Raw genomic sequence first — 57,443 nt, 5'->3', positions numbered from 1 at the left:
GACCCAGGGACAGATCCTGCGCCGGGCCTTCGATCTCGGCATCACCCACTTCGACCTCGCCAACAACTACGGACCGCCGCCCGGTGCCGCCGAGACCGCGATGGGCCGGGCCCTGGGGACGGACTTCGCGCGGCTGCGCGACGAGCTGGTCATCTCGACCAAGGCCGGCTATCTGATGTGGGACGGCCCGTACGGGGAGTGGGGGTCCAGGAAGAATCTGCTCTCGTCACTCGACCAGAGCCTGACCCGGCTCGGCCTCGACTACGTCGACATCTTCTACTCGCACCGCCCCGACCCCGGCACACCTCTCGAAGAGACGATGGGCGCGCTCGACTCGGCGGTACGCCAGGGCAAGGCGCTCTACGTGGGCATCTCCAACTACTCCCCGGAGCAGACCCGGGAGGCCGCACGGATCCTCAAGGAGCTGGGTACCCCACTCCTCATCCACCAGCCGCGCTACTCGATGCTGGACCGCCGGGTGGAGGACGGTCTGCTCGCGGCGCTCGACGAGCTGGGCGTCGGCTCCATCGCGTACTCGCCGTTGGAGCAGGGCATTCTCTCCGACCGCTATCTGCGCGGCATCCCGCAGGGCTCGCGCGCGGCCGGCGACAGCCCCTTCCTGACGCCGGATTCGGTCACCCCGGAGCTGGTCGGCCGGCTGCGGGCGCTCGACGCGGTGGCTTCGGCGCGCGGGCAGTCCCTCGCGCAGCTGGCTCTGGCCTGGGTGCTAAGGGGCGGCCGGATCACATCCGCCGTCGTCGGGGCGAGCAGCGTCGCCCAGCTGGAGAACAGCGTCGAGGCAGTTCGTGGACCGGAGTTCGCCGAGGAGGAGCTGGCCCGCATCGAGCAGATCCTCAAGGACCCGGACCCCCGCTGAGCAGTGGGGTGCCCCTGTGGCCGGGGCACCGTGCCGGCTCACGACCGGCGAAGGCCGCCGTTTCCATAGGGTTGGGACGGTCCTGGGCTCGTAGGCGTTCGATGCGTTCGCGCGGGTCGGGGCGGCGATGGAGCAATGCATCGGGGTGGCCATGGAGCAATGCAGGGGAGACACCGGCCTCGCGCTCGACGGCTTGGCAGGTGAATCATCACCATGGCCGCCCCGTGCAGGGCGGCCTGATTGCGACGACTCCCGTCCCGACCAAATATGCCGACCCGCAGAAGCGCCTGTCGGACCGTCACCTCGCATGTCAGAGTGATTGGTTCGAGGCCGGCCCGGTGCGGGTCGGGAGAGGCGCGGAACGTCAGGGGGACGAGTGGAATCCGGAATGGATAGGCTCGGCGACGGCCGGTTGAACTTACCGGTGCGTGATGTGGTGCGTTCGGTCGTAGCAGCTCTTGCGCCGGAGGAACTGCCGCTCATGGAGGGGCTCCGCCGCTTCGACGACGCCACGGTGGTGCGGCGGCTGAGCCGCAACGGCGGGCGCCGCGAGCCGCTGGGGTTCGGGATCGGCGAGGTTGCCGCGCTGGTGACGCCCGTCGTGTGGCTGGTGCTCGACGGGGTGGCGCAGCAGATGGTGGCCACGCCGGTGGACCGCGCCTCACAAAGGGTGACGGGCATGGTGCGGCGGCTGTTGCGGCGGCCGGCCCCGGTGGCCGGGATCCCGCCACTGACGCGCGATCAGTTGGTCGAGGTACGGGCTCTCGTCCTGTCGGCGAGTGCACAGCGTGGTCTCGCGCCCGAGCGGGCCGAGGAGATCGCCGATGCGGTGGTGGCTCAACTGGCTCTGTCCGACGAGCTGGGCGCGCCCGCTCCGCCGGCACCGGAGCCGCCGGCTGATCCGGGCGAGCCGGGCTCGGCCACCGGGCGGGGCTAGTGGATGCCGGACGTGGACCGGATGAGCGACTTCGGATAGACGAGAGGGTCCTGGGCGCGGGAACGGGCCCCCGGTTCGTCACGCTGTTGCTTCTGATGCTGACCGCCGGCGGGGCCATGACCCTGGAGGTGGTCAGGGTCCTGACCGACGGGGACGAGGCTGGATGCAGCCTCGCCGCAGGCGTGGACCCCACTGACGGCAGCTACTGGAAAACGTCGCTCAGCATCTCCGGTCAGGTCACCGCCTCCCGCTTCTGTCTGTCTCTCTGGGCACCCGCTCCGCCGTGGTGGCAGGTTGCCGGCTGGCCCCTGCTGATGACGGTCATGGCTGTGCTGCTTTTCGCCGTACTGCCGTTGTGGAAGGCCCGTCGCAGCCGTGTCGTCCCGCTGGAGTCGGTCGATCAGGGTGGTGAACTCCTCGCTCTGCTCAGCGAGCTGTGCACTGCGACGGGCGTGGCGCCACTGCCCCGCGTGGTGATCGATCCCGCGGCCACTTCGGTCAGCGCGGTGGTGTTCGGCCGTACGCGCCGTCCGGTCGTCTGCCTGCACGGCGGCCTGCTCGCCGTCCGGCGCAGTGATCCGAAGCGGTTCCGAGCAGTGCTGCTGCACGAACTCGCTCACATCGCCAACCGTGACATCACCCTGACGTACCTCACGGTCGCCCTGTGGCGGGTCTTCCTGGTATTGGTGCTACTGCCGTACGTGCTCTGCCTGGGCTATGTGATGTACGGCGTGGCAGCGAACGGCGGCGTGCCGCGGCTGTCCCGATCTGCGGTGCTGGCCGTCGTCATGATCGTGCTGCTGTATCTTGCGCGCTCCGACGCGTTGCGAAGCCGGGAGATCTATGCCGACCTCGCCGCAGTGCGTTGGGGCGCGGACCCGCAGGGCTGGTCCATCACCGCCACGCCCCCCGGGAGCGCGGTGCGCCGCGCCCTCGACGCGTTCCTCGAAATGTGGCGCACACACCCGAGTTGGGGTCTGCGTCAAGGGGCACTGGCTGATCCCGCGCCGCTGTTCCGTACTGCGGTCCTGCCGCTCTTCCTCATCGGCGCCGTGCCCGTCCTGGCAGTGCCGCAGGTGCTCGGGCAGGTCGCGCTCTATCGCGTCAACTTCACCACCAACCTGATGATGGTCCTGGTCGTCATTCCCGGTGCGCTGGTGACCGGTGTGATCGTGGTCGCCCTGTGGCGGGCGGTGGTGTACGCCGTACTGACCGGTGCCCGAGTGCCCTCCGGGGCGTGGGCCGGGGGGTGGTTGGGTGCCGGGATGTCGGCCGGCCTGGTCCTGAGCGGATTCGGCTCGGGCTGGGCCTGGCTGCCGGAACGACCGCCGGTCCTGCTGGTCCCGGTGGCGGCGGGAGCAGCCTTCGGATGGTGGATCACCCAGTGCGCGCATCTGTGGACCAGCACCTCGCGAGGCCGGACTCTGCGCCCCGCCCTCGCACTCTGTATGGCTGCCGCCTCCCTTGCCATGATGTCGTGGCTCACGTGGTGGATGCTCGCCGGGGCCACGAACCTGAACAGGGACAGTCCCAGCGCCCGGATGGTCGCCCGAGCGGTCTTGCAATGGCTTCCCTCCGCAGCCCCGGCCGGGGACCTGAGCAGAGTTCCCGGCATCGCCACGGTGCTACCACAGCTGGACAACATAGCCAGCACACCGATGTGCTCCCTCGCGATCATCCTCCTGTGGGCCGTGCCGCTGCTCGCCTGGGCGAGGAGTCCAGGAGCGGACGCCCCCCGCTGGGCGCCGGACGGGGCAGCTCGCCCGGAAGATCCCGTGGCGCCTCTGCGCAAGGTCATGCAGCCCGGGCTGCTGGGTGGGGCACTGGCGTGCGTGGCCGTCGTGGGAATCCAGGCCTACATCCACACCGGACAGCCGGTACCGGACGCGCGGGGCGGCCTCTACGCCCTGCGGTACGCGGCCCTGCTGGTGCTGGCGCTTTGCCTGCCCGCAGCCATGGCCGCCGCGGTGGCGAGCACCGCAGACCGGCGCTACCGACTACCAGGTGCCCTGATAGCCGCCCAGACAGCCACTCTGCTGGGGTTCGCCGGCATGACCCTCGTCGTCTCCGTGGACGGCTGCATCACCCCCCTCAACGTCCTCTCGGACAGCTGCGCCTGGCGGCCGGCCTGGTGGCGGCCGTTGTTCCCGTTCACGTTCGTGCTGAACAACGCTCTGGTCCTGTCCGCGCTCGCCGCCCTCATCACCGCTCTGGCCGCCACGCTCCTGCGCCTTCGACGGAAGCCGGCGGACGCACGCGTCACCAGCCGCGCCGACGCCCGGACCCGCGGATCCCGTGCTCGGCACGTCGCGGTGAGCCTGCTGTGTGCCGTGGCACTCGCGGCCACCGCGACGGACGGCGCCTTTCGGGGGTACCTGCTCGGCTTCACCACCAACCAGGTCACATCCCAGCGCAACCTGGTGCAGTACTGGGGCCTCCCGGACCCACCTCTGTCGGACGTCGGCCGCCTGAGACAGATCAGAGCCTGGTACCGCCTCAGCGGCGACGATCTCATCAACCTCGCGGTCTCGTACGACCACCAACTGACCGTCGTCCTCCGTGCGGCGCGGGCGGCCAAGGATTCCTGGGACGCGCTGGACCGTAGGCTTCGGCCGGCCTGCACCAACTGGGGGAGAGCCGCCTGGTTCGAGACGGTCTGGTTCCGCGTACCCGCCGATCCACTCCTACGAGCCGACTGGCATCAGATGGTCACCTGGGCGGACACCGGCAACCGCAACTGTTCCCAAGCACTGGACAAGCACGACAGCGATGCCCTGCTGAAGGCCCTGCGCAACCTGCGAGCGGCCGCCCGCTGCGCAGAATCCGTCAACACCGGGATCGATGGAATCCTGCGAAAAGGCGGGTATCGGGGCACCACCCGCCCGGCTGCGACGGGCCGCACCGCCATTTGTGACCACTCCGGTTAAAGAGTGCCTCTCAACGAGGCCGCGCCCCGGCGACTGCCTTAGGCGGAACGGGTGTTGCCGGCGACCACATGCTGGCGCACGAACCTCACAGTGCGGCAGACTCGCATGGCCCTGTACCTGATTGTGTCTATGTGTCCCGGTGTTGCCGGGTGGGAGGTTCTCATGGTGTGGAAGAGGCTGGCCGTGATCGTTGCGGCTGTCGGGATGACGATCGGTCTGAGCGCGACGTCAGCGAGCGCCGCAGCTTCGAAGTCGGTGTTCGAGGGCATGCCGGAGACAGGGAAGTGTCTGGACTACCGGGCGGACTTCGGGCCGTATGTGACCGGCTGCAACTACGGCGGGTACCAGACCTGGTACTGGGACAACAGCATCCCGAAGACGGCGTTGCGGCAGAGGGCGACGGGGCTGTGCCTGACGGCACGAAACGGGCTGATCGCGATGAAGCAGTGCCTGGCCGATGATCCGGCGGCGTACTGGTCGGTGCAGAAGGACGACGCGGTGGGTGCGCTGATCAAGAACTCGGTGACGAAAACGTGCCTGGCCAGGAACGCGAACGACCGGGTACAGCTGTCGACGTGCACGGGCGGGCCTTCGCAGCGGTGGAGGGACTACGACCTCGCCTGAGCCGCGCAGTCCGGTGGCTGCGGGCATGCGGCGGGGCGAACACGGCCGGCCATGACGTGCGGACGCCGATTCGGAGTGTGCGGAAGAGCGGGGTGCGCCGCGGTGGCAGCTCGTACGGGCCGCATGCCCACGGCGAGTTGCAGCCGATTGCCCGGGCCGGGATGAGCGCCCAGGTACACCGTCGGGCAGGTGATGTGGAGGAGGCGTGTGTGGCAGTTGGCCTGGGATCCTTCATATAAGCAGTGGGTGTTAGCCTGCCCGCGGTCACGATCGAATGCGTACGGGGGAGGCGCGGTGGGCTTCGACGGCTACCGGATCAAGGCGGGTATGACCGGCCAAGCCCGGCAACTCGACGATGCCGGCACGGACATGGACGGCGTCAGCTCGGCCGTCAAGTCCCGCACGACCTACACGTACGACGATGCCGGCGGCAATGACGCCGCGTCAGCGCTGAACGCGTTCGTCAAGGCATGGGAGGCCGAGGCCAAGACACTGGCGTCGGCGTTGCACGAGCTCGGTGGCAAGGTGCAGTTGGCCAAGAAGTCCTACCACGGCACCGACGGTCTGGTGAAGACGGGCGTGGACAGCGTCGACGTCGGCGGCACGAGCGATCTCACCGACACATCGACGCAGGGCGGGCGCACCTCTGTCCTGTCGGGCTACTGAGGGACGGGCCGGTGTCGTTTTTTTCCTCTCTCTTCGAATCCCCTTCCTTCCGCCTCGCGCGGCTTGCCGGGCTGTCCAAGAAGATGCTCGGTGCCGGGAGCAAGAACGAGCTCCTCGACCTGATCGACGACGCCCTCTCGGTGCCCGCACCGGGTGGGAACCCCGGCGTTCTGGAGGGCCTGGCCAGCCTCTACCGCGGCGAGGTCGACCACGTCGGCGGCGTCTTCGACCAGGTCGACCGGGTGGGCCGCAAGGGTCTTCCGGAGGTGTGGGTCGGTGACACGGGCGTCCTCGCCTCCGACGCGGTGAACGCCGCCGGGCGTGCCGTGACCCAGATGAGCGACGCGTTCCAGGGATGCGCGACGGTGCTGCTGACGCTGGCCGACGCGATCGGCGCCGCGCAGCGCAACGACGAGCGGGGCCGTGGACAACTGCTGGAGCAGAAGAAGATGCTCGGCGGCAAGGACGGCTTCTTCGACAACCTGCACGAGAACGACGAGGAGGAGTGGGACCGCAAGAACGCCGCCCACTTCGGCTCCTACGCGGTCGACATGATGCACGACGCCGTCTCCGAGGCGCAGGAGGCCACCCGCGTCGCGGCCCGGGACCTGAACAAGTGGGCCGCCGAGGCGCGGGCCGGGAAGATGGGGACCAGCGAAGTCACCGCCGTCGACAAGCTGATGCTCGCCGACACCGGCGTCGCGGGCGCCGACACCGAGCTGAACGAGATCCTCACCGCCGGCGACCTGTCGCGCGCGTCGACGCGTATGGACCTGCTGAGCCTCGACGACGAGACGGCCATGGAGCGGATGCTGGCCAAGTCGCAGACCCCTCAGGAGCGGGCCTACCTGATGAAGGCCCTGGCCGCAGGCCACAGCGTCGCCGAGATCGGCGCGTTCCAGGACAAGATCCATGGCAAGGACCCCGACTGGCTGCGCCGGCATCTCACTCCGGTGGTCACCGACCCGGACAGCATGAACGACGAGGGCCTGGCTTCGGACGGCTCGAACAACAACAAGGACTTCGTCACGTTCGACGGCCAGCGGTGGATCCAGGGCGGCGACGGCTCCGAGGGCACCTGCGTGGCCTCGTCCACCGTCACGTCCCGCGCCATGGTCGACCCTCTGTACGCGCTCGACCTCACCGGCGGCCCCGACGGGCAGCAGGACGACCCCGATGCCTTCAGGCAGCGACTGGTGGCCGAACAGCACCGGCTGCACACCGAGGGCGACGGTGGCGAGAACTGGGGCGGCATGGGGTCCGAGGGACAGGAACGGATCAACGACACCGCCGTCGGCAGTGCCACCGGCAGTGACTACCAGCGCCAGGACCTGGACAGCGCCGCCGACCGCAGGGCGGTCCTCACCGAAGTCGAGAAGTCGGTGGCGGAGGGCCGGCCGGTGCCGGTCGACGTCTTGGGCGAGGAGGGCGCCCACGCGATGACCATCATTGCCCAGGAGGGTGACATGCTTCAGGTGTACAACCCCTGGGGCTCGACCACCTGGGTCAGCGAGGACGACTTCATCAACGGCCACATGGGCAAGGCTTCCAACAGTGATCTCCCCAACGCGTACAGCGTCTATCTTCCGCGGTAGCAGGGGCGGTGCCGCGATCGCGGTGGCCGCGCTCCTCGCTCTCGCCACGGGCTGCGGCTCGGATCCCGACGAACCGGCCGACGGCTCCACGAGTCACCCGGTGAAGGACACCAGCATCACCGCCGCGCCGGGCGAGCGCTTCACGCTCACCGTCGACCAGAACGCCTCCACCCGCGAGTACTGGTACCTGGTCGACCCCGAGCCCGACAGCTCGGTGCTCGTCAGCCGCGGCCAGGACTACGCGTCGGACTCCGGCGACGAGCCGGTGCCCGGTGCCGGCGGCCGGCTCACCTTCACCTTCGAGGCCAAAGGCAAGGGGACCACCCGGTTCACGCTTCTGCACTGCACCTTCACCACCTGCCAGGGCAACACCGCCACGCTGCCCCCCGAGACGACCGGCCCCTCCGCCACCCCGGCCACGAGCGCGGCCCCGACCTCACAGGCCCCCGAGCGCATCACCTACACCGTCACCGTCAACTGAGCCGCAGCGGACCAGTCAGATGAGACGAGACACCCGAGGCCCCGCCATGAACGATGACGCCCTGTACCCGCCGGACCGCACGGACGACGAGCTGGCCCGGCTCGACATCACCGTCCTGCTGCGTTACGGCCTCACCGCCGAGCCCGGCAACCGGCGCACCGCCCTGTTCGGCGACGGCGCCGTGGCCGCAGCCGTCATCCTCGACCGCCTCGGCACCGAGCCGCGCTCGATCGCCTTCCTCGCCGACACCGTGCGCGCCGGCGGGCTCGCCCGCGCCGCGGAGCTGCCCGAGCCCCTGCCCCGCCGAGAGGCGGCCGCCGTGGTGCGGGAATGGCTGCGGACCGGCACCGAACTCATGGGCGGGATCGCCGCCGACGACACCGCGGCCACCTGGCTCCGCGCCGTCGCGACCATTGTCGAACTGAAGCAGCTGACCCGGGCACGGGGCCGGAGCACATGATCCGAGCCGCTTCATGAGCCGTCGAGTGGGTGCCGGTCAAGGAGCAGGCGGCACGTCGGGCCGTCCCGGCTTCAGGCCCGATGTGCCCTGCACGGCGCACAAGGGCAGGGTGGGCTGAGCCGGGCGACCCGCTGATCGGGGCCGGCGGCGGCCCGCTCGCCGGGGGCGGGCCGTGCGCGTCCGCGGCAGCGGGGAACCGGCGGCCCTGAGCGGCTCGGACAGCAGCGACTCCCGGCTGTCGGTGTCACCAGCCGGCGTGCCCGTCGCCGTGGTGGCCGGTGCCGCCTGCGCCGCCCTCGGACCAACTGCCCGGGTCGAGACCGTGGCCGAGACCGTGGCCGCCGGTGGTGAAGTCGGCGTAGAGGTCACCGAGCTCGCCGAGCAGTTGGCGGGTGAGGACGTCGGCGCCGATGGCCAGTGCCGCAGCGAGTTCCTCGTCGGCGGCCGGGACCGTTCCGGCGGTTGCGGGGGCGAGACGGTGGGTCGCGGCGAGGGCGGCCATACGGCGGCGGTCGGTGATGCCGCGCAGTCCTGGCCAGGCGGCAGGGGCGAGGCGCGCGGCCTGGACGAGCAGGGCGAGCGTGAGGTCGCGGTCCGCGGTGGACCCTGCGGAGCCGGAGCGGACCACGCTGTCGAGGCGGGTCAGCAGCGCCCGGCGGCGCGGCAGATCCACGGAGACGATGTCGTGGCGGGTACGGCCACTGGAGTCGCGCCACCGACGGACACGGACCGCCTTCTGGTCCTGCAGTCGGGAGAGGTACTCGACGGTCAGGGAGCGCGGTGTCCGGCGCAGCCAGTCCTTGAGACCGGGCGGGGGAGCAGCCGTGCAGAGAGTGTGCAGGACATTGCTCAGGCGGCGGTCCTCGACGGGCCGGGGGTCCACCACCTCGATCCGCCGGCGCCCGACGGCGATCCGTCCGGCCAGGCCCAGGTCCGCCAACTCCGAGATCCGCAAGGCGAATTGGAGCCGGTCCTCGTTCCGTATCCGTATGCGCCGCCTGCCCGGGACAATCGCGAGCAGGAGCAGGTCGTCCCCCGTGGTCATACGTGCCAGGGTAGGCGCGGCCGTTCGCGGAGGGGAGCGCTCCGCGTACTCACCGCCGCCGGCTTCCCCGGCCGGCCCTGCGCCCTCCAAGCCCGGCCAGGGCAGGTTCCCGGCGTACCGGCTGTACCGGAGCGCCCGCTTCGGGGAGGCCGGGTCGGACATACAGGTCTTTCTGCCAGGACCTGTACGGGCCGTCACGGCCTGGCATGGTCGAACTGCCCCGAGCGGGCGAGGAGATGGATGTGCACACGTCTTGACCGGCGGCCGCTGCCGCACGCACCGTTGCTGAGCCGTTCTTTCCAAGGGGGGTACGTGAAAGGCAAGTTGCTCGGTGCGTGTACGGGTCTGGCCCTCTTCGCCGTGGTGAGTGCCTCGCCGGTGCCAGCCTCCTCCGAGCCGCGGCCGGGGCCGACGCGTGCTCTGCCGCTGGGTGCCGTCGGTTTGACCGAGACCCGGAGCACGCGGACGTTGCAGCCCGGTGTCACCCTCACGCGGATCGTGCGCGGTGCCGACGCCCCGGCGCTCGCGTGGACGGTCGAGGTCTCCATACCGGGCGGCGCCACCTCGCCGGACCCCGATGCGCCGCCGACGGCGCTGAAGGACCGGGCGAGCGCCGACGGGCTGGCAGCCGACCTGCAGGAGGACGGCTTTGACGCCCGGGTCGAGGAGGTCACGACCCCGGCGGTCGCCGACTACGCCGGTGGAACGCTTGGATGGCGCGTCCGGGTGGGGCAGTTCGGCTCGCAGTCCACCGGGACGGCGGAGCGCACCCGGCTGAGAGGGTCCGGGTACACAGGGTCCGTCGTGTACACGGGCTGGGACGGGAACCCGGCGGACCGCGGCCCGTGGCGGATCGACGTGCTCACCATCGACCCGGACCTGTTCCGCGGCGGGCTCAGGGCATCGTACGGATCCGATCTGGAGAACCGTGAGAAGACCAGCGAGCTGGCAGCCGCCGCCGGCGCGACCGCGGCGGTCAACGGCGGGTTCTTCGTCCTCGACCCGAGCGCCGGAGCACCGGGCGATCCGGCCGGCGTCGGCGTCTACGACGGGCGGCTGCTGAGCGAGCCGGTGAACGGGCGCCCCGGTCTGGTGATGCGCAACTCCGGCCGGCACAGCGGGATCGCCCGGCTCACCTGGAAGGGACGGGTCGTCGGCCGGGACGCGTCGCAACCCCTGGACGGCGTCGACCGCGTACCGGGCCTGATCAGGAACTGCGGCGGCACCGCCGACGACACCCCGACCCGGCTGCCCCTGCACGACGTGACCTGCACCGACCGCCACGAACTCGTGGCGTTCACACCGGACTACGGGCGGCGGACGCCACAGGGCGACGGCCTGGAGGCCGTACTGGACGCCCACGGGCGGGTCCTCGAACTCCGCTCGCCGCGCGGCGGACCGCTGCCGGCCGGCGGCAGCTCCGTGCAGGCGACCGGCGCGCGCGCCGCCGAGCTGGCCACTCTGGCGCAGGTCGGCCGGCCCCTGCGCATCGAGGGGACGTTGCGGGACGGCAGCGGCCACAAGGTCTCGCCATCAGTGGGGACCAGTATCCTCAACGGCGGCCCCGAACTGGTCCGCGACGGCCGGCTGCACGTCACACCTGCCACCGACGGAATGGTGCAGCCCGGCAACGCGAGCTTCTACTACGGCTGGGTGCACAAACGCAATCCACGCACGCTGGCCGGGGTGGACACCGCCGGCAGGACCGTGTTCGTCACCGCCGACGGACGCAGCACGGACGCGCTCGGGCTGAGCATCCCCGAGAGCGCCGGCGTCGCCAGGGCGCTCGGCCTGCGCGACGCGGTCAATCTCGACGGCGGCGGGTCGACCACCATGGTGGTCGACGGAGAAGTGATCAACAATCCGTCCGACGCGGCCGGCGAACGCCCTGTCGGGGACGCCCTGCTGATCCTGCCGGACCGGGGCTGACCCGGCCCGGTCCGAGAACACCGGAGCCGGCAACCACCGACCGACAGGAGCCGTCATGACCGCCATCCCGATCCGCCGACCCCGCCTCCTGCTCGTCCTTGCCGCGCTGCTGCTCGCCCTCGCATCGACCCCGCCGGCGCTCGCCACCGCCTCGACAGTGGCACCTGCCCGGGAGACGGGCGGGTCAGCGGCCCCGGCCCTGGGCGCCGAGGTCGTCGCGGTCACCCGGGTCGCCGACCGGCAGGTCGACCTGTCGGTCCGCTCACCGGCCCTCGGCGGCCGGACGGTGAACGTACGTCTGCTCACACCCGATGGCTGGGACCCGGGCGACCGGAGCCGGCGCTGGCCGACGCTCTGGCTGCTGCACGGCTGCTGCGGGGACTACACGTCGTGGACCGCCCGGACCGACATCGCGCGGACCGACAGCCTGCGCGACGTCCTCGTGGTCATGCCGGAGGCCGGCTGGAACGGCTGGTACAGCGACTGGTGGAACTACGGCCGGGGCGGTGACCCGGCGTGGGAGACCTTCCACACCAAGGAACTGCGCCTGCTCCTCGAGCACGGCTGGGGGGCGAGCAGGAACCGGGTCGTGGCGGGACTTTCGATGGGCGGTCAGGGCGCCCTGCTGTACACCGCCCGGCACCCCGGGATGTTCAAGGCGGCCGCGGCGTACTCCGGTTCCGTGCACCCACTGCTCGACGACGAGTCGACGAGCCGCATCATGGGGTTCTTCGCCGGTCAGGGTAACGACCCGCTGAGGGTATGGGGCGACCCGGTCGCGCAACGTGACGTCTGGGCGGCCCACGACCCGTTCCACCTGGCCGAGCGCCTCGCACCGATCCCCGTCTACCTCTCGTGCGGTGACGGCACCACCGGCCCCTTGGACCCGCCGGGCAGCACGAGCGCGCTCGAGGCGGATTTCAACAGGCAGAACCAAGCCCTCGCCGGCGAACTCGAACGCGAGGGCGCGAAGCAGGTGACCACCGACTTCTACGGACCGGGGACCCACGGCTGGCCGTACTGGCAGCGTGAGTTGCACTCCTCGCTACCGATGCTGCTCCACGCCCTGAGGGCCGACGGCTGAACGGTCGCGTGCCGAGAACATCCGCCATGGCATCCCCGCCGTGCCACGGACGACCGCGTCCGGGACGCGCACGGGTGCAGCCGGGACGGACGTGACCGAGCGGCTTGTCCAGCGCCCCGAGCGAGTCCGCGGAGCACACCAGCACCCAGGCCCGCATCGCGGCACAGGGCCCGGCCGGATGGGCCTGAACCCGGCCGGCCTTTGGCTCGGACTGTGGATCTCCCCCGGCCGGAGTCACACCGAAGGTTCTGCGGTCCAGACCGCCACCGAATTGCGCACGGAGGCCACCGGAGTGTGGGCTCGGTGAGCTGCGGGAGAGTGCTCATTTCCATGCCGTGCGCGAGCGGCGAGAACCCAGCAGGCAAAGATCGTCCGGTTCATGATTGTGCGGGCCCACCAAGGACGCGTGTGCAGATCAACTCCAGTAAGCTGGGCGCGTTTTAGGAAGTGGCAAGGCCGCGAGTCGACTGCGTGCGATGGCGGGAAGCCCCGACGTAGCCGACGTTCGCAGTCCTCAACGGAGCTCCGATGAACCTGTTCACTTGCGTTCAGCAGGCTTCGCCCTGCCACCGTTTCCGGGGGCGGGAAGGCCGGCCGGGCGACCGTCGCCGCCCGTGGGGATCGCGGCGCCGCGGCCTTGGCCGGCTCGGCCGATTCACCGGGCGGGCCTCACCGCGGACCGTCGGTCGCTCGTCCGCAGTGGCAGTTCTTCGCTGCACGAACGGCCCACGCACTATCCACTTGCCACACGGCTTCTCATGTCCACCAGTTCTCCGGAGGCCGCACTCACCCCCGCGGGGGAGTGAACCGCTGCGCTGTTCTCCGAAGGCTCGATCGACCCCTAGGACCACCCTCCGTGACCTTGTCCTCGAAAATCGCCGTTGCCCTTGGCGTCTTGTCTCTTCTCCTAGCAGTCTGGGCGCTGCTCCTGGCCCGTTCGCGCCGCGAACACGTACGACGGAGCAGAGGGCTGTCGGCAGAGGTGCAGGCCGCCAACTCCCGTGCTCAGGTTGCCGAGGGCCACGCCCGGACCGCGGTGCAGAACAGGCAGGCCGCAGAGTCCCGCATGCAGGAACTCGGCACCCGCGAGGCGGAGCTTCTCGACGAAGTGCGTCACCTCGTCTCCGACCGGCTTCCCGCTCTCGCACTGCACCTGATCAGCTCTCATCACCCCGTCCCCGGACTCCTGCACAAGAACCTCGCGGGTTCCGAGGCCGCACGGCTCCTTGACGCCCTGCCCGAGGCAGTCTCAGGCATCGTCCTCAAGGAGAGGCGCCGCATCGACGCCGCTGCTCGGGCTGCTCTGCGTGGCGCAACTCAGGAGTCCCAGGCCCTCTCCTACCAGTTGCAGACGAATATCGTGGGGCTGCAGCACGAGTTCAGCGCGCCGCCCCGTCTGACGCAGAGCCTGCTCGAGTCCGACCACATCAACGAGCAGAACCTGCGCCTCACGCAGCGATCCGCCATCGTGTGCGGAGGCTGGCCGGGACACGTCCGCAAGGACACCTACGTGAGCGAGGTCGTCAGTGGCGCCTCCTCCCGACTGCGCGGCTTCGACCGCATCAACATCGTTTCCCGGCTGGGCCTTTCCAACATCGGCGTGGTCGGGCGCGCGGCCGAGCCCGTTGCCGTGGTCTGCGCCGAACTGATGGCCAACGCGCTGGAGCATTCCCGTGACGACCTCATGGTGGACGTCGGCCTGATCCAGACCGGCAACGGCAGTGTGTGCATCACGATCGACGACGCCGGCAAGGGCATGACCTCGGAGGCGCTCGCCCGCGGCCGGAGCCTGATATCGGGTGAACAGCAGGACGTGATGCTCCTCGAGCTCGGCGACCCGCCTTCCATGGGTTTCGCCGCCATCGGCCGTCTCGTCGCGGACTACGGCCTCCATGTCTCCATCGACACTTCCTCTCCCTATGGCGGGGTGCGCGCTGTGGTGTCCGTTCCCGAGAACCTGCTGACCTCGATCGACGAGAACGCCACACCTCCGTCGGTCATGGCTCCCCAGCCTGCCGTGGCGCCGCAGGCCCACAAGCGGCCCACCACTGCCGACTCGCCCGCGCAGTCGCCCGCGCATTCGTCCACGCACTCGCCCGCGCCGACCGCCGCGGCGGAGCTGCCGCAGCGCCGCCGCCGTCTCTCGGCGACGGCCGCCAATGATGACACCGCCGCAGCAGCGCCCCGTCCCCTGGACCCGGAGAACACCGGCGCCATCTGGAGCGATTTCCAAAGCGGCCTCACCACCGGCCGGTCCGCCACCGATTCGGAGGAAACACTGTGACCATGCCTGAAGCCAACAAGGAGACCGGCCCGTCCGCCTGGGTCCTGAAGCCCATCACCGAAATCCGTGGTGTCCGGCACGCCTTGACCATGACGCTCGACGGGATGGTCCAGGCCACCTCCGAGAACCTCACCAAGGACGAGGCGGACGGCATAGGCGCGATGACTGCCGCACTGCACTCCGCCTCCCGCGCCGCCACCAACGCCGTTCTGGGAGCCCCTCCGAGTACGCCGCTCACGACCGTCACCTCACACAACGACCGAGGTACCTACATGGTCATGCCGGTCGGCGAGGGAACCAACACCCTGATCGCGGCGGCAGGCGATGAGGACATGCCCATGGGCGTGGTCGCAGCCACCATGGCCCGCCAGGCAATGAAACTCGGGGAACAGATAATGTCCGTTCCCGCCCGCACCAACAGCGGGGCGTCATGAGCCGCGGCCAGGAGCAGCGACGGCTGCTGCCGGCGTACCTTGCGACCGGGACCAGCCCCGGCGCCGGCCTCTCGGGCACCCTCGATTCACTGGCCGCTCTGCGCGCCAGTGGTCTGCCCCTCGCCAGGTACCACACGGCGGTGCACCAGCGTGTGATCGAGCTGCTGACCGACGGGTCTCTCAGCGTTGTTGAACTGGCCGGCTATCTGGGCCTCCCGGTCAGCGTGACTCTGGTACTGGCCGAACAACTGGTCGATGACGGCCAGTTAAAAGCCACCGTCCCGATTCCGGACGCCCTCCGCGCGTCGAACGATGGCCGTCCGTCGAGAGAAGTTCTGGAAGAGGTGCTGAGTGGACTCCACGCTCTCATTGCCGCCTAGCTCGCCCCCCGTCTACCTGCCCGAGGGTGAACACCGAAGGATCAAGATCCTCGTTGCCGGCCCGCTCGGTATCGGCAAGACGACCGTGGTCAAGTCGCTGTCGCAGATTCCGACACTGCACACCGACGAGGTCATGACGAACGCGGCGGTCGCCACCGATGACCTCAGCCACGACGTGCTGCGTGACAAAACCACCACCACGGTCGCCATCGACTTCGGCCGTCTGACGCTGCCGGGCGACAAGATCGTTCTGTACCTGTACGGAACTCCGGGGCAGCGCCGCTTCCTTCCGCTGTGGGAAGGCATCGCGTTCGGAGCACTTGGTGCCCTCATCCTGGTCGACACCCGGCGGCTCAAAGACTCCTGGGAAGTGATGGAGCTCATTGAGGAGCGCGGTTTGCCGTACGCCGTTGCGGTCAATGTTTTCCCTGACTCACCCAAGTACGACTTGGCGCTCATCCGTTCGAAGCTCGACCTCGCCCCGGAGACTCCACTGGTCACGTGTGACGCACGACAGAAGAACAGCGGCCTGCATGCGCTCGCCCAACTGACCGCCCATTCCATATCCGTTGCCGGAGTCGAAACCTCGTGACGCTCACACCCGCCGAAGCCCCTGTGTCCCTGCACGGGGCCGAACATGCCGCGAACCCGCAGCGCAGCTATGAACTGCTGCGCAGACAGGGACCGGTCGGCGTAGCCGAGGTGGCCCCCGGTGTCGTGGTCCGCCTCGTCACCGAATACCGGGCCGCCCTCGACCTCCTCCAGGACGTCGATACGTGGACCAAGGACACCCGGAGCTGGCTGCCGCAGGTGCCGGAGGACAGCCCGATCCGTCCCATGGTGGAGTGGCGGCCGAGTCTGTTCTTCGCCGACGGCGAGGCACACGCGCACCTGCGACGTGTGATCACGGACAGCTTCGGTCTCCTGGATCCCCAGGACGTGCGCGCCCTGACATTCCGCTTCGCCGACACGCTGCTCCAGGAATTCGCTGATACCGGGACGGTGGACCTCGTCCGCCAGTACACGCAGCAGCTGCCCCTGATGGTCTTCAACGCTCTGTTCGGTATGCCGGACGAGGAGGGCCGGCGCCTTGTGTGGGCGCTCGAGGCGATGATGGACGGCGATCCGGAGACACAGGCAGTGGGCGGGCGGTCGTTCGGCGCCTACCTCGAAACGCTCTACGAGACCAAGTCGGCGCAACGCGGCCACGATCTGACCTCCTGGTTCATCGATCACCCCAATGGGCTGAATCAGGAAGAGGCCGTCAACCAGATCCTCATCACCCTCGGGGCTGGGAACGAGCCGCTGTGCAATCTCATCGCCAACACGCTCGTCCGCATGCTCAGTGACGACCGCTATTTCGGCACCCTGACCACCGGGAGCCTGCCCATCCAGCACGCCATCGATGACGCGCTGTGGCACGACGCGCCGCTGGCCAACTACAGCGTCCACTTCCCCAAGAAGGACGTGACCTTCCACGGCGCCCGCATCCCCGCGGGCTCGCCCGTCATGGTGTCGTACGCCGCCGCCAACACCTGCCCCCACTCGGGCATACCGGCGGACGGTTACCGCTCCGGGAACAAGGCGCACCTGGCCTTCGCTGCAGGGCCCCATACGTGCCCCGCCCGTGACGTCGCCACACTGATTGCCACGGCCGCCATCGAGAGGCTGCTGACCTACCTGCCGGACATCGAACTGGGCGTTCCAGCCGACCAGCTGACCTACCGCCCCGGGGCCGTCCATCGGACGCTCACCGCGCTCCCGGCCCGGTTCACTCCGCTGACCCCTGACGCGGACGGGGCCACCCCCTGGAGCAGGAGCCCCTCCCGCCCCGAGCGGGACACACCATTCTCCCCGACGGCAGGCGGCACCAAGGCATAACAGCCGTATCACCTGCCGTAGCTCGTCGCGTCGCGGTGGTGCCGTCCGGGAGCCGGCCGGCACCACCGCGACAGTCCCAGGGAGGAGACGCGGGTCCGTTGGCCCGACCTCTGCAAGAACGGAACCGCGACGACGGTTCTCGAGCGAAAGAGGATCAACCGCCGGTGACACAAACCCTTCCCACAGTACTGCCCGACCTGTCTTCCCTACGACAGAAGGTCGGCATGGCCCTGACCGGATTCCTGGACACCAAAGAACGTGCCGCGCCAGGAATCGAGCTGCTCCATCTGACCTCCGCCCTGCGCGGACTCCTGACCGGCGGAAAACGGCTGCGGTCTCTGCTGTGCCTGTACGGATGGCAAGCCGCCGGAGCAACAGGTGACATGACTGCTGCCGTTCGTGCTGCTGCCAGCCTCGAACTCTTCCAGGTGTTCGCCCTGGTGCACGACGACGTGATGGATGACAGCGATGTCCGCCGCGGCCAGCCGTCCGCCCACCGCGCACTGGCCACCGCGTATACCGACAGCGGCGGCCCGGGCAGCAGGGCCCGGGCGCACGGCCTGGGCGCGGCCGTCCTTCTCGGAGATCTGGCCCTGGTGTGGTCCGACGAACTTCTTCGCACGGCGGACCTCGGCCCGGGGCGGCTGGCCCAGGTGCTGCCCCTGGTGGCCGACATGCGGAGCGAGGTCATGTACGGCCAGCTCCTGGACCTGCAGACCACCGGCCGCCTGACCGGCGACGTGGATACCGCACTGCACGTCATCCGATACAAGACGGCTAAATACACCATAGAACGGCCCCTGCACATAGGGGCGGCGGTGGCCGGTGCCACCCCGCCCGTACTCGATGCCTGCACCAGCTTCGGCATACCGCTGGGAGAAGCGTTTCAGCTGCGGGACGACCTGCTCGGGGTCTTCGGCGACCCAGTCAAAACAGGCAAACCTGTACTGGACGACCTGCGTGAGGGCAAAGCCACCGTGCTGATGGCGCTCGCGGTCCAGCGAGCCTCCACGGCCGAACTGAGAACACTGCGCGAGCTCGTCGGCCGAAGCGACCTCGACGAGGAACACGCCGCCGCGGTGCGCACGATCCTGAACTCCACCGGCGCCCGGCAGACCGTGGAGGAAATGATCACCACGCGACGGGCCGCCGCCCTCGCCGCCCTGGACAACGCTCCCTTCCCGGGAAGTGCGACAGCCTCCCTGCGTCGGCTCGCCCTGGACGCAACAGCCAGGCAGACGTAAAGCATTGCCGCGCACCGTCATCAGAACTCCGAGGAGGAAGTCGCCCCATGAGCATCAGCACGCCCGTCGGCACATCCTACGCCGAACGAGCCACCAGCCTGGTGGCCAGGACCGACCAGGACAGATGGGGAAGCGTCGGTCCGTCCCTGTACGAGACGGCCCGCGTCCTGTCCGCGGCGCCGTGGCTGCCCGGGGAGCCACGGCGGATCACGTATCTGCTGGAACAGCAGGCGCCCGACGGCAGTTGGGGGGAGGGGCCGCCGCCCTACCGGCTCCTGCCGACACTCAGCGGGGTGGAGGCCGCACTGGCGGTTCTGCGCAGGGGCACCGCGTCCGCAGAGGTCACCGGTCGGCTCACGGCCGCGGTGAACAGGGGCCTCGACGTATTGCGGTCACTGCCGCGAATGGGCCCGTGGCCGGACACGGCTGCAGCGGAAATACTCGTACCCGGCCTGGTGGCCGAGATCAACAAGACGTTGGACTCCCTGACCACCGGCGGGGACACGCCCGGTTACGGTGGTCCCCGGCTCCCGGTTCCGGGCGGCTTCCATGAGTCGGCACCTGCTCGCGTGGCCAAGCGGTACGAGTCGGCGGGCAGCCTGCCCGTCAAGTTTCACCACACGTTCGAAGGCGTGGGCAGCTACGTACCTTCGTGTCTCGTCCCTGACGTCGAAGGGCTGCTGGGCAGTTCGCCGGCCGCCACCGCCGCACGGGCGACGCTGTCACCGGCCACTACCGATCGGGCCGTCGCCGACCTCGGTGCAGTGGCGCAACGCTACGGCGGACTCTTCCCCGAGGCCGCGCCCCTCCGCGTGGTCGAACGGCTGTGGGTCGCCGCCGCGTTGGCGCGCGCCCACCTGCCCGGTGCCGCTCTTCCCACGGTCCGTGGGTGGGCCGAGGAGATCTACGACGCTCAAGGCGTGCGCGGTGCGCCCGGACTCATGGCCGATGCCGATGACACCGCCATGGCGGTGCTGGTCGCCTCACTCGTCGGTCTGCCGTACGACCCGGCGCCGCTGGACCTGTTCCACAACGGCAGCCACTACGACTGCTACATCGGCGAGGACACCGGATCGGTCACCGCGAACGCCCACGCACTCCAGGCCCTCGTGAGCCACCTGCGGCGCTGCCCGACGGCAGAGCACACGTACGGACCCCGAGCGGCGAAGCTGTGCGACTGGCTGACCGGCCAGCAGCGACCCGAAGGACACTGGACCGACAAGTGGCATGCCTCCCCCTACTACGCCACCGCGCGCTGCGTCACCGCGCTCGCGGGGCACGGCGGTCAGCGCGCGTCCAGGGCCGTCCGGAGGGCCGCCGAGTGGACCACTGACAATCAGCGCGCCGACGGCTCCTGGGGTGTGTGGGGCAGCACCGTCGAAGAGACCGCGTACGCGGTCAAAGTCCTGCTGAGCGCCGCCGCCTTCACACCGCAGCCGCAGTACACCCGGGCACTGGACCTTGCCGAAACGTATCTGCGCGCTGCCTCGCACTCCGGCCACCAGCACCCCGCCCTGTGGCACGACAAAACGCTGTATGCGCCCACCACAGTGATCGAAGCGGAGGTGCTCGCCGCGCGGGAGCTGCTGCGGGCACGTCGCCCAGCCGCATGTACACAGGCAGATATGGAAAGGACGGACGCGTGACTCCCGACATGGATGTGACTGCCGACGTGGACGTTCCGCCGACCGCCCCGGGTCGGCTGCCGCTCGTCGGACACCTGGTTCCCCTGCTCAGAGACCGCCTGGAGTACGTCGAACGCCTGCGCACCTACGGGCCGATCGTCCGTATGTCGGTCGGCCCCAAGAAGGTGACCGTGGTCAACTCGCATGAGCTGATCCACGAGATGCTCACCAGCAAGTCGGGTTCCTTCTCCAAGGGGTTGCTGGGCGAGAAGCTCAAGCTCTTCGGTCAGTCGGCCCTGCCGGTCGCGGAAGGCGGGCCCCACCTGCGTCGGCGCCGCCTGCTCCAGCCCGCCTTCCACCGCGAGCAGATCAGTGGGTACGTCACCACGATGCGGGAAACGGTGGAGCCGTCCATCGCGGGCTGGCGTGAGGGGGAACTGCTCGACCTGAAGACCGAGATGGGGCTCATGGCCCAGGACGTGGCCATGTCGGTGCTGTGCTCCTTCCGCGCGGAACAGGAGCGGGCGCGCGCGATCCTCGACGCCGTCGACACGGTCTTCACGGCCGCCATCTGGCGCACCATGGTCCCCGTTTCCTCGCTGGAACGGCTGCCCACCCGCAGCAACCGGCGGCTCAAGGCCGCCCGCAGCCTGCTGCGCAGCGAGGTGGCGGACATCATCGCGGAGCGCCGGGCGGAGCCCGATGCCCACGACGACCTCGTGACGCTGCTCCTGGAGGCCCGGGACGAAACCGGTGCGCCACTGCCCGACAACGAGATCCTGTCGGAGATCATCGGGCTGCTGGCCGCGGGTTCCGAGACGACGGGCGTCATGCTGGCGTGGCTGTTCCACGAGCTGGGCCGCGACCCGGAGCTGGAGCGCAGGCTGCACGAGGAGGTCGACTCCGTGGTCGGAGAGGGCCCGATCACCGCCGAGCACGTCCCCCGGCTCGCCTTCACCCGCAGACTGGTCAGCGAGACGCTGCGCCTGCACCACGCGGGCTGGCTGGTGACCCGACAGGCCACCAGGCCGGTGCGGCTCGGGCCGGTCGACCTGCCGGCGGGGGAGCAGGTGCTGTGGAGTCTCTACGGACTGCACCGGGATCCGGCCCTGTATCCCGACCCGTTGCGCTTCGACCCCGACCGCTGGCTGCCGGAGCGCCCCCAGCCGCCCAGGGGAGCCTTCATTCCCTTCGGGTCAGGAAAACGCATGTGCATCGGCGACGCGTTCGCCTGGACGGAGTCGATCGTCATCACGGCGTTCATCGCCTCGCGCTGGCGGCTGCGGCCCGTTCCCGGCGCCACCGTGGAACCGGTCGGGCTGCTCACCGTGCACCCGTCGGACCCCCGTATGGTCGCCGAGACCAGGCAGCGGGCCGTCGCGGGGACAGCCGTATGAGCCACACCCGCGGCTCGGACGCGCGTACCCTGCCGATGCCCGACCTCCGAGGCTCTTTCCCCGGCCCCTTCTCCACCAGCCCGTATGCCGACGCCATCGAGGAGCACACCGCCCACTGGCTCCGGACCTTCCCCTTGATCGGTTCACCCGGCGAGGCGAAGGCCCTCTGCAACATCACGGCCCAGGGGGTGGCACGTGTCCTGCCCGCGGCGGACCGGGACGGCGTGTTCCTCTGCGCCGATCTCTTTCTGTGGCTCACCGCGTTCGACGACGTACACGGCGAGGCCGAAGGAGGCCGTGACACCGCCCGTCTGGTACGCCGCATCAGTCACTGTGTCCGCCTGCTGGCCGGCGACGACGAGCCGGCGGCCGGCGACGACGCCTACATCGCCGCCCTGCGGGACCTCCTGCACCGGTTCCGCGAACGGGCCACGCCCACGCAGTACCTGCGGCTCACCGGGAACCTGCGGGACAATCTCTTCGGCATCCTCTGGGAGGCCCATCACCTCGACAGGCCCGACCAGGTCACCCTGAGCGACTATTGCGCGATGCGCCCCCACACGGTCTTCGTCCGGACCGTTGTGGCGACCGCGGAAATCGTGCTCGGACACGAACTGACCGATGATCAGCGATCCTCGGCAGCGGTGCGGGAACTGGAGAAGGCCGTTGCCGACCTCGCCGGCTGGATCAACGATCTCGCCTCGTACGCGAAGGAGGCAGATCGTGGTGGCCCGACTCCTCTGAGCCTGCCGACCCTGCTGATCCGACACCGCGAGTGCGACCTCGAAGAAGCGTTCCGCCTGGCCTCCCGCATGTGTGAGGACCAGGCCTGCACCGCACGCCGTCGAATCACCGAGCTCACCGCCGACAGCAAGGACGCACTCGCGGATCACGCTCGCGCTGTGGAAGCTGTCGCAGCCTCCTACGTGTGGCACATCGGGCACACCCGCTACGGGCGTGAGGAACGCGCCCCGCGTCCTGAGCCCGGCTCCGCCGGGGATCTCGCAGATGTCGGGGTCAGCCGCTGACGGCCTGCCACGACTGCGATCGAGGGATCCCGTACCGGTCCAGGAAATCCTGGGAGGCGGTGGGCGGCCGGTGCGGGGCCCTTCGCCGGTCGGCGGCAGACCGCTGAGCGTTGACGCTCACGCCCGCACCCCGGAGAACGCCGCCCTCCCCGGTGCCGCTGTCGTGGCGGCACCGGGGAGGGCGGCAAGGCCTCCTGCAGTGGCAAGCAGCGCGAGGAGTCCGGCTACCGCACGCAGGACGACGCGATCGAGCGCCTCACACGGCTCTACGCGGAGAAGAAGACCACAGCGCCGTCCGTAGCAGCGGCCCGCCGTGAACTGGGCTGGCGGACGGCCGAGGAGTACGCAAAGCAATGGAGGCCCCGACAGCGCAATTCTCTGCGAGCCCTCAGCCCGGAGCGCCGTGGATGCCGATGCTCGGTTCAGACGAGAGGCCCAAGTCGATGCGTCGGCGCTCCTCAAGGAATTCGATGCGCCGGGCCTGTTCGTCGGTGATCACATCACACACCCAGTCCCAGTGCAGCGCCACCCGGTCGCCGGTGGAGAGCCCGTCGAGCAGCGTCAGTCCGCCGGCCGAGCAGCGTACGGTCTCCTCCCGCCACGCACCGTCGGCCAGCCCCGCACCGTCCCAGCACAACGGGCGTGACCGCACGGTCGCCAGGTCTCCGTCGGAGGCCACGACCACGCCCGTACGGATGCGGCACTGGTCGAGCACGGACAGGGCGGTCGGATGGCCGCTCGACCGCAGCAGCGGGGTCCAGGGATACACCTCGAACACCTGGAAGCTGTGATGGGCCAGGGCGCGCCGCCCGGCGTCGCGCCAGGTGCCGCCGGGCTGTCCCCGGAATCGATGGGTCATGCGCTCCACCAGAGCAGCGGGATCGGCCCGGTCTAGCAACTCGTTGCCGATCCAGTACGCCTCGACCACCCGCACGTCGAGCGGGTCCGCCAGCCCGGCTGTCTCCGCGAGGAACTGGAGATAGCACCAGGCGCCCTCGAACTGCCGGGCGCGCCGCTCGATGTCGGCGGTCGCTTCACGGCGCAGGAGGGCCGCCGCATCGGCGGGGCCGCAGTAGCCGAGCTCGTTGGGCGGGTAGGCGTATCGCGCGAACAGCAGGGCGCCCTCGGCACTCACTCAGCAGATCCTCGGTAGTTGTTCGCCGATCGGCAGCCCGATCACCCGGCTCCCGCCCAGCCCTGTCTTCGCCACGACCATCCCGGCGTGATCCGGAACGCAACTGCCGATCCGGCAGGCGGACCGGCCCAGGGGATGGGCCCGCATGGCGGCCAGCACCCGGTCCGCGTCCTCGGCCGGGACGATCGCGATCAGTTTGCCCTCGTTGGCCACCTGGAGCGGGTCGAGCCCGAGCAGGCTGCACGCGTCGCGCACCGCGGGCGGTACGGGAAGCAGCCGCTCTACCAGTTCGATGCCCACGTCCGAGGCTCGGGCGATCTCGTTCAGCGAAGCCGAGACGCCCCCGCGCGTGGGATCCCGGAGCACATGGAGGTCGGTACCGGTGGCGAGCATGGCGGCGACCAGTCCGTGCAGCGCGGCGGTGTCGCTCTCCACCGTCGTACCGAATTCGAGGCCCTCCCGACAGCTCATCACGGCCACACCGTGCACGCCGATGTCGCCGCTGACGAGGACGGCGTCGCCGGGGAGCGCCCGGCGCGCGTGGATGTCGACACCGGGAGGGATCACGCCGATGCCCGAGGTGTTGAGGTAGACGCCGTCACCACTGCCGTGCTCCACGACCTTCGTGTCCCCGGTGACCAGGCGTACTCCGGCGTCCTCGGCGGCCCGGCCCACGGCCTGCGCGATCCGGCCGAGGTCGCTCAGCGCGGTGCCCTCCGCGAGGATGAAGGCAGTGGACAGGAACAGGGGCGTCGCACCCGACATGGCCAGGTCGTTGACCGTGCCGTTCACCGCCAGGTCACCGATCGACCCGCCGGGGAAGAACATCGGCTTCACCACGAACGAGTCCGTGGAGAAGGCGAGACGGGTACCGGAGCCGACCGTCAGGACGGCCGAGTCACCGAGATCGGCGGCGGCCGCGGCACCGTACGCGGGCAGGAACAGGTGCTCGATCAGCTCACCGGACATCGCACCGCCGCCCCCGTGCCCCATGACGACGGACGGGACGTCCCGCAGCGGGACCGGGCAGGCCCACCCCTCGAAGTCGAGGTCGGGCACTTCGTCCACCACGGCGGTCATGTCTTGCATCGCGTCAGTCACTTCGCATCGACCAGTTCCAGGCGGCGGTGGGTGTAGTACGCGGCGCACGCGCCCTCGGAAGACACCATGGTCGCGCCGAGCGGGTTCCTCGGCGTGCACTCCTTGCCGAACGCCTCGCACAGATGCGGCTTGATCAGGCCCTGCAGGACCTCGCCCGAGCGGCAGAGCGACGACTCGGCGGTGCGGATGTCCGTCACCTCGAACCGCTGCTCCGCGTCGAACGCCCGGTACTTCTCGGAGAGCCGCCAGCCGCTGCGCGGAATAGCCCCGATGCCGCGCCAGGTCCGGTCAGTCACCTCGAAGACATCGGCGAGCATCTCCATGGCGGGCACATTGCCCTCCTCGCGCACGGCCCTGGGGTAGGCGTTCTCGACCTCGTGCCGACCCGCCTCCAACTGGACGACGGTTCGGCGGACCCCTTCGAGGATGTCCAGCGGCTCGAAGCCGGTCACCACGATCGGTACCTTGTACTTCCGGGCCAGCGGCGGGTATTCGGCCGTCCCCATCACACTGCATACGTGGCCTGCGGCGAGGAACGCCTGAACCCGGCACGTCGAGGACTCCATGATCGCGGCGATCGCGGGCGGCACCAGCACATGGGACACCAGCAGCGAGAAGTTCCGCACCCCGAACCGCTGGGCCTGGTACACCGTCATGGCGTTCGCGGGGGCGGTGGTCTCGAACCCGATGCCGAAGAAGACGACTTCGCGGTCGGGGTTCTCCCGGGCGATCCTCAGCGCGTCGAGGGGCGAGTACACCACGCGTACGTCGCCGCCGGCGCTCTTGATGGAGAAGAGGTCCTGGCTGCTGCCGGGCACGCGCAGCATGTCGCCGAACGAGCAGAAGACGACGCCGGGGCGGGCGGCGATCGCCAGTGCCCGGTCGATGGTCTCCAGCGGGGTGACGCAGACGGGACATCCCGGTCCGTGGATCATCTCCACACTGTCCGGCAGCAGTTGGTCGATGCCGTGCCGGATGATGGAGTGGGTCTGGCCGCCGCAGACCTCCATCAGCGCCCACTTCCGCGTGGTGGCCGCGTGGATCTGGTCGATCAGCCTCTTCGCGAGAGCGGGGTCACTGAACTCTTCGAGATACTTCACCGGCCGACTCCTTCGGGAGATGCACCCTGCTGGGCTGCGCTGTCGGAACCGTCTCCGAACTCCTCGGCCAGGATGCCGAGCCGCTCGAAGTCGGCAAGGGTGTTCAGGGCCGACCGTTCGTCGAGGCGCTGGATGGCGAATCCGACGTGCACGATGACGTATTCACCGACGGTCGCATCGGGGATGTACTGGAGGCACACCTCCTTGCGTACCCCGCCGAAATCGACCTCGGCCATCACGGTGCCGTCGACTTCGACGGTACTGAGGACACGCCCCGGAACAGCCAGACACATGGTCCCTCTTCTCTGTGGATCCCTCTTGAAGTACGGCCGTGCGGCAGCGTCAGTCCGATGCGGCGATCACGAGCTGGCCGAGGGCGATCCCGCCGTCGTTCGGGGGGAGCAGGCGCGGCCGCAGGACGGTGAAGCCTCGCTCGGTCAGGCCGCGTTGCGTAGCTTCGAGCAATACGGCGTTCTGGAAGACGCCGCCGCCCAGCGCCACGGTGCCGAGGCCGGTGCGCGAGCGGCAGAGGTCCGCGAGGCGGGTGGCCAGAGCGGCGACGGCGGTATGGAAGCGCACGGCGATCAGTCCGGCCGGAACGCCGTCCCGCACGTCGGACACCACGGCCTGAACGACCGGGCCCGGATCCGCGACGGCGGGTTCTTCTCCCTTCCCGGGCCGGATACCGAAGCGGTAGCCGCCCTCCGGTGCCGCGGGGCCGGCGGCCGCGGCATGGGCCAGCCCTTCCAGTTCCATGGCCGCCTCCGCCTCGTACGCCACCACGTGCCGGACGCCGGCCAGGGACGCGACCGCGTCGAAGAGCCGCCCCATGCCCGACGTGGGCACGCAGCCGAATCCGGTGGCGAACTGATGGGCCAGTACGTCGCGTTCGGAGGGCGGGCAGGCACGGACCGCGGGCAGGTCGTCGTCCCAGGGGATGCCGGCCGCGTGCAGATGCGCGAGGGCCATCCGGTATGGCCGCAGCACACTCGCGTCGCCCCCGGCCAGCGGTACGTAACCCAGGTGGGCGGCCCTGCTGAACGACGCGTAGCCGGCCACCAGGACCTCTCCGCCCCAGGCCGCCCCGTCGGTGCCGTGGCCGGTGCCGTCGAAGGCGATGCCGATCACGCGCTCGTCCGCGCCCAGGCCGTGCTCCGCCATCACGGACGCGATGTGCGCGTGGTGGTGCTGCACAGTGCGGACCGGCCGCCCGGCCGCGTGGGCGCGAGCCCAGTCGCCGGAGTGGTAGCCGGGGTGGCGGTCGGCCACCAGCCGGGTGGGCGCCACCCCGGTGAGGTTCTCCAGATGCTTCTCGGTCCGGGTCAGAGCGCCGACCGTGGAGAGGTCGTCCATGTCGCCGATGTGCTGGCTCAGCCAGGCGTAGCGGCCCTCGGCCAGCGCACAGGTGTTCTTCAGGTCGGCGCCCACGGCGAGCGTCGGGGGCACGTCGAAGGGCAGCGCGAGCGGCAGCGGGGCGTATCCGCGCGAGCGGCGCAGCGGCAGCTCGGCGCCGGCGGCCCAGCGGCTGACCGAGTCGTCGCACGGCACATGGATGCGCCGGTCGTGCCGTAGCCAGGCATCGACCAGCGGTGCCAGAAGGGCCAGCGCGTCGCCGTCGTCGGTGACGATCGGCTCGCCCGACAGATTGGCCGACGTCATCACCAGTGCGTCCGGGCCCGGATCGTCGTCCCCGATCCCGAAGAGCAGGACGTGCAACGGGGTGTACGGAAGGACCAGCCCGAGGTGGGGGCTGCCGGGCGCCACGGCGTCGGACACCCCGGCCCCGGGCCCGGCAGGGTGCCGGGGCAGGAGCACGATCGGGCGGCGGCCATTGGACAGGAGCTCCTCCTCGTCCGCCGTGACGGTCACCAGCCGCCGCGCGACGTCGAGGTCCGGCACCATCACCGCGAACGGCTTGCCGCCGCGCCGCTTTCGCCGGCGCAACTCGGCCACCGCCGCGTCGTCGCGGGCGTCGCACACCAGGTGATACCCGCCGAGTCCCTTGACCGCGATGATCCCGCCCTCGGCAAGGAGCTTGCGGGCCGTACGCAGCGCGTCCTCGTCACGGGACAGGGACACGCCTTCCCCGCCGACCAGTTCGAGCCGCGGTCCGCAGTCGGGACAGGCGATCGGCTGGGCGTGGAAGCGGCGGTTGCGCGGGTCCTCGTACTCCGCCCGGCAGGCCCCGCACATCTCGAAGTCCGCCATCGTGGTGGCGGCCCGGTCGTACGGGAGGCCGGTGACGATCGTGAACCGGGGGCCACAGTGCGTGCAGGTGATGAACGGGTGGCGGTAGCGCCGGTTCGACGGATCGCCCAGCTCGTCGAGGCAGTCCCGGCAGGTGGCGATGTCGGGCGAGACCAGCGTCCTGGCCCGGTCGGACGTGCTGGAGGGCTCGATGGTGAAGCCCGTCCCGCCGCGCGTCGGCAGTTCGCTCGTACGCACGTCCTCGACGACAGCGAGCGGAGGGGCGTCGGCGCTCAGTCGGCGACCGAACTCCTCCACGGCTCCGGCCGTTCCCTCGACCTCGGCGAGCACCCCGTCGCCGGTGTTCGTCACCGAGCCCGTGAGCAGCAGCTCCGAGGCAGTGACATAGACGAAAGGCCGGAAGCCCACGCCCTGCACGACGCCGCGCACCTCGAATCTGCGCCGGATCCGCTGCTCCCGGCCGCGGCCCATCATCTCCAGCCCCGACAGGGCCTCCCGGGCCTTCGCCCGGTCGATGAGCTCGACGGCGAAGCCCATATGGAGAAGCACCCAGTCGTCGCGACCGGGCGCCTCGTCGAGCATGCCGATATTGACGCGGCGCCTGGCGCCCTCCACGTCCACCAGGGCCAGTTGGCCCGCATACCCGTCCACGATCTCCACGACGCGGCCAGGAATGCCTAGGCACATGATCAGGATCTCCGGGGTCGGGTGCTGTTCACGGACGCGGTCGGTACGGCCGGCACGAGCTGCCGGATCAGGGTGTGCACTGCCTGGATCGCCTCGGGCACCGCGCTGTCGACGGCTTCGCCGAGCCCGATGCCCTCCTCGACCCCGGCGGGTGTGCAGCCGACGAGGTAGGTGAGCGGAAGCGTACTGCCCAGTTGATCCAGATTTGCGAGGACAGCGACCGGATTCATCCCGTGGGCATCGAATTCACCCGAACCGAGGTCCTCCACACCGATGCGGAGCACCGTCACCTCCCCGGGGGTGCCGCCCCCCGGGTACGCGTCGACCAGAACCAGCGCGTCGTACCCGTCGAGCAGGTCGTACGCGAGATGCATGCCGCGGATGCCGTAGTCCACCACCCGGACCTGCGGGGGCATCCCGCCGTCGCGGGCCAGCCGGCGCACGACCTCCGGGCCGAAGCCGTCGTCGCCGAGAAAAAGATTGCCGATGCCCGCGACCAGCACCCGGGCGGCGGTGTCGGGTTCCTTCGTCATCCTCGGCTCAGCCGCCCCCGGACCGGAGGTCGGGCGATGCCGGGTCCTGAGTCTTCTGCGGGTGTACGGAGGTGTCGGAGCGTTCGTCCGAGGTGCCCGAGGGGCGGTCGGCCGGGCCGGCCGAGGGCCGGTCCGAGCCGGTGCCGCGGGATCCCTTCGGGCCCCGTTCCTCCTGCGGCTCCTCTTCGACGTCGCTGTTCTTCTGCGGTGACTCAGCCATGGGGTGCTCCTTGCTCACTTCACTCGGATCGGGATTCACATCGAACGGATGCGCAGGTAACGGCGGATGTCGGGGATCGACCTGATCCCGACTGCCACGGCGACGAGCGCCACGGCCGCGGCCGCTCCGGCGGTGATGATGCCCAGGGTCTTCACGATCGGTTCTCCTCTCGGTGCTGCGCCGATTCCGCGACGCTCAGGGGTGTCAGTTCGTCGGGCGCGAAGTAGAAATAACGGCCGTACCAGTCGTGCAGGTCCGACGCGGGGTCGTCGACGAGGACCAGGGCGATGTGCGTACCGCCGTCCACGTCCGAGAGCACCGCGGCCACCCGGGCCACCTGGCCGGCGAAGAACAGATCCTGCGCGTCCGCCCGCCGGGAGGGGTGGACGCGGACGAGGCTGCCCTTGGCCACCCGGACCCCGTCGATCACGACCGCGTCGCTCCCGGGCCGTACCGAGGCGTCGGCCGCCGGATCCCACCAGGGGGCGCCCGCGGTGTCGAAGCCGGCGGGCTCCACGTCCCGGACATCGGCCGTAGGGCCCACCGGAGCCGCGGGCTGCGGCGGATGCGGGTCGCGCAGCAGGCCGTGCAACTGCTGGAGGCCGGCGGGGGTCATGCCGTCACACCGGTCGATGATCTCCCGGGCCCGGGGATCGGTGGCCCGGGCCTCCGCCTTCTCCGCCTCCGTCATGGTCATCACGCGAAGGGTCAGGATCTCGTCGATCTCGGTCGAGTCGAACAGGGCGCCGGGGCTCTGTTCGGCGACCTCCGGGTAGTCGTACAGGATGATCGGCGCACCGAGCAGGGTGTCCGTCGACCCTTTCGGGCCGGCCAGCACGGGCCAGCACCTGCTCTGGAGGCAACGGCCGGCGGCCGCCGCCGCCCCGGCGGGCGGTTCGAGCAGCGAGACGAACTCGGCGTCGTGCGCCCGCAGCAGCAGATGCGCTCCGATCAGCGACGACCGGATCGCGGCGTCCTTGGTGCTCGCGGGCTCCGGATGCTCGTTGCGCACCGCCACCGAGAGACGCACGTATCCGTCGTCGATGACGACCCGGGTGCGGACCCGGACCGCCAACGGCAGCCGCCGCCGCACGATCCGGCCCACCACCACGCCCCGCGCGTCGGTCACCGGCTCGGTGTCCTCGCCGCCCAGGACCTCGTGCACGGCGTCCGCCACTTCCCCCAACGGCAGGGCGGTCAGCACGACTTCACGCTCGACGGCCTCGTCCCAGGACATCACCGGCACCCCGTCGACGACGAGCTGTTCGACCGGTACCTCCACCCCGTCCTCGCCCGTGCTCCGCACTTCTCGGACCTGGAGCTGGAGGAAGCGCAGATGCACGGTGACGGCCGCCGGCCCGTGGTGCGGTGCCAGCAGGCACTGCATCTCCATCTCCGGCTCCTCGCCGAAACTCGCCGCCGCGGCGTGCGGCGGACCGAGGACCCCGAACTGCCAGCGCGATCGGTTCTTGTGCGAGCTCGCCCGGTACGGGTACAGGAGGTACCCCTCGTACAGGACGGCGTCGGCGATCGAACGCACCTGGTCAAGACTCACAGGACCACCTCGTCGTGCTCGACCAGGAGGGCCTGGACCGTCTCGTCCCAGCTGATCAGCCCGCGCCGGGCCCGGAAGTCCGCGAATCGTTGCAGCACCTCGTGGTCCAGCCGGATCCATCCGGTGTTCGGGTAGTGCGCCGCCACCATGCGTCGCCACACCTCGACCGGCATCGGGTGCCGGGCCTCGCAGTCCCACGGCACCTGCTCGACCCCGAAGCCCTTGCTGCCGCGGGTGAAGACCGTGCCGGAGAACATCAGGGCGAGGGGCACCGCACCCTCTCCCAGGGCGTGCAGATAGCGGGAACCGATCACGTCGAAGTCGTAGGTGCAGGGCAGGGCGAGATCGACTTCGGTCGCACCGCTGAACCCCTGCACGGTGGTGTCGCAGCTCATCCACTGGAACGGCCTCAGAGTGTCCGTCCAGCGGTGCCGGCCCCCGAACAGCGCTGCCAGACCGCTCTGTTCGGCCTCGTCGTAGTGGCGCCGCTGCGGCTCGATGCGGACCTGGCAGTGCAGCGCGATGGCGTGGATCCTCCGTCCCGTCCGCTCCTCGATCCGCAGCCGCGCGGTCAGCTGCGGAGCGGCCGCGTACGGCTCGGCGGCGATATCGAGCACGGAGAACGCGAAGTCGTTCACGGCGCCCCGATCCCCGCGGCGGGCCGGCTGCGGTCCGCCACCCGCGCGAAGAAGCCGTCCATCGCGGCACGGGCCTCGGAACCACCGTCGAACCCGCGCCACAGCGTGCGCAGTTGCCCCACCAACTCGTAGCAGGCATCGATCGGCACCAGATGGCACGAACCATCGTTCTCCGCCGTACGCCGGATCAGCAGCGCCTCCACGTCCGGACGCAGCACGGCGAGCTCCGGGCTCGTCTCGACGACGGCCGCCCAGGAGTCCAGCGGCAGTTCCGACTCGGTGGCCCCGGCGGGCCCGGGGTAGAACGCGACCATCCGTTCCTGGACGGAGTTGCGGAACAGGAAGGCGAGCCCCACGGGAATCTGCAGCTCGTCCCAGGCGCGCCCGTCCAAGGTCAGTCCGGCGAAGTGCAGATAGCGCTCAGGAACCGCCCGGTAGCGCAGCTCCGCGTTCTCGTCGGCGAACAGCAGATAACAGGCCCGGCAGCCGCACATCAGGGCGCGGCTGTCGAGGTTCACCACATGGGGGTGGCTCTCGCCGATCGGCTGCGCGCACATCTCGCAGCGCTCACCGGCGGGCGGCCGCGGCCGGTTGCGTCTGAGCCGCAGCAGGGTGGAGGCCGGCGAGGCGGACCGGCCGGCGGCGATCACGGCGCCACCGCCGCGGGGACCGACACCGAGACCGCGGCACCGTCCGACAGCAGGGGCAGCGGGGCCAGATGCGTACTGTCCCCGTCGAGGCAGATCCCGGCCCGCCGTACGTCGTAGTGCGCACGGCACCCGGCGCAGCGCAGGATCGCGTCCCCGGACCGACCGCCCAGCCGCCGCGCCAGCGTGGCACCCTCGAACGGCCGCTCGCAGCGCGCGCACCGGTCCTCGAAGGCGAAGAGTTCCGTGCCCACCCGGCAGGCCACCACCGGCATCCTGCCGACACCCACCCGGGCCACGGCGCCGGACTCCAGCCCCGACAGCTCCGGCACGACCTCCCACGACGCGCCGTCGGCGCCGGCCGTCCCGGACTCCGCGTGCAGCCGGGCGAACAGCGAGTCCACCGGTACCAGGGGCCCCGCTGCCCCGGCGTCCTCGTCGGCCGCGGTCTCGACCTCGATCGAGGTGATCTCCGGCGCCGCCGCCTCCACAGCACCCTGCACGGCCAGCCTGAGCGTGACCGAGGACGACGGGCAGCCGTCACAACTGCCCAGCAGCCGCAGCCGGACGGTTCCCTCGTCGGTGACGGCGAGCAGCTCCACATCACCGCCGTGCGAGCCCAGATACGGCCGTACGCTCTCCAGCGCCTGCTCGACCCGGGTCTCCACGCCATACGGATGCAGCCCGTGCACCAGCAGGACACCGGCCACCAGCTCGTCGCCGGCCAGGGCGGCCAGGACGTCATCGTCCAGCCGCCCCTGCTCGTGCACGAGGTCGAGCAGCCGTTCCAGCCCGGCACCGTAGAAGTCGGCGACGAGCCGGACCAGTTCCTCGCTGCGCTCGCGGGCGATCGCGCCGCCCGAGCCGCTGGCGGCGATCAGGGTGTCGATGCGCTCACCGGTCATCCGCCAGTCGGGCGTGGCGGGGGACTCCTCCCGCGCCATCACTCACTGCCCGCGGACTGGGTGGGGGAGTGCAGGAGTTCCAGCTTCTTGCCCTCGCCGAGATACATGTGCACACCGCAGGGCAGACAGGGGTCGAAGCTGCGCACCGTGCGCATGATGTCGATGCCCTTGAAGTGCTCCCGGTCGTTCTCCTCGAAGATCGGCTGGCCCTGCACGGCGTCCTCGTAGGGGCCGGGCGTGCCGTACGTGTCGCGGGGGCTCGCGTTCCACGGAGTCGGCGGGTACGGGTGGTAGTTGGCGATCTTGCCGTCCCGGATCACCATGTGGTGGGAGAGGACACCGCGGACCGCTTCGGTGAACCCGCAGCCCACGCCCTCCTCGGGCACTTCGAACTTCTCCCAGGTCTTGGTGTTCCCGGAGCGGATCTCCACGAGAGCCTTCTCCGCGAAGTGGAGCGCACAGGCGGCCGCGTAGGCCTGGAAGTAGCTGCGCGCCCTGTTGCGTTCGATGGTGTTGCTCCACTTCGGGACGTGCCACTCCAGCTCCACCGGCCCCTTGAGGGCGGTCTTGGGGAGGTTGATCTTGACACTGTGGCCGGTGGCCTGGATGTAGCCGATGTCGACCAGACCGGCCAGCGCGGTGGTCCACAGCCGCGCGAGCGGCCCGCCGCCCGTGTCGAGCGCCAGGTAGTCCTTGCCGTCGAACCACCGGGGTGACATGACCCAGCTGTACTTGTCGTCCAGGTCCCGCTTCTGCGGCTGCGGGTTGGTGTGCTGGTTCCACGGGTGGCGCCGGTCGACCGGATTGCCGAGGGGGTCGTGGGAGACGAAGGTCTCCTGCTCGTCCCAGTCGTTGTAGTAAGACGAACCGAGCAGGATCCGGATGCCGAGGTTGATCTTCACCAGGTCGGTGGTGACCAGCTTCCCGTCGACGACGACACCGGGGGTGACGTACATCTTCCGGCCCCAGTCGGTCATGTCCTTGTACTCGAAGTTGCAGTGCTCCGGGTCCTGGAAGGAGCCCCAGCAGCCCAGCAGGATGCGCCGGTTGCCGACCTGCTCGTACCCCGGCAGGGCTTCGTAGAAGAAGTCGAAGAGATCGTCGTGCATCGGCACGACCTTCTTCATGAACTCGACGTACCGCTGGAGGCGGGTGATGTAGTCCGTCATCAGCTGGATGGTCGCCACGGTGCCGACGCCGCCGGGATAGAGCGTGGAGGGGTGGACGTGCCGGCCCTCCATCAGGCAGAACATCTCCCGGGTCATCCGGCTGACCTGGAGCGCCTCGCGGTAGAACTCGCCGGTGAACGGGTTCAGCGATCGCATGATGTCGCCGATCGTCTTGTATCCGTGCGCGTCGGCGTGCGGGGAGGGGGTGCGGTTGGCCTGTTCCAGCACCCCGGGGTTGGTCTCCGCGACCATCTTCTCGCAGTAGTCGACCCCGACCAGGTTCTCCTGGAAGATGTTGTGGTCGAACATGTACTCCGCGGCCTCGCCGAGATTCACGATCCATTCGCCGAGGTGCGGCGGCTTCACCCCGTACGCCATGTTCTGCGTGTAACACGAACATGTGGCGTGGTTGTCACCGCAGATTCCGCAGATGCGACTCGTGATGAAGTGCGCGTCCCGGGGGTCCTTTCCCTTCATGAAGACCGAATAGCCCCGGAAGATGGAGCTGGTGCTGTGGCACTCGGCGACCACCTTCTGCTTGAAGTCGATCTTCGTGTAGATACCCAGACTGCCGACGATCCGGGTAATGGGATCCCACGCCATTTCGACCAGGTCGTTCTTTCCCTGGCCGCCCCCGGCACCCTTGTGCTGCGTCGCGGTCATTGCGCCGCCTCTGCTTTCTGTCCGTTGCGGTGATGTACGCGGTCACTCACCAGGTGCGTGTGGCGCCGGTGGTGAGTTTCTTGCCGGGCTTGCGCCATTTCGGTTCGCGGTCCAGGGCGTGGGTGGTGAGGTGGCGCAGCCGCCGTATCGTCGACCCGTAGAGTCCGACCGCATTGGTCGAGAGCTTTCCGCCGGGGGGCTCGTCCATGAACGGCATGAACTTGTCCGGGAATCCGGGCATGGTGCAGCCGATGCAGATGCCACCGACGTTGGGGCAGCCGCCGATGCCGTTCATCCAGCCGCGCTTGGGCACGTTGCACTTGACCGCGGGGCCCCAGCAGCCCAGCTTGACGATGCACTTCGGTGAGCCGTACTCCGTCGCGAAGTCGGCCTGCTCGTAGTACCCGGCCCGGTCGCAGCCCTCGTGGACCGTCGACCCGAACAGCCACGTCGGCCGCAGTACGTCGTCGAGCGGGATCATCGGCGCCTGGTCGGTGGCCATGTAGAGCAGGTAGGTGAGCGTCTCCGAGAGGTTGTCCGGCTGGATCGGACAGCCCGGGACGCACACGATCGGGATTCCGGCCTTGGACTTCCAGTCCCAGCCCAGGTAGTCGGGAACCCCCATGGCGCCGGTCGGGTTGCCCGCCATGGCGTGGATGCCGCCGTACGTCGCGCAGGTGCCGACCGCGACGACCGCGGTCGCCTTCGGAGCCAGCCGGTCGAGCCACTCGCTGGTTGTCATCGGTTGGCCGGTGGCGGGATCGTTGCCGAACCCGCACCAGTAGCCCTCGTCGTGCAGCCGCTCGTTCGGAATGGATCCCTCGACCACCAGGACGAACGGTTCCAGCTCTCCGCGATCGGCCTTGAAGAACCATTCGAGGAAATCATCGGCGCCGCCGTTCGGGCCGCATTCGAAATCGATGAGCGGCCAGTGGACGGCGACCTGCGGAAGTCCCGGCAGGGCGCCGAGCGCGATCTCCTCGATGCTCGGCTGCGTTGCTGCGGTCAGGGAGACGGAATCGCCGTCACAGCTCAGTCCCGCGTTGATCCACAGCACGTGGATCAGTGTGTCCTCCGCCTTAACCGCTTCCTCTGTCGGCATGGCAGTGTCGCCTTTCAGAATGACGGCCTACCGGCCATCGGCCCCCACGGGTGGGTACGCGCACATTGCTACCATCACGCCTCGATTCGCGAGCACCGGCAACAGGGGAATTCGCCGCCCCGGCTTGTCACCGGGGGCCGAATGACGGCATGCGGTGGGCCGCTCGGGTGGTCCGGGCGGGGGACCGGTCCCGTCGGTCGGCGCCGCGGTCCTCCCGTGGCCCTACGGTCGGAGCCACCCGCGGAAGGACGAGGCACCGGTGCACGAGCTGGCCATCACACAGAGCGTCGTCGACTCGGTGTGCGAACGCGCCGGGGGGCGTCCGGTCCGCTCGGTCCGCGTCCGCGTCGGCGTGCTCACGGCCGTGGTGCCCGACTCGATGCGGTTCTGCTTCGGCCTGGTCACGGAGGGAACGGCCGCCGAGGGCGCGCGGTTGGAGATCGACCAGCCGCCCGGCGCCGGCCGCTGCCGTACCTGTGCCGTCGCATTCACCCTGACCGACCTGATTCTGCTGTGTCCCTGCGGCAGCGCGGATGTGGAGATCACATCGGGACAGGAACTGCAGATCGTCTCCATGGAAGTGGGCTGAACCATGTGCGGTACCTGCGGCTGTGCCGAGGAGTCCGGCGGGACCAGGATCGTGATGCTGCGGGAGGACGATGCACCGGACCACGGACATCCGCATCCGCACCCGCACCCTCGTCCACACGAGCGTCGTCAGCCGAGTGGAGCCGGTGAGACCGTCACCATCGAGCAGAAGGTGCTCGCCAAGAACGACCTGCTCGCGGAGCGCAACCGTACGTGGATGACCGACCGCGGCGTCGTGGCCGTGAACATGATGAGCTCGCCGGGCGCAGGCAAGACCACCCTGCTGGAACGCGCCGTCACCGACCTCGGCGGCCGCCGGCCGGTGGCCGTCATCGAGGGCGACCAGGAGACGAGGCTCGACGCCGACCGGATCAGGCGTACGGGCTGCGCCGTGGTGCAGGTGAACACGGGGGCCGGGTGCCACCTCGACGCGGAGATGATGCGGGACGCCCTCACGGCGCTGTCCCCGGCCGAGGGTTCGCTGCTCATGGTGGAGAACGTCGGAAACCTGGTGTGCCCCGCCCTGTTCGACCTGGGGGAACGCAGTAAAGTGGTGATCATCTCGGTCACCGAGGGCACGGACAAGCCGCTGAAGTACCCGTACATGTTCGCCGCTGCCGACCTGATCCTGATCAACAAGTCCGATCTGCTGCCCTACGTCGACTTCGACGTCGAGCAGTGCGCGCGGCACGCGCGCTCGGTGAACCCGGACGTGCGCGTGCTGACGGTCTCGGCGACCACCGGCGAGGGCCTGTCCCACTGGTACGACTGGCTGGCGGAGCAGCGGTAGCCGCTCCGCCGCCGCACTGCGGTCAGCCCCGGGAGAACGGGGGCTGCGGGACCGCGGTGGCGGACGCCGGGCGCTCCTTGCGGACGAAGGCCCGGCGCAGCCCGTGGTACGGGTGGTGCGGGTCCGCGAAGATGCGGTGCATGCGGACGAGTTCCGCCTCCCGGTACGGGGCCAGGTCGACCCGGTCCCGCTCCTCCTTCTTCGCGTGGATCCGGGACTGGGTCGAGGGCAGGGCCGCCAGGCGGTTCGCGAGGGCGCCGACCTCCGCGTCGAACGACTGGGGGGCGCACGGGATCACCCTGTCGACCAGCCCCAGCCGATGGGCCGAGGTGGAGCTGACCGGCAGGGCGTCCCGCATGAGCCGGTCGGCAGCCGGCGCCCCCACCCGCCGCGGCAGCGTGTACGTCCAGTACTCCGATCCGTACAGCCCCATCAGGCGGTAGTGCGGATTGAACACCGCGCCCGCCCTGCACCACACCTCGTCGGCGGCGAGGGCCAGCATCACCCCGCCCGCCGCGGCGTTCCCGGCCAGGGCGGCGACGACGATCCGGTCCGTGGTGGTCAGCACCGCCTCCACCAGGTCGTCCATCGCGTTGATGTTGGCCCAGGACTCGGCGCCGGGATCGGCTGCTGCCTCGATCACGTTGAGATGGATGCCGTTGGAGAAGAAGTCCCGGCCGCCGCCGACGACCAGCACCGAGGTGGGCCGGGAGCAGGCGAACCGGTAGGCGCAAAGCAGGCGTTGGCACTGCTCCGTGCTCATCGCGCCGCTGCGGAACGAGAACGACAGGAAGCCGGTCCCGGCCTCCTCCCGGTAGCCGATCTCGGACCAGGTGTCGTCGTCCCCGGTCCGGTGCAGCGGAGCCGGGCGCTCGGGCACGGCGGACAGCCGCCCGGCCAGCGCCGAGGCGGCAGGGAGCTTGAAGGTGGCCGGGCCGCCCGGCGCCCGCCGTGGCCGGAGCTCGGGGATCCACACCCCGCCGTCGGTGGTCGCCCGGCAGATCGCGCCGTCCCGGGTGGCCACCACATCCCCTGGACGCCCGCCCAGCCGGGCCTCGGGATAACCGCCGTGCAGGAACCACTCGTTGCCCAGCAACTCGTCGAGCACACCGGGCTGTGAGTCCGCCGCCCTGAGTTTACGGACCACCGTCGCGGTGGAGTCCGAATGCCAGTCGATGCGACGCAGCGACTGGCCGAACAGAGGGTGGCAGCCTTCGCCGGCACCGGAGGCCTGTGGCGCCGGGTTGTACGTCCCCGACGCGAAGCGTCCGACCGCCAGAAGTACCGCCTCCATGGCGGCGTCCGAGATCTCGTTGCGGTACAGGTCGCTCTTGCCCACCGGGGGCAGCGGACAGGCCACGGACGCCCAGACGTCGCCTGCGTCCATCTCCGCGTTCGCCTGAAGTACGGTGACGCCCCAGCGGTCCGCTCCCTCGTGGACGGCCCAGTCCAGGGAGGAGGGCCCGCGGTCGCCGACCGGCCCTGGATGGACGACGAGACAGGTGTGGACCGACCAGACGTCCCTCGGGATCGCGGTCTTCAGGTACGGCGCCACAACAAGGCCCGGGCACTCCCGGCGGACGGCTTCCCGGATTGGGTCTTCCTCGTGCGCGAGCTGCACGGCAACGGAGTGCCCGTGGTCCCTCAGCTCCGCCTGGACACGTTGGGTGAGGCTGTTGAAGGCGCTTGCGACAAGCAGAATGTGCACGGCGATCTCCCGGTGGCTGCGGTCCGTCCTGATCGAGCGTGAGCGTGGACTCTTGCTCAGCGAACTCACTCGGCGGGAACATGCCGGGAATTCACTCGAAGCGCACACAGCGGACGGTGAGCCGACGCGTAACTTCGCTCGCCGCATTGGATCTTCTGCTGCTCCAGCCATTTGAAGATCTCTGCCCTCTTGTAAAGGACCTCGGCATTCTGCCTCGGCCGAGCTTGTAGCCCTTCAAACCCAGCTTCGATGCCTCCCTGTAGACCCAGCTCGTGGACATGCTGAGCATCGCGGCGACCTCGGAAGTTGCGTGATCGGAGTGACGATGATCACGAGTACCTGCGCGGGAGCGCTGCGTAGGCTTGTGGAGTCGTCGCGGTGGAGGCCGGGAAGGGCGCGCGGCACCCCCTTCCGCCACCTGGCGATGTGTCAGGACATTCGGTAAGTGGTCAGCATGAGTCCTGAAGAACCTGGGGAACGCTACCCGGACATGCGACTCGTTGTAGGGTGAGGAAATAGCCCTTGACCTGCAAGAACGCAGGCAGGGAGCCTATCTCCAGGAGTACCTCGATGATGCGCACCATGTTCAAGTCCAAGATCCACCGTGCCACGGTGACCCAGGCCGACCCGCACTACGTCGGCTCCGTCACCATCGACGCCGAGCTGATGGAGGCGGCGGACCTGCTGCCCGGCGAGCTGGTGCACATCGTCGACATCGACAACGGCGCCCGTCTGGAGACGTACGTCATCGAGGGCGAGCGCGGTTCCGGTGTCATCGGCATCAACGGCGCCGCCGCCCACCTCGTCCACCCCGGTGACCTGGTCATCCTGATCAGTTACGCCCAGGTCGACGACGCCGTGGCCCGCGTCCTGAAGCCGCGCGTCGTGCACGTCGACGCCGACAACCGGATCATCGAACTCGGCTCCGACGCGTCGGCACCCGTACCCGGCACCGCCACCGAACGGAGCCCGCACGCCGTTCCCGCGGCGCGCTGACCCGGTACGAGCACCCCAGGCAGCATCGTCGTGGCGGAACAGACCGAACGCGTCGAACTCGACATCCGCGACGACCGCGCGGGCGGGAACCTGCTCGCGTACGAGAGCGGCAAGGCCGTCGGAGTCGTCGCGTACTTCGTGATGGACGGTGAACCCGCCGCGCTCGTCGCCGTGCACACGGTCGTCGAACCCGGACACGAGGGCAGGGGCATCGCGGGCGCCCTCGTCCAGGAGTTCTACGCCATGGCGGCCTGCGAGGGTGAGCCCGTCGTGCCGCTCTGCCCGTACGCCGCGAAGTGGGCGGTGCGCCACCCAGACCGGGCCCCCGAGGCCCCGGCCGAACTGGTGGAGCGGGCGAAGACGCAGCTCGAGTCCCACCCCGAGCTGTACTGACCGACGTCGGCCGGGGACTGTACCGTTCGGCGGATGACACTCGCCCTGCTGCACACCTCCCCGGTCCACGTCCCGGTCTTCGACGCGCTCCGGGATGCCGGCCACCCCGGACTCGCGCTGCGCCATCTCGTGCGCGAGGACCTGCTCGCCAGGGCCAGGGAATCGGGCCCCGAAGCGGTGGTGGGCGAGATCCGGTCCACGCTCGCGGGCGCCGTCGCGGACGGTGCCCGCGCCGTGCTCTGCACCTGTTCGACGATCGGGGCCGTCGCCGAGGCGGAGTCGGCGACGCTCGGTGTTCCGGTGCTGCGCGTCGACCGCCCGATGGCGGCCGCCGCCGCGGCACACGATCGCGTGGTGGTGCTCGCTTCGATCACCGACACGCTGGTGCCGACCCTCGCGCTGCTCGCCGAAGAGGCGGGGGGCCGGCCCGTCGACGTACGTACCGTCGTGGTGGACGGGGCCTGGGCGCGATTCGAGGCCGGTGACCGCGACGGCTATCTGGACCTCGTCGCGGCCGCGGCCGACGCGGTCACCGACGCTGACGTGATCGTGCTGGCGCAGGCGTCCATGGCCGACGCGATCACCCGGACGGCCACCCGCATTCCGGTGCTCTCCAGCCCCGGCCCGGGTCTCGCCGTCGCGGCGGCCGCCCCACGTTGACCTCCGCACGGCCCCGGTGCCCGGCCGGTCATCCGGAACCGGCGGGCCCGGACTCACCAGGCGCGGGCGGCCGCTCCGGGAGACGGTGGAAGCAGATCCGCCCGAACCGTTCGGAGGCCTCCGATGACGAACCCGTACCCCGACCCGGTGCCGCCGGCGCCCACCCCCGGACCGATGCCCGGGCCGCCGTCGCCGCTGCCGGAGCCGCCGCCTCCGCCACCCGGCCCCGTCCCGCCAGGACCCGCGCCGGACCCGATCCCGCAGCCGCCCGAACCACGCCCCGAGCCGGTGCCGGAGCCGTCGCCCCAGCGGGGCTGGTGACGGCCGGAAAGCGACCCGGCACTCACCCCGGGCGGCCGGACCGGCCCCGACAGGCCGGCCGGTCCGGCGACCCGGCCGGGCTCAGCCCGTGGGCGGGCGGACCGGTGCCGGGCCCAGTGTGGTGCTGCCGGGGGAGGCCCGATGGCCGAGGCCGGTCCGGTACGCGTCCATCGCCGCCTCGGTCCGGCCCACGCGCCGCAGCAGATCGCCCAGCAGCCGGCAGATGTCCGCGAGATCCCCGGCGGCACCGGCCCGTTCCAGCAGGGCCAGTGCGGTGACGTAGTGCTCCTCGGCCGAATCGAGCTCGCCCCGTTCCTCGTGGATCAGACCCAGCAGCCGATGCGCGCCGCCCGCGTGGACCGATCCCCGTTCCGGGTGCAGTTCGCCGAGGAGTCTGTGCAGCAGCTCCCGGGCCTCGGTGGTCTTGCCGCGCCTGCGCAGCACATCGGCCAGCTCCACCTCGACCTGGGCCGTGTACAGGGCCGCTCGCTTCGATGCCAGCATGTCGCGGGCGGAGCGCAACTCGGCCTCGGCGCCGGACAGATCGCCGTCCTGTGCGCGCACGTAGCCGCGCATCCAGTGGCAGTGCGCGAGCTCCGTACGGATCTGTAGCTGCTGGTAGATCTCGGCCGCCCTGGCCAGCGAGGTGTCCGCCTCCGCGGTGCGGCCCGCCGCTATGAGCGTACGGGCGACGCTCCGGTGCAGTCCGGCGACCAGCTCCGGATCGGACACCTGTGGTGCGAGGGCCAGCGCCAGCTCCCCCGCCTGGGCGGCGCGGGCGTGCGCGCCCATGTCCATGTACGGGGCGATCGCGGCCGTGTAGAGCAGCAGGAGCGCGCCCGGATCCTGCAGGCCGGAGGTGTTGAGCTCGTCGATCGCGCTCTCCAACAGGTAGCAGGCGTAACGGAGTTCACCGGCCAGGAGATGGGCGACCGCTCTGCCCCGGACGGCCGGGGCGCGCCGGGGGAGCGGGGTGTCGGCGAGCAGTCTCTCCGCGGACTCGAAGTGCTTGCGGGCCGCGGGCAGATCGCCCGTCTCCAGAGCGCAGTGGCCCAGCCCGAGCATCGCCGCGGCGCGTTCGTCGTGGAGCTCGTGCCGGACGGCCTCGGCGAGCAGGCCGGCGTAGGCGTCGGCGGCGTCCTCGGCGGCGCCGGTGGCCAGCGTCCGCTGGGCCTCGACGAGTCTCAGCCGCAGACCGGACGCGAGGTGGGCGGGGCGTCCCGTCGCCAGTTCCTCGTACGTGACGCCGAGCCGGTCCGCCAGGTGGCGCACGGCCGCCTCCGACGGGCGTACCCGGCCGGCCTCCAGTGTGGAGATATAGGCGGGGGTGTAGGCGGGCTCCGCCAGCTGTCGCTGCGTCAGGCCACGTTCTGTGCGCAGTCGTTGGACCCGTCGGCCGACGGCGCCGGGGTCGTCGCTGGACCCTGCGCCTCTTCTCGCTGTGCGCCCCTCGTCCATCGCGCCGTCCTTTCCGCTTCGCCGCGCTCCGAAATGCGGTCCATGCATCGTAAATGCCCGGTTGCGAACCTCGACCACCAGGCGTCCGGGCCTTGTTCGAAGGTCCGCCCACCTCTAGGTTAAGCAGAAAATCAAGTCGAGTTAACTCATGGGTTACGTGACGGTCGTGCCCTGCAAGTCCCCTCAAACCCGAAGGAGTTGTCCATGCGGATACGTCCCCACACGCGTCGCACGGCAGGAGCTGTGGCGGGGCTCGCCCTCGCCGGCCTCCTGGCGGCGACCGCCGCCACCGTACCGGCCTCGGCCGCCCCCACGAGTGCCGGCGGCGAGCACCGCGTGACCGCCGAGTACTTCCCCGATCCGGGCGGCTCGGGCCGGACCGTCGAGGTCCCCGCCGGCACCCCCGTGGGCAAGGGCGAAGCCGCGTCGCCGCTGAGCGCGGCGGAGGCCGCCGTGGACGGCACGGTGGGCGAACAGGCGGTGACCGGCCCGTCCGACGACCGGCTGGACATCGTGATCATCGGTGACGGCTACACCGCGGACCAACAGGACGACTTCCATGCCGACGCCACTGCCAAGTGGGCCGACATCACCGCCCTGGAGCCGTACAAGAGCTACCAGGGCCTGTTCAACGTGTGGACCGTCGACGCGGTCTCCAACGAGTCCGGCATCAGCGGCGATCCCGGTCCGGACACCGTCAGGGACACCGCGCTCGGCAGCTACTTCTGGTGCTCCGACATCGAGCGGCTGATCTGTACCGACATCGACAAGGTGACCGCCTACGCCGCCGAGGCCCCCGCCGCCGACCTCGTGGTCGTCATCGCCAACTCCACCAAGTACGGGGGAGCGGGCTACTCCGGGCTCCAGGCCGAGGGCCGTCCCTTCAACGGGGTCTCCACCCTCTCCTCCGACCACCCCTCGTCCAGCCTGATCGCCGCCCATGAGATAGGGCACTCGGTCGGTCTGCTGGACGACGAGTACACCTATCCCGAGTACGGGGCGTGGACCGGCGGCGAGCCGGACGGGATCAACTCCACCACCTACACGGCCGCGCAGCTCACCGAGAAGCAGGCCAAGTGGTACCGCTGGCTGGGCCGGACCGACCCGGCGGGCGGCACGGTCGGTACGTACGAGGGCAGCGCCTACTACCCGCTCGGGCTCAACCGCCCCACCGGGTCATCGATCATGCGGGAGCTGAGCAACACCGAGTTCAACCTGCCGGGGCGCGAGGCGATGATCGCCGGGTTCTACCGCGCCGGCAACGCGCTGAGCAGTTCCGTCGGCACCGGCGACGCCGTCGGCCCGGGGCGGCGGATCTCCGTGAGCCCGGCGGACCTCGGGAGCGCTGTCGCCGGTACTCACCCGCACCGGCCCGGTGCCGCCACCGGGCTCGCCAGGACCGAGCTGCGCTGGTACGTGGACGGTGTCGAGAAGGTGTCCGCCCGTGGGCGCACCGCCGTCACCCCCGCCGGCCTCGGAGTCCGCGCGGACGGCCGCGGCCACCGGGTGACCGCCGAGGCCGTGGACCGTACGGACGCCATCCGCGACCCCGCCGTCCGCGCGCTGGCCACCGACACCCTGACCTGGAACGTCAGGGCGAGCGGACGCAGGTAGCTCCTCAGGCGATGATCGGGACCACGGCCTCGGGAGTCAGCATCCGGAAGGTGAACGACTGATGGAGGTAGAGCCGGATGCTCGTCGCGTCGTGGTCCTGATAGCCGATCGACAGGTCCTGTCCCAGGTGCAGTTCGAAGTCGCCGCCACGGGTGGACAGCAGCACCCCGCCCGTGACGGAGGGCGCCCACAGGATCTGGTCGTCGAGCAGCCGGGCCAGGTGGGTGGCGACCGGATAGCCGTGGTCGGAGGTCTCGGTGGCCTCGGTGTAGGCGTCGGCGCCCAGCAGCAGCCGGTACGGGCCGTCGACACCGGACAGCCGCAGCCGCGTCAGCGCCTGGCTGACGGTGGCCGGATAGTCCCGGGCATCGGCGGGCAGTGTCAGAGGCGCGTGCGAGGAGCCGTCCCGGAGCCCGGCGATGCCGGCCGACGCGTACCCGTCGATGATCGCCATGTCCTCCGCGAACGCGCAGGTCCGGGCGGCGTCCTTGACGGGCTGCCAGTCGCTGTCGTCCGAACCGCGCTCGACGTCGTCCACGGCCGACCGGGTCACCGTGAACGGCACACGCCACTCGATGACCGGCACCGACGTACGGGCCCGGGCGATGACGTCCGGAGCGGGCGGATCGATGTCGCGCAGATGGCCGTCGCCGATGGCGGCCAGTCCGGGCCCGTCCGGGCCGGTGACGTCGACGACCCGGCGGCCCGCCACATGGCGGCTGAAGGTGCGCCGGGCCTCTTCTTCGATCTGGTCCCAGGCGGCTTCCGTGACAGGGGCGAGTTCGCGGTGCAGATTGTTCATCACTGGGCGCTTTCTTGCAGGCTGCCGATGTGCAGCGAACCGGCGGCGGGAGCGGCCGGGGCCGGGGTCCTCGCCGTCACCGGCGAGGACGCGGGTTCCGGCACGGTGTCGGTCCCGGCCGACGAGGGCGGAGGCGGCGGGGCGCCGAGGAAGCCGGCGCTGGGGGCGTAGAAGAGCGTGCCGGTGACCGCGGTGGAGAAGTCGAGAATGCGGTCGTGCGAGGCGGGTGGACTGCCGAGGAACATGTTGCGGAGCATCTGTTCGGTAACCGCCGGATCGGCCGCGTAACCGATGAAGTACGTGCCGAACTCGCCCTGCCCGAAACTGCCGAACGGCATGTTGGCCCGCAGGATGTCGCGCTCCGTGCCGTCCGGGTCGGTGATGGTGTTGAGCGCGACGTGCGAGTCGGCGGGTTTGACGTCGTCGGCGAACTCGATGTCGTCGGACTTCGTACGGCCGATGACCCGCTCCTGCTCCTCGGTGCTCAGCGCGTTCCACGATGTGAGGTCGTGCAGGTACTTCTGCACGATGACGTAACTGCCGCCCGCGAAAGAGGGATCCTCGGTGCCGACCAGGGCCGCCGAGACGGCGTCCGTCCCCACCGGGTTCTCCGTGCCGTCGACGAATCCGAGCAGGTCCCGGTGGTCGAGATAGCGGAATCCCTGGGTCTCGTCGACGACGGTCACCGCCCCGCCGAGCCGGTCGAGCAGCTGGGCCGCCCACTCGTAGCACACATCCATCCGCTCGGCCCGGATGTGGAACAGCAGGTCCCCGGGGGTGGCGGGCGCGTGGTGCAGGGCGCCGTGCAGTTCCTGGAACGGGTGGAGCTGCTCCGGCCTCGCTCCGCTGAACAGCCGGTCCCACGCCCCGGACCCGATGCCGGTCACACAGGCCAGGCCGGCGTCGGGGAACCGGAATCCGATGGAGCGGGCGAAGGCCGCGAGATCGGGCAGCACCTCGCGCACGGCGGTCTCGCCACCGGGCTCGATCGTGGCGACCAGGATGAGCGCGGCGCTGGTCAGCGGCGCGACCACGGGCTGGGCCGCGGCCGGATCCGGCTCCGCGGTGGCGTCGGGCATACGAGGGCTCCATGGGGCGGCAACGTCGGGAAAGGGCAGTGGACTTGTGGTGCGGATGGGCAGGGGGTCCGCTGCTACTTACCCACGGCCGCGAGGGGGGTGCAACCCGGGGCACCCGGCCGGGCGAGCGCGGGGAGCCCGGTGGCCCGCCCCGCGGTCCTAGCGTCAGCCCGCGACGAACTCCGACCGGTCACCGCCCCAGGGGGTGTGGAAAGAACCCTCGCGGTCCGTACGGCGGTGGGTGTGCGCGCCGAAGAAGTCCGCTGTCCCTGGGTGAGAGCCGCGGGCAGCCGATCGGCGCGCGGCCCGTCGTAGTACGAGAGCGCGGCGGCGAATCCCGGTGTCGGCACCCCCTGCCGGACGGCTTCGGCGACCACCGCGCGCCAGTCGTCCTGGGCCGCGCCGATCTCCTCGGCGAACTGCCGGTCGGACAGCAGGCTCAGCAGATCCGGGCGGGCGTCGCAGGCCGCCGGGACCCGGTCCAGGAAGGCAGCCCGGATGATGCATCCGGGCCGCCGGATCGCCGCCACCGCACCGAGGTCGATGTTCCAGTCGTACGCCTGACTGCCCGCCCGGATCTGGTGGAAGCCCTGCGTGTACGAGACGATCTTGGACGCGTACAGCGCCTGCTCCACCCGGTCGGCGAAGGCGGCGGCCGCCTCCTTGCCGAGCGGGGCCGGTGACGGCCCCGGCCGGCCCCGGGCCGCCTCGCGCAGATCGGCGTGGCCGGACAGCGAACGGGCGAAGACAGCTTCCGCGATGCCCGAGACGGGCACCTCCGGGTCCAGTGCGAACTGCACCATTCAGCGGCCCGTGCCCTTCTGCTCAGCCCGGTCCTGCACGATGGCCACGAAGGGTTTCCCGGTGGCCGCGTCGGTGTGGGCGAGGGCCTCGGCCGTGATCTCGATCAGATACGAGTCGAGGCGGCCGGTGTTCCAGCTGCGGAACGTCTCGGCGATCTTTTGAGCTTGGTACCTGTGTTTTCCCAGGTCGCAGATGGTTCGTCGCCTTGTCGATCTTGGCGCCTCCTGGCGGTTCGAGGCGGTCTTCGGCGGGGGTGGTGCTGACCTTTTGCCGAGTTTGCTGATGGAGTGTCAGGGGAGAGCATTGTGGAATGACGCCCCCTTCATAGTCGGGGTGCGGGACTTGAGTCGTCCGGTTCCGACTGGCCGGCCAAGGCCGACAAGTTGATCATACGGCGGGGCGTTGCGATGTCCCCACCGGTGTCGGCCTACCTGGTTCTCCAGAGCCACGCCTGCGATCGGCCATCCGAACTCATCAGGTATGCCGCAGTTTGCATGCTTGCCGATCCCGGGCAAATCACCCCGTTTCCGGGGAGTACTACGAGGCCGTTGACAGACGCAGCAGCCCCTGCCTGAGGCGACCCCGGGCTACTGGTCGACCGAGGTGATCCGACGGCCCGTGAGACTCGTGGGCCGGATCGATACCCACATCTCGCGCTGCCCGCCCGCCCATGGTCTGGTGTGGGCTTCCTGGGCGAGCCTGCGCACGGCGTCGGGAGCCGTCACGGTGCTCGCAGGGCCGACGGCGAGCACGCTCCAGCCCTGGCTCATTGCATCGTCCACGTGGTCGACCTCGAAGGCGACCTCCTTGTCCGCGGCCGCCGCGGTCACGGAGCCCGGCGCCGTCCGGAAGACGATGGCGTCGTCGATGACCTCGTAGTTGACCGGGATGACCGCCGGGCGGCCGTCGGACGCCGACACCGCGACGCGCCCCACGCCGTGCGTGGAGAGCAAGGTGCGGCACTCTTCCGGGCCGAGGTCCCGCAGCTGAGGGTGCAGCAACGCATTCCCCTGGCCGGGCGGGAGATCGATGCCGCCGCCACGCAGAGCGGCGACAGTGGTGCCCAGCGCGTCGGCCAGCCCGATGAGGGTTGCCAGGGTCGGGTCCGAGGGGTGTTCTTCCAGGTAGGTGAGGTAGCTGAGCGATATCCGGGCGCGGCGGGCTGTTTCCTCCCGGCTGACCCCCTGCCGTCGGCGCTCGGCGGCCACGCGTCGGCCGATGTCGCCGGGGTCGGCGGCCCCACTGGGTGGGAGAGCCGGCGACACTGCCCCCGCCCTGCCCGGGGCCGGCTGCGACGCGCGCACGGCCCCGGGCTGTCCGTGCTCCAGGTGGCGGATGTGTGCGTCGGGTCCGGGAAAGACGAGCGTCACCTCGTCCGTGTCCGACCAGCGCACGTCGTAAGGAGGCGTACCGTCCTCGTGGCGCAGGCCGACGATCTCGCCGTCCCGCCTGGCGGCGCCGGCAGCCGGACTTTCGATGACGAGCTGGTCGCCGAGGTGAGCTCGCATGATCGCCGCCCTCTCCTCAAATGGTGCTGTATCCAACTTGCCACGCGGGACTCACTACCGCATGGCACGAGAGCCCCACGCGGGATGGACCCACGTCCGGGCGGCACCAAGCATCACCGAACGGTCGAGGAGCCCGTGGCCCGGCCGGCGCCGGTTCATTGCCGATTTCCGGCACGCTTGTGTCCGCCGGATGGCAGTCCGCGGTTCGTGGGCAGTGAGCGCCGTGGTCCCGGTGCTCAGCACCACGTGTGCTTCGGTGGTTCCGTCGCACGGCCAGGGCCTCCGTGTTGTTCAGGGGCTCCATCTGGCTCATAACTCCTCCGGTTTCTGTAGCAGTTCGGTCGACCGCCGTGAGATAGCGGGCCCCGACGACGGCGTCCGTGGCCCGGTGGTCGGCGGCCAGAGTCGCGGTCACCACGGGACGCACGCCGAGCATTCCGTTCGTGGCCCAGGGCCGCTCGACGACTGTGCCGAAGCTGGAGCGGCCCACGAGATCGGCGATGGCACGGCGCATGGTGTCCGTACGCTGCTCCGCTCCGCTGCCGGCCGGCACCGCCACGTGCGGGTGCCTCACCGTTCCCGTTCCACCCCGCACCGGATAGGGCCGTCACGCCGTTCCACCAGGGCCGTTCGGCTCTTGGCAAGGGCGATCGGACCGGAAGACTGGGGACGGTAGGCAACCCGACGGAGTCCGGAGGCCGCCGTGAACAGGCACGAGAACCACTCCGCGGAGGCCGAGGCCCGGCGGGACCTGCCTTCCCGCTCCTGGAGCCCCGGCGAGGCGGAACGGCAGGACACGCTGATTCGCTATCTGGGCGCCGTGGCCTCGGCCGCGGCCGGGCACGCACGCGCAGAGGAGCAGGTTCCCGCAGGCGGCACCGCCCGCCCGGCGCCGTCGGCCGCGGCGCCTCCGCAGCCGTCTTCGCCACCCGGGGCGGGGATCCCCCTGGTGCGGGACGTGATGGACGTGCCCGCCGCCTCCCTGCACGACGATCTGCCGTACCGCGACATCGCCCGCCTGCTGGCACGCGAGCAGATCGGCGCGGTTCCGGTCGTGGACGACGAGGACCACGTGGTCGGCGTCGTCTCGGAGTCCGACCTGTTGGCGAAAGTCGCCTTCGAGGCCTCCGGCCACCGGGTCGGACGCGTCGGCAGGCTGCGCGAGCGACGCATGCACGGCAAGGCCTTCGGTGATACGGCGGCCGACCTCATGACGAGTCCCGCGATCACGGTGCTGCCCGGCGCGACCGTCGCCGAGGCCGCTTGGCTTGCCGCACTGTCCCGGCTGAAGAGGCTCCCGGTGACCGACCGCGGGGGCCGCCTGGTCGGCGTTGTACGCCGCGACGCGCTACTGCAGGCTCTCATCAGGGACGATGCCGAAATCCGGGCAGAGGTCGTGGCCAGGATCGAGTCGTGCTGCCCGCCCGGCGACCGGGAATCGGTGGAGGCGGCCGTGCACGACGGCATCGTGGAGTTGACCGGGAACATGCCGACGGCCGGTGCGGCTCGGCTGGTGGCGGAGGTGGAAGGCATCGCCGATGTCGTCGAGGTGAAGAACCTTCTTATCAGGGCCTGACGACGCGGGAGAACCGAGCGTACGGGCGGGCATCTGCGAGGCCCCGGGGGGCGTCGTCGTCACGCACTCAGCCGGTGCGGGCCGATGTGTGTACTGTCCTCCCTCCGAGAGCGGGCGGTCACGTCAGGCCACCGCTGCCGTAGGGGGCGTAGAGGTCGAGCAGCCGGATCCGGGAGGCGTGGAGCCGCTGGGCGACCACCCGGCCGACCCAGACCGCGATCGCCCGGCCGAACTCCGGATCCTCGGCACACACCGCCCGGACTGCCACCGCGTCGAACTCCCAGGCCCGTACCGGGCTCATTGCCTCGGCGCCCAAGTGCCAGGTGAAGGGCGGGAAGTGCCAGGACCAGCCGACCAGTTCGCCGCGCCCGATCGACTCGATGACGGCGGGACGACGGCCCGGCACATGCAGGTCGAGGGCGACGGTGCCGGTGCGGATGATCCAGAAGTGGTCGGCGTGCCGGCCCTCCTCGAACAGGCGGGTACCGGCATCGAAGGAGACTTCGCGGGCGAGGCGCAGCAGGCGGTCGCGGTGCTCGGTGGGCAAGGCAGTGGTCATGGCGGTGGCGGAAGTCATCACACCTGCTCCCTTTGTTTCTCTGCTTCCAGCGTGAGCGCACGCAGGTTCCGCCACCAAGGGCCGCGCGGATCCGACCAGGGCCCATCGGCCCATGCGAGCCGCCCCCCCCCGGCCGCGTCCACCCCTCTGCGTCCTCGGCGAAGGCCGTTATGCCCAGGCCACCGGGCGTCCGGCACACGGCGGCCGGGGCGCCCGCCCGCCGCCACGGCGCATCGGCCGGGCGGTCGACGACCCGGAAGCGGGATCGGAACCCGATCGCGGTGCTCTGCGCCAGGCCGCTGCAGGCCCCGCGCGGCGACACGGCGCGGAGCGGGGGGAGCACGGCTCCGGTCGACTTACTGGGCCAGCGAGAAGTAGTTCTCCTCCTCCTGCGTGAAGTGCAGGCGGAGGACCGCGTGCAGCCCGTACAGGCAGCAGCGCAGATCGTCGAGCTGGCCGGGGGACAGGCCGCCCTCGGCGTGGGCCAGCCGCAGGTGGGTCGCGATGCGGCGGGAGAGGCGTTCGATCTCGGTGTGGGCACGGCTCATGGTGGCCGTCGACTCCGGCCCGCCCAGGGTGGGCGCGAGCGCGGGGTAGAGCTCGTGCTCCTCGGCATACTCGTGGGGCAGCAGCCGGTCGGTGAGCAGACGATGTGCCCCTTCGACGGCAGCCAGAGCCTGCGGGCCGGGACCGTCCGAGAGATGGTCTGCCGCACCGCGCACCGCTTCGAGCACGTCCTGGAGGTCGTCGTGTTCCGACGCGAAGCGGTGAATGAGTTCCTCGGCCGCGGGTGTCAGCGCCGGCCGCGCTGTCCGGTCCACGCGCAGCGCGCGCAGGGCGTTCAGGATGACCGCCACGTCGATGGCTTCCTGGAGCAGAGCTCCCAGGGCGGGCGCCAGCAGGCCGAATGCGGCTGCGGCCATCGCCGCCAGGGACATCGCCATCCCGCCCAGGGCACTCTGCACGGCGATCTGCCGGGCCCGTACGGCGACGAAGACGGCGTCGGCGAGACGGTCCACCCGATCAGCGGTCAGCACGATGTCGGCCGCCTCCGACGTGGCGGTGGAGCCGCGAGCGCCCATCGCCACGCCGATGTCCGCCGCGGCCAGTGCGGGGGCGTCGTTCACGCCGTCCCCCACCATGACGGTGACCGCGCGTTCGCGTTCGGCCCGTACGACGGCGACCTTGCCGACCGGGTCGAGCCCGGCACGGACCTCGTCCAGACCGAGGACGGCACCCACTTCACCGGCCGGCTCCGCTCGGTCGCCCGTCAGCATCAGCAGCCGCTCGATACCGGCGGCCCTCAGATGACGCAGGGTGCGCGCGGCGTCATGGCGCAAGGGATCCCGCAAAAGCACCGCCCCCGCCGGACAACCGTCCACGGTCAGCCAGGCCACTGCGGCGCCGTCGAGAAGCGCACGGTTGTCCACTGTCCTGGCCCAGGGCGGACGGGCACCGGACACGTCGAGGCGGCCGACGGAGAGCCGGTGCCCGTCCACGGCGCCCGAAGCACCCCGGCCGGGCTTCTCGGTGACATCGGACGGGACGGACAGGACCAGCCTCCGTTCGTGCGCGCTGCCGACGATCGCCTCGGCCAGGACATGGGGTGAGTACTGGTCCAGCGACGCGGCCAGCCTGAGTACCTCCGTCGGCTGCCACCCGGGTGCGGCGAGCACATCAATGACGCGAGGGCGGCCGCAGGTGAGGGTACCGGTCTTGTCGAGCAGCAGGGTACGGGCCCGGCCCAGGTTCTCCAGGGCGCCACCGTCGCGCATGACCACTCCCAGGCGCGAGGCTCGGGAGAGCCCGGAGACGATGGCCACCGGCGCGGCCAGCAGCAGCGGACACGGGGTCGCGACCACCAGTACCGCGACTGCCCTGACCGCCGAGCCACTGAGCAGCCAGGCGCCTCCCGCCACCGCCAGGGTGAGTGGAAGGAACCAGGCCGCGTAGCGGTCGGCCAGCCGTACCACGGGCGCGGACCCGGCCTCGGCCTGCTTGGCCAGTCGCACGACTGCGGCGTAGGTGCTGTCCTGCTCGGTCGCAGTGGCGCGCAATTCGAAGGCGCCGCCGGCGTTGACCACACCACTGTGGACGGTGTCGCCCTCCGGCCGTTCGACGCTCAGGGACTCGCCCGTGAGTACGGACTCGTCGAGCTCGGCCGCGGCGCCCTCCACCCGCCCGTCGACCGGGACGACCTCGCCCGGACCCACGATGAGCAGGTCACCCATGGCGACTTCGCTCAGTGGGACCGTGGAGACGCCGGCCGCCGTCCGGCGTCGTGCCGAGCGGGGAGCGTGCTCCAGCAGTGCAATCAGGTCGTGCGAGGCACGCCGACGGGCTGCCGCTTCCAGCGTTCGTCCGGTGGCCAGCATCAGCGCGATGAGCACCCCGGCCAGGTATTCGTGGACGGCAAGGGTGCCACCGAGAGCGAGGACCGCGATCAGGTCGACGCCCGCTTGGCCGCGGCGGAGCGCGGCGACCACCCAGCCCACCGCCGGTGGGACCGCGAGCAGAGTGCCCAGGCCCCACAGCAGGTCGGCGAGTCCCTCGTCGCCGGTGAGCCAGGCGGCACCTCCTGCGGTGAGGGCCGCTGCCGTGACGGTCAGCAGCGTGGGCTCCAGCCATGAGGCGACAGCTCCGGCCGCAGGGCGCAGCCGCTGTGTGACGAAGGCGGAGCGGTTCATGATTCACCTCTGTCCGTCCGGCATCGCTGCCTGAGGTCCCGTCCCTGTCCATGAAACCCTGGCGGGGCGGACCCGTGGCAGGGGACGAACGGCTCTGTCACCAGGGCCGTACAGTCGCTCTTCGCGCCTCGGGCCCGGGTGGCGATCGCGGCGTGCGAACAAGCGGGGTGGGGAGAATCGGCGTGACGTCCGTGACGCTTGTTCGAGCCGGCCGCCGCCCAGCGGATGCTTCTCACCGTGAGGCAACTACCGTGAAGAGGTGACCCCGCCGCGCTACGTGGGTCACGACGGAGGCACCGTGGGCGACAACGGCGACAAGGGATCCGGCCACTGCGGAGAGGCGCGCCGTCGGCTGGGCACGCTGCCGGGTGATCTCCAGGAACGGCTCGACGCCGTGATGCAGGGCCCGGTCGAGGCGGCCCTGTTGCTGGATGCCGTGATGTCGGTGGGCAGAGAGCTGGATCTGCCCCGGGTGTTGCGTCGGATCGTCGAGGCCGCGGTTGTCGTGGTCGATGCCGAGTACGGGGCCCTGGGAGTGGTCGGTGAGGGAACCCGGCTCGCACAGTTCCTGCCGGTGGGTGTCACGGCGGAGCAGCGCGAGGCCATCGGCCCTCTGCCGGAGGGGCACGGCATCCTCGGTGAGCTGATCCGTCATCCCGAGCCGTTGCGGCTGGTGGAACTGTCCGAGCATTCGTCGTCCCACGGGTTTCCGCCGAACCATCCCCCGATGCACACATTCCTGGGGGTTCCCATCCGGGTTCGCGACAAAGTGTTCGGCAATCTGTACCTGACCGAGAAGCGGGGCGGCCGGAGCTTCGACGATGAGGACGAAACCGTGCTGTCGACGCTCGCGGTGGCGGCGGGAGTGGCCATCGAGAACGCCCGTCTGTACGCGGAGACGCGAGACCGCCAGCGCTGGCAGGAAGCCAACAGCGAGATCGTTGCGGCTCTGCTGAGAGGGGTGGACGAGGCGCGCGTCCAGCAGATGATCGTTGATCACTCCTCACGCATCCTTGCCGCGGATCTCGGTGTGCTGGCACTGCCCGTAGAAGGGAAGCTCCTCCGCGTGGCACAGGCGTCCGGGATGGATGCAGAGACGCATCGCGGTCTGGCCCTGCCGCAGGCGGGGTCGTTCGCCGGTGCTGCCCTGGACGCGGGGGAGCCGATCACCAGCCTGGATGTCGAACATGATCCGAGGATCACCGTGGGCCCGTCGAGATGGATGGGACTCGGCCCCGCTGTCGCGGTTCCGATGGTCACAGGGGAGCGGACCCGTGGAGTGCTGCTGCTGGCCCGGGTACGAGGGCGTCCCGCCTTCACCGATGCGGACACCGCGCCACTCCTGGCGTTCGCCGGACAGGCGGCACTGGCGATGGAGCTCACCGAACGGCGCGAGTCCGCCGAACAGATAGCCCTGCTGGAGGAACGCGACCGCATCGCCAGGGATCTGCACGACCTGGCCATTCAACGGCTGTTCGCCACCGGGATGACACTGCAGAGCGTGGTGCGGCTCGTGCAGCAGCCACAGGCGAGCGAGCGACTGTTGCGCGCGGTGGACGATCTGGACGAGACCATCAAGATCATCCGATCCACCATCTTCGGACTCCGCGCCAGTGGCCCGGGCCGGGCCGGCCAGGGACTGCGGGCCCGGACTGCGGCCACGGTCGAGCAGGCCGCCCGGACCCTGGGCTTCCAGCCGTCGCTGCGCATGGGAGGGCTGATCGACACGGAGGTGCCGACCGAGACCGCCGAGCAGGTGATCGCGGTGCTCGGCGAAGCACTGAGCAACGTGGCCCGCCATGCGCGGGCGACGGCGGTGGAAATCTCGCTGGTGGTGGGAAAGGGTGAGGTGAACCTGACCGTGTCCGACAACGGTGTGGGCATGCCCAGACATCGCGGTTCCCGCAGCGGGCTCGACAACCTCGCACGGCGCGCCGAGAAACTCGGCGGCGAGATGTATGTGGGGGAGTCTGCACAGGGCGGAACCAGGCTGAGCTGGCGGGTGCCGCTGCGACTTCCCTGAGGCCGCGCGGGGCGCTTCGAGGAGGCGTACGGTCAGATCCGATGGCGCTCGGCACCGGGCGGGGAGGCTTCCGCAGCGTGCGCGGCGATCACCGCAGCCTGGATACGGCGTTCGACACCGAGCTTGGCCAGCAGACGGGAGATGTGATTCTTGACCGTCTTCTCCGACAGATAGAGGCGCTTGCCGATCTGGCTGTTGGTCAGTCCTTCACCGATCAGTGCGAGGACGTCCTTCTCTCTCGGGGACAGCCCCGCCAGCGCGTCGTCCTCCTCGGAGACGGCGCCGGACTCCTCCTCGCGCAGGCTGTTCATCAGCCGTGCCGTGGTCGACGGGTCGAGGGTCGAGCGCCCGGAAGCCAGCGTGCGGACGGCGGTGACGAGGTCCGAGCCCTTGATCTCCTTCAGTACGTAGCCGGCCGCCCCGGCCATGATGGCGTCGAGCAGCGCTTCGTCGTCGTCGAACGAAGTGAGCATCAGGCAGGCCAGTTCCGGCATCCGCGAGCGCAGCTCACGGCAGACCGTGATCCCGTCGCCGTCGGGCAGCCGCACATCGAGAATCGCGACGTCTGGGCGGAGCGCCGGGCCGCGGGCCAGTGCGTGGTCGGCTGTGCCGGCGTCGCCGACGACTTCGATGTCGGGTTCCGCGTCGAGCAGATCCTGCACGCCGCGCCTGACCACCTCGTGGTCGTCCAGCAGGAACACGCGGATCGGTTTCTGCGCCGAGAACCCCGTGTCGTCGATCATGGTGGCCCTCCTTGGCTTCAGGGTTTGCGCAGTCCCGCCTCGCCATGGTGAGTTCGTACGAGCAAAACACACCAGGGCCGAACTGTCCCGTTCTCCGGGCCGTTCACGCCTCAGGAGCCTCGGCCCGGGGGCCGTACAGCTGCAGCAACCGTTTCCGTGTTCCGTACAGGCGCTCCGCCACCGTCTCGGCGACGAACCGGTACACCGCCCGGCCCAGCACCGCATCGGCCTCGCACAGTGAGCGGACGGCGGCGGCATCGAATTCCACGGCCCGACCCGCCTGGATCACACGTGCCCCCAGGTGCCACACGTGCGGGGGGAACAGCCAGGACCATCCCAGCAGTTCGTCCCGCCCCAATGTCTCGACGACCGCCGCACGACGGCCCGGCACATGGAGGTCGACCTCAACCCGTCCGGAGCGGATGACCCAGAAACGGTCGGCCCTTCTGCCTTCTTCGAAGAGCCGCGCGTCGAGGATCAGCGGTACTTCGCAGGCCGCCTCGTCGAGCAGGCGAGCCCGGTTCTCGGGCGGGATCGCGTCGAGCAGACACCTGGCCGTTGACATGGAACCTC

General features: G+C 70.3%; 52 protein-coding genes and 1 pseudogene (1 of these 53 cut by a window edge). 27 read left to right on the top strand and 26 right to left on the bottom strand.

The features are described from left to right. From OHA19_RS05500 to OHA19_RS05465, 8 genes are all read left to right on the top strand, one after another. On the top strand, positions 1 to 877 hold the 3' portion of the coding sequence (locus OHA19_RS05500) for an aldo/keto reductase (RefSeq protein WP_405749527.1). The gene continues 125 nt to the left of window position 1, outside the view; 877 of the gene's 1,002 nt are visible here — the last part of the coding sequence; its start codon lies beyond the left edge, outside the window; the stop codon is at positions 875 to 877. A gap of 481 nt (positions 878 to 1,358) precedes the next feature. Further along, positions 1,359 to 1,814, top strand: a complete 456-nt coding sequence (locus tag OHA19_RS05495) for a hypothetical protein (protein WP_405719350.1) — start codon at positions 1,359 to 1,361, stop codon at positions 1,812 to 1,814. Positions 1,815 to 1,909: 95 nt separating this feature from the next. Then, positions 1,910 to 4,741 (top strand): M48 family metallopeptidase, encoded by a 2,832-nt coding sequence (locus OHA19_RS05490; protein WP_405749525.1) that lies wholly within the window; start codon positions 1,910 to 1,912, stop codon positions 4,739 to 4,741. A gap of 162 nt (positions 4,742 to 4,903) precedes the next feature. Beyond that, positions 4,904 to 5,365: an RICIN domain-containing protein gene (locus tag OHA19_RS05485; RefSeq protein WP_405749523.1), complete on the top strand. Its 462-nt coding sequence runs from the start codon at positions 4,904 to 4,906 to the stop codon at positions 5,363 to 5,365. Positions 5,366 to 5,659: 294 nt separating this feature from the next. Next, the gene (locus OHA19_RS05480) at positions 5,660 to 6,031 is read left to right on the top strand and encodes a hypothetical protein (protein ID WP_405719358.1); all 372 of its coding nucleotides are present in this window, start codon (positions 5,660 to 5,662) and stop codon (positions 6,029 to 6,031) included. A gap of 11 nt (positions 6,032 to 6,042) precedes the next feature. Next, the gene (locus OHA19_RS05475) at positions 6,043 to 7,626 is read left to right on the top strand and encodes a peptidoglycan-binding protein (protein WP_405719360.1); all 1,584 of its coding nucleotides are present in this window, start codon (positions 6,043 to 6,045) and stop codon (positions 7,624 to 7,626) included. A 22-nt stretch (positions 7,627 to 7,648) separates the two neighbouring features. Continuing rightward, a complete protein-coding gene (locus OHA19_RS05470; protein ID WP_405719362.1) occupies positions 7,649 to 8,107 on the top strand; it encodes a protease inhibitor I42 family protein in 459 nt (152 codons plus the stop codon). A 46-nt stretch (positions 8,108 to 8,153) separates the two neighbouring features. Beyond that, positions 8,154 to 8,567, top strand: a complete 414-nt coding sequence (locus OHA19_RS05465) for a hypothetical protein (protein ID WP_405719365.1) — start codon at positions 8,154 to 8,156, stop codon at positions 8,565 to 8,567. A gap of 244 nt (positions 8,568 to 8,811) precedes the next feature. On the opposite strand, the gene OHA19_RS05460 is transcribed toward OHA19_RS05465, so the two are convergent. Then, positions 8,812 to 9,612 (bottom strand): GPP34 family phosphoprotein, encoded by an 801-nt coding sequence (locus tag OHA19_RS05460; protein ID WP_405719367.1) that lies wholly within the window; start codon positions 9,610 to 9,612, stop codon positions 8,812 to 8,814. 312 nt (positions 9,613 to 9,924) lie between these two features. Between OHA19_RS05460 and OHA19_RS05455 the strand changes: the two genes are divergently transcribed. From OHA19_RS05455 to OHA19_RS05405, 11 genes are all read left to right on the top strand, one after another. Then, complete coding sequence (locus OHA19_RS05455; RefSeq protein WP_405749521.1) at positions 9,925 to 11,541, top strand: phosphodiester glycosidase family protein; 1,617 nt, start codon at positions 9,925 to 9,927, stop codon at positions 11,539 to 11,541. 55 nt (positions 11,542 to 11,596) lie between these two features. Next, complete coding sequence (locus tag OHA19_RS05450; protein ID WP_405719372.1) at positions 11,597 to 12,625, top strand: alpha/beta hydrolase; 1,029 nt, start codon at positions 11,597 to 11,599, stop codon at positions 12,623 to 12,625. Positions 12,626 to 13,520: 895 nt separating this feature from the next. Beyond that, complete coding sequence (locus OHA19_RS05445) at positions 13,521 to 14,909, top strand: sensor histidine kinase (RefSeq protein ID WP_405719375.1); 1,389 nt, start codon at positions 13,521 to 13,523, stop codon at positions 14,907 to 14,909. A 2-nt stretch (positions 14,910 to 14,911) separates the two neighbouring features. Next, entirely contained in the window at positions 14,912 to 15,343 is a 432-nt protein-coding gene (locus tag OHA19_RS05440) for a roadblock/LC7 domain-containing protein (RefSeq protein WP_405719377.1), read from the top strand. Continuing rightward, positions 15,340 to 15,723, top strand: a complete 384-nt coding sequence (locus OHA19_RS05435; protein ID WP_405719380.1) for a DUF742 domain-containing protein — start codon at positions 15,340 to 15,342, stop codon at positions 15,721 to 15,723. Before OHA19_RS05440 ends, OHA19_RS05435 begins: the two co-directional genes overlap by 4 nt. After that, positions 15,695 to 16,315 carry a GTP-binding protein gene (locus OHA19_RS05430; RefSeq protein WP_405719382.1) on the top strand — a complete coding sequence of 207 codons (621 nt, stop codon included), beginning with the start codon at positions 15,695 to 15,697 and terminating at the stop codon, positions 16,313 to 16,315. Before OHA19_RS05435 ends, OHA19_RS05430 begins: the two co-directional genes overlap by 29 nt. Continuing rightward, positions 16,312 to 17,604, top strand: coding sequence for a cytochrome P450 (locus OHA19_RS05425; protein WP_405719385.1), 1,293 nt, complete (start codon positions 16,312 to 16,314; stop codon positions 17,602 to 17,604). The genes OHA19_RS05430 and OHA19_RS05425 overlap by 4 nt, the downstream gene beginning before the upstream one ends. 224 nt (positions 17,605 to 17,828) lie before the next feature. Then, positions 17,829 to 18,848 carry a polyprenyl synthetase family protein gene (locus OHA19_RS05420; RefSeq protein ID WP_405719388.1) on the top strand — a complete coding sequence of 340 codons (1,020 nt, stop codon included), beginning with the start codon at positions 17,829 to 17,831 and terminating at the stop codon, positions 18,846 to 18,848. 47 nt (positions 18,849 to 18,895) lie between these two features. Next, positions 18,896 to 20,494, top strand: a complete 1,599-nt coding sequence (locus OHA19_RS05415) for a prenyltransferase/squalene oxidase repeat-containing protein (RefSeq protein ID WP_405719390.1) — start codon at positions 18,896 to 18,898, stop codon at positions 20,492 to 20,494. Further along, on the top strand, positions 20,491 to 21,870 hold the full coding sequence (locus tag OHA19_RS05410; RefSeq protein ID WP_405719393.1) for a cytochrome P450: 1,380 nt from the start codon (positions 20,491 to 20,493) through the stop codon (positions 21,868 to 21,870). The genes OHA19_RS05415 and OHA19_RS05410 overlap by 4 nt, the downstream gene beginning before the upstream one ends. Next, positions 21,867 to 22,898, top strand: coding sequence for a terpene synthase family protein (locus tag OHA19_RS05405; protein ID WP_405719395.1), 1,032 nt, complete (start codon positions 21,867 to 21,869; stop codon positions 22,896 to 22,898). The genes OHA19_RS05410 and OHA19_RS05405 overlap by 4 nt, the downstream gene beginning before the upstream one ends. Before the next feature lie 388 nt (positions 22,899 to 23,286). On the opposite strand, the gene OHA19_RS05400 is transcribed toward OHA19_RS05405, so the two are convergent. Genes OHA19_RS05400 through OHA19_RS05335 form a run of 14 tightly spaced genes read right to left on the bottom strand, consistent with a single transcriptional unit; the run spans position 23,287 to position 36,561 of the window. Continuing rightward, entirely contained in the window at positions 23,287 to 24,033 is a 747-nt protein-coding gene (locus OHA19_RS05400) for a DUF6390 family protein (protein WP_405749519.1), read from the bottom strand. Then, positions 24,034 to 25,122, bottom strand: coding sequence for a hydrogenase expression/formation protein HypE (hypE, locus tag OHA19_RS05395; protein ID WP_405719401.1), 1,089 nt, complete (start codon positions 25,120 to 25,122; stop codon positions 24,034 to 24,036). 8 nt (positions 25,123 to 25,130) lie between these two features. Next, positions 25,131 to 26,234, bottom strand: a complete 1,104-nt coding sequence (gene hypD / locus OHA19_RS05390) for a hydrogenase formation protein HypD (protein WP_405749517.1) — start codon at positions 26,232 to 26,234, stop codon at positions 25,131 to 25,133. Continuing rightward, positions 26,231 to 26,527: a HypC/HybG/HupF family hydrogenase formation chaperone gene (locus OHA19_RS05385; protein WP_405719407.1), complete on the bottom strand. Its 297-nt coding sequence runs from the start codon at positions 26,525 to 26,527 to the stop codon at positions 26,231 to 26,233. Before OHA19_RS05385 ends, hypD begins: the two co-directional genes overlap by 4 nt. A 49-nt stretch (positions 26,528 to 26,576) precedes the next feature. Next, the gene (gene hypF, locus OHA19_RS05380; protein WP_405749515.1) at positions 26,577 to 29,129 is read right to left on the bottom strand and encodes a carbamoyltransferase HypF; all 2,553 of its coding nucleotides are present in this window, start codon (positions 29,127 to 29,129) and stop codon (positions 26,577 to 26,579) included. A gap of 2 nt (positions 29,130 to 29,131) precedes the next feature. Next, positions 29,132 to 29,662 (bottom strand): hydrogenase maturation protease, encoded by a 531-nt coding sequence (locus OHA19_RS05375; RefSeq protein WP_405719413.1) that lies wholly within the window; start codon positions 29,660 to 29,662, stop codon positions 29,132 to 29,134. A gap of 7 nt (positions 29,663 to 29,669) precedes the next feature. Further along, a complete protein-coding gene (locus OHA19_RS05370) occupies positions 29,670 to 29,882 on the bottom strand; it encodes a hypothetical protein (protein ID WP_405719416.1) in 213 nt (70 codons plus the stop codon). Between the two features lie 35 nt (positions 29,883 to 29,917). After that, the gene (locus tag OHA19_RS05365; protein ID WP_371096809.1) at positions 29,918 to 30,037 is read right to left on the bottom strand and encodes a DUF6893 family small protein; all 120 of its coding nucleotides are present in this window, start codon (positions 30,035 to 30,037) and stop codon (positions 29,918 to 29,920) included. Next, the gene (locus OHA19_RS05360) at positions 30,034 to 31,437 is read right to left on the bottom strand and encodes a hypothetical protein (protein WP_405749513.1); all 1,404 of its coding nucleotides are present in this window, start codon (positions 31,435 to 31,437) and stop codon (positions 30,034 to 30,036) included. Before OHA19_RS05360 ends, OHA19_RS05365 begins: the two co-directional genes overlap by 4 nt. Continuing rightward, complete coding sequence (locus tag OHA19_RS05355) at positions 31,434 to 32,075, bottom strand: DUF6084 family protein (protein WP_405749511.1); 642 nt, start codon at positions 32,073 to 32,075, stop codon at positions 31,434 to 31,436. Before OHA19_RS05355 ends, OHA19_RS05360 begins: the two co-directional genes overlap by 4 nt. Next, the gene (locus tag OHA19_RS05350) at positions 32,072 to 32,725 is read right to left on the bottom strand and encodes a DUF5947 family protein (RefSeq protein WP_405719425.1); all 654 of its coding nucleotides are present in this window, start codon (positions 32,723 to 32,725) and stop codon (positions 32,072 to 32,074) included. The genes OHA19_RS05355 and OHA19_RS05350 overlap by 4 nt, the downstream gene beginning before the upstream one ends. Continuing rightward, the gene (locus OHA19_RS05345; RefSeq protein ID WP_405749509.1) at positions 32,722 to 33,666 is read right to left on the bottom strand and encodes a NifU family protein; all 945 of its coding nucleotides are present in this window, start codon (positions 33,664 to 33,666) and stop codon (positions 32,722 to 32,724) included. The genes OHA19_RS05350 and OHA19_RS05345 overlap by 4 nt, the downstream gene beginning before the upstream one ends. After that, positions 33,666 to 35,459 (bottom strand): nickel-dependent hydrogenase large subunit, encoded by a 1,794-nt coding sequence (locus OHA19_RS05340; protein ID WP_266692359.1) that lies wholly within the window; start codon positions 35,457 to 35,459, stop codon positions 33,666 to 33,668. Before OHA19_RS05340 ends, OHA19_RS05345 begins: the two co-directional genes overlap by 1 nt. Before the next feature lie 46 nt (positions 35,460 to 35,505). Then, complete coding sequence (locus tag OHA19_RS05335) at positions 35,506 to 36,561, bottom strand: hydrogenase expression protein HypE (protein ID WP_405749507.1); 1,056 nt, start codon at positions 36,559 to 36,561, stop codon at positions 35,506 to 35,508. Positions 36,562 to 36,820: 259 nt separating this feature from the next. On the opposite strand from OHA19_RS05335, the gene OHA19_RS05330 reads away from it, so the two are divergent. After that, a complete protein-coding gene (locus OHA19_RS05330) occupies positions 36,821 to 37,150 on the top strand; it encodes a hydrogenase maturation nickel metallochaperone HypA (protein ID WP_259930335.1) in 330 nt (109 codons plus the stop codon). 3 nt (positions 37,151 to 37,153) lie between these two features. Further along, on the top strand, positions 37,154 to 37,939 hold the full coding sequence (gene hypB / locus OHA19_RS05325) for a hydrogenase nickel incorporation protein HypB (protein ID WP_266692362.1): 786 nt from the start codon (positions 37,154 to 37,156) through the stop codon (positions 37,937 to 37,939). A gap of 22 nt (positions 37,940 to 37,961) precedes the next feature. Here the strand turns inward: hypB and OHA19_RS05320 are convergent, their stop codons facing one another. Next, on the bottom strand, positions 37,962 to 39,647 hold the full coding sequence (locus OHA19_RS05320; protein ID WP_405749505.1) for an enoyl-CoA hydratase-related protein: 1,686 nt from the start codon (positions 39,645 to 39,647) through the stop codon (positions 37,962 to 37,964). A gap of 570 nt (positions 39,648 to 40,217) precedes the next feature. Here OHA19_RS05320 and panD point away from each other — a divergent pair. From panD to OHA19_RS05305, 3 genes are read left to right on the top strand one after another with little or no spacing between them, the layout of a single operon-like run. Continuing rightward, entirely contained in the window at positions 40,218 to 40,643 is a 426-nt protein-coding gene (gene panD / locus OHA19_RS05315; RefSeq protein WP_405749503.1) for an aspartate 1-decarboxylase, read from the top strand. A 30-nt stretch (positions 40,644 to 40,673) separates the two neighbouring features. Further along, complete coding sequence (locus OHA19_RS05310; RefSeq protein WP_405719436.1) at positions 40,674 to 41,036, top strand: GNAT family N-acetyltransferase; 363 nt, start codon at positions 40,674 to 40,676, stop codon at positions 41,034 to 41,036. A 33-nt stretch (positions 41,037 to 41,069) separates the two neighbouring features. Beyond that, positions 41,070 to 41,696: an arylsulfatase gene (locus OHA19_RS05305; protein WP_405719438.1), complete on the top strand. Its 627-nt coding sequence runs from the start codon at positions 41,070 to 41,072 to the stop codon at positions 41,694 to 41,696. A 402-nt stretch (positions 41,697 to 42,098) separates the two neighbouring features. On the opposite strand, the gene OHA19_RS05300 is transcribed toward OHA19_RS05305, so the two are convergent. Further along, positions 42,099 to 43,475 carry a tetratricopeptide repeat protein gene (locus tag OHA19_RS05300; RefSeq protein ID WP_405719441.1) on the bottom strand — a complete coding sequence of 459 codons (1,377 nt, stop codon included), beginning with the start codon at positions 43,473 to 43,475 and terminating at the stop codon, positions 42,099 to 42,101. A 204-nt stretch (positions 43,476 to 43,679) separates the two neighbouring features. Between OHA19_RS05300 and OHA19_RS05295 the strand changes: the two genes are divergently transcribed. Continuing rightward, complete coding sequence (locus OHA19_RS05295; RefSeq protein ID WP_405749501.1) at positions 43,680 to 45,089, top strand: M64 family metallopeptidase; 1,410 nt, start codon at positions 43,680 to 43,682, stop codon at positions 45,087 to 45,089. A gap of 4 nt (positions 45,090 to 45,093) precedes the next feature. Here the strand turns inward: OHA19_RS05295 and OHA19_RS05290 are convergent, their stop codons facing one another. From OHA19_RS05290 to OHA19_RS05270, 5 genes and pseudogenes are all read right to left on the bottom strand, one after another. Beyond that, entirely contained in the window at positions 45,094 to 45,891 is a 798-nt protein-coding gene (locus OHA19_RS05290; protein ID WP_405719446.1) for a family 1 encapsulin nanocompartment shell protein, read from the bottom strand. Beyond that, the gene (locus OHA19_RS05285) at positions 45,891 to 46,970 is read right to left on the bottom strand and encodes a Dyp-type peroxidase (protein WP_405719448.1); all 1,080 of its coding nucleotides are present in this window, start codon (positions 46,968 to 46,970) and stop codon (positions 45,891 to 45,893) included. Before OHA19_RS05285 ends, OHA19_RS05290 begins: the two co-directional genes overlap by 1 nt. A gap of 165 nt (positions 46,971 to 47,135) precedes the next feature. Then, positions 47,136 to 47,944 (bottom strand): annotated as a pseudogene (locus tag OHA19_RS05280) (NADP-dependent phosphogluconate dehydrogenase); the annotation flags it as partial. A 417-nt stretch (positions 47,945 to 48,361) separates the two neighbouring features. Continuing rightward, the gene (locus OHA19_RS05275; RefSeq protein ID WP_405719450.1) at positions 48,362 to 49,282 is read right to left on the bottom strand and encodes a pyridoxamine 5'-phosphate oxidase family protein; all 921 of its coding nucleotides are present in this window, start codon (positions 49,280 to 49,282) and stop codon (positions 48,362 to 48,364) included. Between the two features lie 16 nt (positions 49,283 to 49,298). Beyond that, on the bottom strand, positions 49,299 to 49,718 hold the full coding sequence (locus OHA19_RS05270) for a hypothetical protein (RefSeq protein WP_405753223.1): 420 nt from the start codon (positions 49,716 to 49,718) through the stop codon (positions 49,299 to 49,301). 267 nt (positions 49,719 to 49,985) lie between these two features. Here OHA19_RS05270 and OHA19_RS05265 point away from each other — a divergent pair, with 267 nt between their 5' ends. Beyond that, complete coding sequence (locus OHA19_RS05265; protein ID WP_405719456.1) at positions 49,986 to 50,858, top strand: CBS domain-containing protein; 873 nt, start codon at positions 49,986 to 49,988, stop codon at positions 50,856 to 50,858. A gap of 118 nt (positions 50,859 to 50,976) precedes the next feature. Here OHA19_RS05265 and OHA19_RS05260 read toward each other — a convergent pair whose 3' ends face one another. Continuing rightward, the gene (locus tag OHA19_RS05260) at positions 50,977 to 51,435 is read right to left on the bottom strand and encodes a Crp/Fnr family transcriptional regulator (RefSeq protein ID WP_405749499.1); all 459 of its coding nucleotides are present in this window, start codon (positions 51,433 to 51,435) and stop codon (positions 50,977 to 50,979) included. A gap of 338 nt (positions 51,436 to 51,773) precedes the next feature. Further along, the gene (locus tag OHA19_RS05255) at positions 51,774 to 54,104 is read right to left on the bottom strand and encodes a heavy metal translocating P-type ATPase (protein WP_405749497.1); all 2,331 of its coding nucleotides are present in this window, start codon (positions 54,102 to 54,104) and stop codon (positions 51,774 to 51,776) included. A gap of 298 nt (positions 54,105 to 54,402) precedes the next feature. Here OHA19_RS05255 and OHA19_RS05250 point away from each other — a divergent pair, with 298 nt between their 5' ends. Continuing rightward, entirely contained in the window at positions 54,403 to 56,127 is a 1,725-nt protein-coding gene (locus OHA19_RS05250; protein WP_405753221.1) for a GAF domain-containing protein, read from the top strand. Between the two features lie 32 nt (positions 56,128 to 56,159). Here OHA19_RS05250 and OHA19_RS05245 read toward each other — a convergent pair whose 3' ends face one another. Further along, entirely contained in the window at positions 56,160 to 56,870 is a 711-nt protein-coding gene (locus OHA19_RS05245; protein WP_405719458.1) for a response regulator, read from the bottom strand. Between the two features lie 103 nt (positions 56,871 to 56,973). Continuing rightward, entirely contained in the window at positions 56,974 to 57,435 is a 462-nt protein-coding gene (locus OHA19_RS05240) for a cyclic nucleotide-binding domain-containing protein (protein WP_405749495.1), read from the bottom strand. Positions 57,436 to 57,443 lie beyond the last annotated feature (8 nt).

Source organism: Streptomyces sp. NBC_00012 (genome assembly GCF_045040875.1).
GTDB lineage: Bacteria > Actinomycetota > Actinomycetes > Streptomycetales > Streptomycetaceae > Streptomyces.
The sequence above is the reverse complement of the archived record's forward strand: the minus strand, read 5'-3'. Positions and strand labels throughout refer to the sequence as shown.

What these genes read in the sequence shown, in the direction of transcription:
- OHA19_RS05435 (WP_405719380.1), top strand. Translation starts at nt 15,340, where the DNA reads ATGAGCCGCGGCCAGGAGCAGCGACGGCTGCTGCCGGCGTACCTTGCG.
- OHA19_RS05275 (WP_405719450.1), bottom strand. Translation starts at nt 49,282, where the DNA reads ATGCGAGCTCACCTCGGCGACCAGCTCGTCATCGAAAGTCCGGCTGCC.
- OHA19_RS05300 (WP_405719441.1), bottom strand. Translation starts at nt 43,475, where the DNA reads ATGGACGAGGGGCGCACAGCGAGAAGAGGCGCAGGGTCCAGCGACGAC.
- OHA19_RS05295 (WP_405749501.1), top strand. Translation starts at nt 43,680, where the DNA reads ATGCGGATACGTCCCCACACGCGTCGCACGGCAGGAGCTGTGGCGGGG.
- OHA19_RS05270 (WP_405753223.1), bottom strand. Translation starts at nt 49,718, where the DNA reads ATGCTCGGCGTGCGTCCCGTGGTGACCGCGACTCTGGCCGCCGACCAC.
- OHA19_RS05345 (WP_405749509.1), bottom strand. Translation starts at nt 33,666, where the DNA reads ATGGCGCGGGAGGAGTCCCCCGCCACGCCCGACTGGCGGATGACCGGT.
- hypF (WP_405749515.1), bottom strand. Translation starts at nt 29,129, where the DNA reads ATGTGCCTAGGCATTCCTGGCCGCGTCGTGGAGATCGTGGACGGGTAT.
- OHA19_RS05240 (WP_405749495.1), bottom strand. Translation starts at nt 57,435, where the DNA reads ATGTCAACGGCCAGGTGTCTGCTCGACGCGATCCCGCCCGAGAACCGG.
- OHA19_RS05440 (WP_405719377.1), top strand. Translation starts at nt 14,912, where the DNA reads ATGCCTGAAGCCAACAAGGAGACCGGCCCGTCCGCCTGGGTCCTGAAG.
- hypB (WP_266692362.1), top strand. Translation starts at nt 37,154, where the DNA reads ATGTGCGGTACCTGCGGCTGTGCCGAGGAGTCCGGCGGGACCAGGATC.
- OHA19_RS05465 (WP_405719365.1), top strand. Translation starts at nt 8,154, where the DNA reads ATGAACGATGACGCCCTGTACCCGCCGGACCGCACGGACGACGAGCTG.
- OHA19_RS05385 (WP_405719407.1), bottom strand. Translation starts at nt 26,527, where the DNA reads ATGTGTCTGGCTGTTCCGGGGCGTGTCCTCAGTACCGTCGAAGTCGAC.
- OHA19_RS05405 (WP_405719395.1), top strand. Translation starts at nt 21,867, where the DNA reads ATGAGCCACACCCGCGGCTCGGACGCGCGTACCCTGCCGATGCCCGAC.
- OHA19_RS05490 (WP_405749525.1), top strand. Translation starts at nt 1,910, where the DNA reads ATGCTGACCGCCGGCGGGGCCATGACCCTGGAGGTGGTCAGGGTCCTG.
- OHA19_RS05305 (WP_405719438.1), top strand. Translation starts at nt 41,070, where the DNA reads ATGACACTCGCCCTGCTGCACACCTCCCCGGTCCACGTCCCGGTCTTC.
- hypE (WP_405719401.1), bottom strand. Translation starts at nt 25,122, where the DNA reads ATGCAAGACATGACCGCCGTGGTGGACGAAGTGCCCGACCTCGACTTC.
- OHA19_RS05255 (WP_405749497.1), bottom strand. Translation starts at nt 54,104, where the DNA reads ATGAACCGCTCCGCCTTCGTCACACAGCGGCTGCGCCCTGCGGCCGGA.
- OHA19_RS05375 (WP_405719413.1), bottom strand. Translation starts at nt 29,662, where the DNA reads ATGACGAAGGAACCCGACACCGCCGCCCGGGTGCTGGTCGCGGGCATC.
- OHA19_RS05340 (WP_266692359.1), bottom strand. Translation starts at nt 35,459, where the DNA reads ATGACCGCGACGCAGCACAAGGGTGCCGGGGGCGGCCAGGGAAAGAAC.
- OHA19_RS05415 (WP_405719390.1), top strand. Translation starts at nt 18,896, where the DNA reads ATGAGCATCAGCACGCCCGTCGGCACATCCTACGCCGAACGAGCCACC.
- OHA19_RS05245 (WP_405719458.1), bottom strand. Translation starts at nt 56,870, where the DNA reads ATGATCGACGACACGGGGTTCTCGGCGCAGAAACCGATCCGCGTGTTC.
- OHA19_RS05460 (WP_405719367.1), bottom strand. Translation starts at nt 9,612, where the DNA reads ATGACCACGGGGGACGACCTGCTCCTGCTCGCGATTGTCCCGGGCAGG.
- OHA19_RS05495 (WP_405719350.1), top strand. Translation starts at nt 1,359, where the DNA reads ATGGAGGGGCTCCGCCGCTTCGACGACGCCACGGTGGTGCGGCGGCTG.
- OHA19_RS05420 (WP_405719388.1), top strand. Translation starts at nt 17,829, where the DNA reads ATGGCCCTGACCGGATTCCTGGACACCAAAGAACGTGCCGCGCCAGGA.
- OHA19_RS05335 (WP_405749507.1), bottom strand. Translation starts at nt 36,561, where the DNA reads ATGCCGACAGAGGAAGCGGTTAAGGCGGAGGACACACTGATCCACGTG.
- OHA19_RS05285 (WP_405719448.1), bottom strand. Translation starts at nt 46,970, where the DNA reads ATGCCCGACGCCACCGCGGAGCCGGATCCGGCCGCGGCCCAGCCCGTG.
- OHA19_RS05370 (WP_405719416.1), bottom strand. Translation starts at nt 29,882, where the DNA reads ATGGCTGAGTCACCGCAGAAGAACAGCGACGTCGAAGAGGAGCCGCAG.
- panD (WP_405749503.1), top strand. Translation starts at nt 40,218, where the DNA reads ATGATGCGCACCATGTTCAAGTCCAAGATCCACCGTGCCACGGTGACC.
- OHA19_RS05485 (WP_405749523.1), top strand. Translation starts at nt 4,904, where the DNA reads ATGGTGTGGAAGAGGCTGGCCGTGATCGTTGCGGCTGTCGGGATGACG.
- OHA19_RS05450 (WP_405719372.1), top strand. Translation starts at nt 11,597, where the DNA reads ATGACCGCCATCCCGATCCGCCGACCCCGCCTCCTGCTCGTCCTTGCC.
- OHA19_RS05290 (WP_405719446.1), bottom strand. Translation starts at nt 45,891, where the DNA reads ATGAACAATCTGCACCGCGAACTCGCCCCTGTCACGGAAGCCGCCTGG.
- OHA19_RS05260 (WP_405749499.1), bottom strand. Translation starts at nt 51,435, where the DNA reads ATGACTTCCGCCACCGCCATGACCACTGCCTTGCCCACCGAGCACCGC.